48 protein-coding genes and 1 pseudogene (2 of these 49 running past the window's edge) are annotated in these 57671 nt (G+C 38.5%); 24 read left to right on the top strand and 25 right to left on the bottom strand.

Going from position 1 to position 57671, the window contains the following annotated elements; genetic code table 11:
* Positions 1-1138 carry the 5' end (the start) of an McrB family protein gene (locus ACESQI_RS07275; protein ID WP_025867889.1) on the bottom strand. 1442 nt of this gene lie to the left of the window's left edge, so 1138 of the gene's 2580 nt are visible here — the first part of the coding sequence; the start codon lies at positions 1136-1138; its stop codon lies beyond the left edge, outside the window.
* Between the two features lie 600 nt (positions 1139-1738).
* Here ACESQI_RS07275 and ACESQI_RS07270 point away from each other — a divergent pair.
* Positions 1739-2893 (top strand): HD domain-containing protein, encoded by a 1155-nt coding sequence (locus ACESQI_RS07270; protein ID WP_373125624.1) that lies wholly within the window; start codon positions 1739-1741, stop codon positions 2891-2893.
* Here the strand turns inward: ACESQI_RS07270 and ACESQI_RS07265 are convergent, their stop codons facing one another.
* From ACESQI_RS07265 to ACESQI_RS07250, 4 genes are all read right to left on the bottom strand, one after another.
* Positions 2894-3100 (bottom strand): hypothetical protein, encoded by a 207-nt coding sequence (locus ACESQI_RS07265; RefSeq protein WP_044166180.1) that lies wholly within the window; start codon positions 3098-3100, stop codon positions 2894-2896.
* A 110-nt stretch (positions 3101-3210) separates the two neighbouring features.
* Positions 3211-6069: a hypothetical protein gene (locus ACESQI_RS07260; RefSeq protein ID WP_373125622.1), complete on the bottom strand. Its 2859-nt coding sequence runs from the start codon at positions 6067-6069 to the stop codon at positions 3211-3213.
* Positions 6070-6274: 205 nt separating this feature from the next.
* A complete protein-coding gene (locus tag ACESQI_RS07255; RefSeq protein WP_373125620.1) occupies positions 6275-7174 on the bottom strand; it encodes a GNAT family N-acetyltransferase in 900 nt (299 codons plus the stop codon).
* Positions 7175-7236: 62 nt separating this feature from the next.
* Positions 7237-8856, bottom strand: a complete 1620-nt coding sequence (locus ACESQI_RS07250) for an RluA family pseudouridine synthase (RefSeq protein WP_373125619.1) — start codon at positions 8854-8856, stop codon at positions 7237-7239.
* Between the two features lie 235 nt (positions 8857-9091).
* On the opposite strand from ACESQI_RS07250, the pseudogene ACESQI_RS07245 reads away from it, so the two are divergent.
* Positions 9092-12245 (top strand): annotated as a pseudogene (locus ACESQI_RS07245) (ATP-binding protein).
* A 384-nt stretch (positions 12246-12629) separates the two neighbouring features.
* On the opposite strand, the gene ACESQI_RS07240 reads toward ACESQI_RS07245, so the two are convergent.
* Together ACESQI_RS07240 and ACESQI_RS07235 are read right to left on the bottom strand one after the other, a co-directional pair.
* On the bottom strand, positions 12630-13067 hold the full coding sequence (locus tag ACESQI_RS07240; RefSeq protein ID WP_002562115.1) for a DUF6078 family protein: 438 nt from the start codon (positions 13065-13067) through the stop codon (positions 12630-12632).
* A gap of 192 nt (positions 13068-13259) precedes the next feature.
* On the bottom strand, positions 13260-14210 hold the full coding sequence (locus tag ACESQI_RS07235) for a Dyp-type peroxidase (protein ID WP_195660900.1): 951 nt from the start codon (positions 14208-14210) through the stop codon (positions 13260-13262).
* Positions 14211-14442: 232 nt separating this feature from the next.
* Here ACESQI_RS07235 and ACESQI_RS07230 point away from each other — a divergent pair, with 232 nt between their 5' ends.
* Together ACESQI_RS07230 and ACESQI_RS07225 are read left to right on the top strand one after the other, a co-directional pair.
* Positions 14443-14679, top strand: coding sequence for a YecH family metal-binding protein (locus ACESQI_RS07230; RefSeq protein ID WP_002562113.1), 237 nt, complete (start codon positions 14443-14445; stop codon positions 14677-14679).
* 189 nt (positions 14680-14868) lie between these two features.
* Positions 14869-16908: a toxin-antitoxin system YwqK family antitoxin gene (locus ACESQI_RS07225; RefSeq protein WP_373125618.1), complete on the top strand. Its 2040-nt coding sequence runs from the start codon at positions 14869-14871 to the stop codon at positions 16906-16908.
* A 233-nt stretch (positions 16909-17141) separates the two neighbouring features.
* On the opposite strand, the gene ACESQI_RS07220 is transcribed toward ACESQI_RS07225, so the two are convergent.
* Positions 17142-18146, bottom strand: a complete 1005-nt coding sequence (locus ACESQI_RS07220) for a beta-ketoacyl-ACP synthase III (protein WP_002562111.1) — start codon at positions 18144-18146, stop codon at positions 17142-17144.
* Positions 18147-18587: 441 nt separating this feature from the next.
* Here ACESQI_RS07220 and ACESQI_RS07215 point away from each other — a divergent pair, with 441 nt between their 5' ends.
* Entirely contained in the window at positions 18588-19622 is a 1035-nt protein-coding gene (locus ACESQI_RS07215) for an alcohol dehydrogenase (RefSeq protein ID WP_195660915.1), read from the top strand.
* Between the two features lie 54 nt (positions 19623-19676).
* Positions 19677-20483, top strand: coding sequence for an RNA methyltransferase (locus ACESQI_RS07210; protein WP_007484569.1), 807 nt, complete (start codon positions 19677-19679; stop codon positions 20481-20483).
* Positions 20484-20772: 289 nt separating this feature from the next.
* On the opposite strand, the gene ACESQI_RS07205 is transcribed toward ACESQI_RS07210, so the two are convergent.
* The gene (locus ACESQI_RS07205) at positions 20773-21342 is read right to left on the bottom strand and encodes a YdeI family protein (protein WP_007484570.1); all 570 of its coding nucleotides are present in this window, start codon (positions 21340-21342) and stop codon (positions 20773-20775) included.
* Positions 21343-22111: 769 nt separating this feature from the next.
* Between ACESQI_RS07205 and ACESQI_RS07200 the strand changes: the two genes are divergently transcribed.
* From ACESQI_RS07200 to ACESQI_RS07140, 13 genes are all read left to right on the top strand, one after another.
* Entirely contained in the window at positions 22112-22432 is a 321-nt protein-coding gene (locus tag ACESQI_RS07200; protein ID WP_009036646.1) for a helix-turn-helix domain-containing protein, read from the top strand.
* 3 nt (positions 22433-22435) lie between these two features.
* Positions 22436-23692: a type II toxin-antitoxin system HipA family toxin gene (locus ACESQI_RS07195; RefSeq protein ID WP_009036647.1), complete on the top strand. Its 1257-nt coding sequence runs from the start codon at positions 22436-22438 to the stop codon at positions 23690-23692.
* Positions 23693-24018: 326 nt separating this feature from the next.
* Complete coding sequence (locus ACESQI_RS07190; RefSeq protein WP_009036648.1) at positions 24019-24249, top strand: helix-turn-helix domain-containing protein; 231 nt, start codon at positions 24019-24021, stop codon at positions 24247-24249.
* Between the two features lie 10 nt (positions 24250-24259).
* Complete coding sequence (locus ACESQI_RS07185) at positions 24260-25345, top strand: DNA cytosine methyltransferase (protein ID WP_009036649.1); 1086 nt, start codon at positions 24260-24262, stop codon at positions 25343-25345.
* A 2-nt stretch (positions 25346-25347) separates the two neighbouring features.
* A complete protein-coding gene (locus tag ACESQI_RS07180; protein ID WP_009036650.1) occupies positions 25348-26865 on the top strand; it encodes an ATP-binding protein in 1518 nt (505 codons plus the stop codon).
* Positions 26840-29731, top strand: coding sequence for a Z1 domain-containing protein (locus ACESQI_RS07175; protein WP_034528608.1), 2892 nt, complete (start codon positions 26840-26842; stop codon positions 29729-29731). Before ACESQI_RS07180 ends, ACESQI_RS07175 begins: the two co-directional genes overlap by 26 nt.
* A complete protein-coding gene (locus tag ACESQI_RS07170; RefSeq protein WP_009036652.1) occupies positions 29721-30632 on the top strand; it encodes a PD-(D/E)XK motif protein in 912 nt (303 codons plus the stop codon). Before ACESQI_RS07175 ends, ACESQI_RS07170 begins: the two co-directional genes overlap by 11 nt.
* A 12-nt stretch (positions 30633-30644) precedes the next feature.
* The gene (locus tag ACESQI_RS07165) at positions 30645-32762 is read left to right on the top strand and encodes an AIPR family protein (RefSeq protein WP_009036653.1); all 2118 of its coding nucleotides are present in this window, start codon (positions 30645-30647) and stop codon (positions 32760-32762) included.
* 10 nt (positions 32763-32772) lie between these two features.
* Positions 32773-33765: a hypothetical protein gene (locus tag ACESQI_RS07160; RefSeq protein WP_009036654.1), complete on the top strand. Its 993-nt coding sequence runs from the start codon at positions 32773-32775 to the stop codon at positions 33763-33765.
* A complete protein-coding gene (locus ACESQI_RS07155) occupies positions 33762-35567 on the top strand; it encodes a hypothetical protein (protein ID WP_009036655.1) in 1806 nt (601 codons plus the stop codon). Before ACESQI_RS07160 ends, ACESQI_RS07155 begins: the two co-directional genes overlap by 4 nt.
* 3 nt (positions 35568-35570) lie before the next feature.
* Positions 35571-36530: a hypothetical protein gene (locus ACESQI_RS07150; protein WP_009036656.1), complete on the top strand. Its 960-nt coding sequence runs from the start codon at positions 35571-35573 to the stop codon at positions 36528-36530.
* Between the two features lie 336 nt (positions 36531-36866).
* The gene (locus ACESQI_RS07145) at positions 36867-37376 is read left to right on the top strand and encodes a very short patch repair endonuclease (RefSeq protein WP_009036657.1); all 510 of its coding nucleotides are present in this window, start codon (positions 36867-36869) and stop codon (positions 37374-37376) included.
* 27 nt (positions 37377-37403) lie between these two features.
* The gene (locus tag ACESQI_RS07140) at positions 37404-38426 is read left to right on the top strand and encodes a virulence RhuM family protein (RefSeq protein ID WP_009036658.1); all 1023 of its coding nucleotides are present in this window, start codon (positions 37404-37406) and stop codon (positions 38424-38426) included.
* Positions 38427-39069: 643 nt separating this feature from the next.
* Here the strand turns inward: ACESQI_RS07140 and ACESQI_RS07135 are convergent.
* From ACESQI_RS07135 to mnmE, 6 genes are all read right to left on the bottom strand, one after another.
* Positions 39070-40143, bottom strand: a complete 1074-nt coding sequence (locus ACESQI_RS07135; RefSeq protein WP_034528919.1) for an AAA family ATPase — start codon at positions 40141-40143, stop codon at positions 39070-39072.
* A 2-nt stretch (positions 40144-40145) separates the two neighbouring features.
* Positions 40146-40523 carry a helix-turn-helix domain-containing protein gene (locus tag ACESQI_RS07130; RefSeq protein ID WP_009036660.1) on the bottom strand — a complete coding sequence of 126 codons (378 nt, stop codon included), beginning with the start codon at positions 40521-40523 and terminating at the stop codon, positions 40146-40148.
* 121 nt (positions 40524-40644) lie between these two features.
* The gene (locus tag ACESQI_RS07125) at positions 40645-41433 is read right to left on the bottom strand and encodes a hypothetical protein (protein ID WP_009036661.1); all 789 of its coding nucleotides are present in this window, start codon (positions 41431-41433) and stop codon (positions 40645-40647) included.
* A 173-nt stretch (positions 41434-41606) separates the two neighbouring features.
* On the bottom strand, positions 41607-42719 hold the full coding sequence (locus ACESQI_RS07120) for a site-specific integrase (RefSeq protein ID WP_009036662.1): 1113 nt from the start codon (positions 42717-42719) through the stop codon (positions 41607-41609).
* A gap of 115 nt (positions 42720-42834) precedes the next feature.
* Positions 42835-43713 (bottom strand): helix-turn-helix domain-containing protein, encoded by an 879-nt coding sequence (locus ACESQI_RS07115; protein ID WP_009036663.1) that lies wholly within the window; start codon positions 43711-43713, stop codon positions 42835-42837.
* A gap of 272 nt (positions 43714-43985) precedes the next feature.
* A complete protein-coding gene (gene mnmE / locus ACESQI_RS07110; protein WP_263666075.1) occupies positions 43986-45383 on the bottom strand; it encodes a tRNA uridine-5-carboxymethylaminomethyl(34) synthesis GTPase MnmE in 1398 nt (465 codons plus the stop codon).
* Between the two features lie 123 nt (positions 45384-45506).
* Between mnmE and ACESQI_RS07105 the strand changes: the two genes are divergently transcribed.
* Both ACESQI_RS07105 and ACESQI_RS07100 read left to right on the top strand, forming a co-directional pair.
* Complete coding sequence (locus tag ACESQI_RS07105) at positions 45507-47390, top strand: ATP-binding protein (RefSeq protein WP_373125617.1); 1884 nt, start codon at positions 45507-45509, stop codon at positions 47388-47390.
* Positions 47391-47476: 86 nt separating this feature from the next.
* Positions 47477-48127: an NAD(P)-dependent oxidoreductase gene (locus ACESQI_RS07100; RefSeq protein WP_002562064.1), complete on the top strand. Its 651-nt coding sequence runs from the start codon at positions 47477-47479 to the stop codon at positions 48125-48127.
* Here ACESQI_RS07100 and ACESQI_RS07095 read toward each other — a convergent pair.
* The 5 genes from ACESQI_RS07095 to ACESQI_RS07075 form a co-directional block, all read right to left on the bottom strand.
* On the bottom strand, positions 48111-48638 hold the full coding sequence (locus ACESQI_RS07095; RefSeq protein WP_002562063.1) for a 3'-5' exonuclease: 528 nt from the start codon (positions 48636-48638) through the stop codon (positions 48111-48113). The two genes, ACESQI_RS07100 and ACESQI_RS07095, sit on opposite strands and share 17 nt — an antisense overlap.
* Positions 48638-49516 (bottom strand): nucleoside phosphorylase, encoded by an 879-nt coding sequence (locus ACESQI_RS07090; protein WP_002562062.1) that lies wholly within the window; start codon positions 49514-49516, stop codon positions 48638-48640. Before ACESQI_RS07090 ends, ACESQI_RS07095 begins: the two co-directional genes overlap by 1 nt.
* A 113-nt stretch (positions 49517-49629) precedes the next feature.
* The gene (floA, locus tag ACESQI_RS07085) at positions 49630-50631 is read right to left on the bottom strand and encodes a flotillin-like protein FloA (RefSeq protein ID WP_002562061.1); all 1002 of its coding nucleotides are present in this window, start codon (positions 50629-50631) and stop codon (positions 49630-49632) included.
* Positions 50632-50655: 24 nt separating this feature from the next.
* A complete protein-coding gene (locus ACESQI_RS07080) occupies positions 50656-51126 on the bottom strand; it encodes an NfeD family protein (protein WP_002562060.1) in 471 nt (156 codons plus the stop codon).
* A gap of 7 nt (positions 51127-51133) precedes the next feature.
* Positions 51134-52564, bottom strand: coding sequence for a tetratricopeptide repeat protein (locus ACESQI_RS07075; RefSeq protein ID WP_007484591.1), 1431 nt, complete (start codon positions 52562-52564; stop codon positions 51134-51136).
* A 136-nt stretch (positions 52565-52700) separates the two neighbouring features.
* Between ACESQI_RS07075 and ACESQI_RS07070 the strand changes: the two genes are divergently transcribed.
* The 3 genes from ACESQI_RS07070 (at position 52701) to ACESQI_RS07060 (ending at position 54071) form a co-directional block, all read left to right on the top strand.
* Positions 52701-53447, top strand: coding sequence for an ATP-binding protein (locus tag ACESQI_RS07070; protein WP_278510229.1), 747 nt, complete (start codon positions 52701-52703; stop codon positions 53445-53447).
* Between the two features lie 21 nt (positions 53448-53468).
* Positions 53469-53636, top strand: a complete 168-nt coding sequence (locus tag ACESQI_RS07065) for a DMT family protein (protein ID WP_373125616.1) — start codon at positions 53469-53471, stop codon at positions 53634-53636.
* Positions 53637-53699: 63 nt separating this feature from the next.
* Positions 53700-54071, top strand: coding sequence for a DMT family protein (locus ACESQI_RS07060; RefSeq protein ID WP_070751486.1), 372 nt, complete (start codon positions 53700-53702; stop codon positions 54069-54071).
* 109 nt (positions 54072-54180) lie between these two features.
* On the opposite strand, the gene ACESQI_RS07055 is transcribed toward ACESQI_RS07060, so the two are convergent.
* The 5 genes from ACESQI_RS07055 to ACESQI_RS07035 all read right to left on the bottom strand — a co-directional run.
* A complete protein-coding gene (locus ACESQI_RS07055) occupies positions 54181-54984 on the bottom strand; it encodes a hypothetical protein (protein ID WP_373125615.1) in 804 nt (267 codons plus the stop codon).
* A gap of 268 nt (positions 54985-55252) precedes the next feature.
* On the bottom strand, positions 55253-55747 hold the full coding sequence (locus ACESQI_RS07050) for a hypothetical protein (protein ID WP_373125660.1): 495 nt from the start codon (positions 55745-55747) through the stop codon (positions 55253-55255).
* A 106-nt stretch (positions 55748-55853) separates the two neighbouring features.
* A complete protein-coding gene (locus ACESQI_RS07045; RefSeq protein ID WP_373125614.1) occupies positions 55854-56516 on the bottom strand; it encodes a hypothetical protein in 663 nt (220 codons plus the stop codon).
* Positions 56517-56572: 56 nt separating this feature from the next.
* Positions 56573-57433 carry a hypothetical protein gene (locus ACESQI_RS07040; protein ID WP_229093556.1) on the bottom strand — a complete coding sequence of 287 codons (861 nt, stop codon included), beginning with the start codon at positions 57431-57433 and terminating at the stop codon, positions 56573-56575.
* Positions 57434-57530: 97 nt separating this feature from the next.
* Positions 57531-57671, bottom strand: partial view of a hypothetical protein gene (locus ACESQI_RS07035; protein ID WP_172680747.1) — the 3' portion only. Its footprint extends 12 nt past the window's final position; only the last 141 of its 153 coding nucleotides appear in the window; the start codon falls outside the window, past its right edge; it ends in the stop codon at positions 57531-57533.

The raw sequence follows: 57671 nt of genomic DNA, 5'->3' as shown, positions 1-57671 counted from the left end.
TCACATCTTCTATTTCCTTAATTTTATCTTTGTCCGTAATTTGGTATACGGCTGTCATTTTTCCGATCTTATTAGACAATTCTGGTTGGATACTCAACCATTTCACCGTTTTTTGATGTGGAAAATCAGCATCCGTATTATATTGATAATCATCTTCAACCTGTGCAATACCTAATACAGAATAACCGTCTTGTACCAGTACAATATCTCCTATGTGGATTTTTGAATAGAAGTTAAATATTTCTCCGGCTTTTCTGCTTCTTACTTGACTTTCAGAGTTATAATATCCATTCTCATCGAGTAAGCTTATAATATCATTTTTACTCTTTACTCCGGCACTCTTCAGATCTCCTATTTCCGGCCAGCCAATACAAATCTTTTTTTCAGATTTCATTTCTTCCCAATAACTGGTATCACCGTCTTTTGTACCAATTCTCCAATAAGAAGCTTTTTCAATCCATTCATCTTTCAAAATCTCCGGTAAATATTGGTTGAATATGGAGAAGTAGGTATCTACGTCAAAAGGTATACCACGTTTAACTATGTTTTTGTCTTTTTTTTCGTCTAACGGGCGATTATAAAAACAAAATTCTACATTACCATCATATATATCCAGAAATAGTTGTTTAGCTGTTGTTTGGCTTTTGTGTGTTTGGTTTATGAAAGCTATCCAACAGCGGGTACTACCGGTATTCCGGGCACCTCGGAAATCAAAATCTTTTGCAACGATTTTACCATTAGCACCGAGTGAATCGATTGTAATGTTAATTATATTATGGACGGGAATATTCATCTTATAGTCTGCATCCGCGAGTATTAATATATATAATATGCTATACCAACTGGGATACATCTTAAATTTGTCGGGAGCTTTATCCTTTTCAGCATTGATTATAGCTTCTATTTCTGCTTTACTGATAGTTCTATCTTTTACAATTTGCGATATCTCCTTGCGGATTGTAAGGATAGGACCATTTCCATTTTGATATTGCTCGAAATTTTTTTGCTTAACGTCTGAAGGAAGATTATTTAAGTAATCAACCAATGCGTCATTGTTGTCAGAAAGCTCTTTTATCTGAATAGAGTATTCCCTTAGTCTTTCAATGTTCTCTATGAAATTTTTTTTATCTATATCCATGTTTTTCTTATATTTCGATTTGACCGTTCATTAACTTAGGTAAGAGAATGTCGCGGGCTTCGTGAAGTTCGTTGTTATAAATTTCGAATTAGTTTAAACTAACTTCTGATTCTTCCTTGCATATTGTAATGGAAGTATTTTATATTTTCAGAATGTCTGACAAAGTTAATTATTTTAGCCGTTATTTACAAAGAATCTGTGGATATTCCGGAGATAAATATTTCAAAGTACATAGTGCTTTTGGCTGATAACATTAATAATATGAACAAAAGTAATGAGTCGTTTTTAAAGTTTTCATAGAAAGTGCATATAAAAAAACGGTACCCCGATTCACATCGCAGCACCGTCACAACACAAACACAAAATAAAACACGACAAAACTACTATGCAATCTTACCTGTCTATGCCGGGGAGGCATGCGAATGCTGCGATATGGATATTCACATATGCATAAAGAGCTTCAGGCTGATTTGCATAATATAAACGCAAAGGGATTTTTTTTGTTCAATAGGAAGTATAAAAAAAGTGATTTTATAGGAGTAATTATTGTTGTACCTCATAAAAACGTTACTTTTGCTCCTTCTAAAGACAGAAATGCGTATGGAGCCCAGAGAACTTATCAACTTTATGGCTATTGCCGAGAGACTAAAGTGTAATACACGCCATTCGTGGACATCAACCTATCGCCATGAGAGCGTAGCTGAGCATAGTTGGCGACTCACTTTACTGGCATATTTTGTACAGGATGAATTTCCTGAGGCTGATATGAATAAAGTGATTCAGATGTGTATTCTTCATGATTTAGGTGAGGCTATCACAGGAGACATTCCTGCTTTCTATAAAACGCAGAAAGATGAAGAGGTTGAAGACCGTAAGATTGAGGAGTTGTTTCAGACTCTACCTCCTTTTTATCGGGATAAACTATTGCCGTTATTTCGGGAGATGGGAGAACTTGCAACGCTGGAGGCGAAGATATACAAAGCTTTGGATAAAATGGAAGCTATCATTCAACACAATGAAGCTGATATTTCTACCTGGATTCCTTTGGAATATACTGCCAACTTGGAGTATGGAGCAGAGAATGTAGCGTTTTCTCCTTATTTGAGACGGTTGAAACAGGAGCTCTATAATGATTCGGTTCGAAAGATTGAAAGTGTATCCGAACAAGGGGGAGGCAGCAATAACAGATGGGTTGATTTGACACTGAAAGTCACCCCGAAGATGATAAAAGATGCACAGGGAAATGAGAACAAGGCTTTCACGGGACATTTAGGCACTCATTTTGATGTGATGAATAAAGAATTCCCATTGAACTATACAGAACGAAAAGCTATTGTTTTTGATGTGAGTTCCATATCCGGCAGAGACATAGAGGTGCAGGATATTGATCTTTCTAAAGTGAAGCCTGATATGTTTGTTTCTTTTTATAGCGGATATATTGAAAGGGAAAGTTATGGTAGTAAAGCCTATTTCTCAGAACATCCGCAATTGTCGGATGAACTGATAGAGAAGCTGTTGGACAGACATATTTCTATAATAGGAATTGATTTTGCCGGTGTGAGAAGAGGGAAAGAGCATACGCCTAAAGATCAGTATTGTGCTGATAAGGGCGTTTTTATCATAGAAAATCTCTGCCATTTGGGACAGTTATTGGTTGGTGATGAGAAGTCTGCTGAATTTATAGCCAATACATATCCTATGAATTTTGCAGAGATGACCGGTTTACCTTGTAGAGTTATAGCTAAGAGAAAGTGATTAAAATTTAGTCAGACGATTGGGAGAACCGTGCCAGGAACATCCCAGACAGTATATTTCTGTCATATCAAATCCTTCTGTCGAAGCTTCTGCATCTTTGGGAACCACTGTTCCTTCTTGGGTAATATATACTAACAGGCGTTCGCCCTGTTCATTTTTAACATACATACCAGCGATTTTACACTGGGGACAAAGTAATTTTCTCATTCTGCTATCCTATGGTTTACGCCTGCAAAGATAGGTGATTAATCTTTGCAGGATTGCTTCATTAATTTTCTTTAAGTAGATTCTGAACTTACTCTTTCAAAGAATATCCGTTAGAAAGTGACTGAAAACAACATTTCTGCCTGGAAGTTTCCATAATCAATCGGTTTAATCAATCGTACTCCGGTAGTGAGTGGATAGCTCATGCGCAATACATTCCAGTCGAATATGAAATCGGCTCCGTAAGAACTTTGTGTAGTCCATGCGCTCTTACGATTGGCTTGATTGCGTGACAGATCGTAGAAGAGGTTAGCACGTAACCGGCGGATATAAATCAATGGCCCGATACTTAGATCCGGTGACAGGAGAGGAAGAGCATAATCAGCTTTGAAAGCCCATTGTTGCTGGGTTTGATATTGAAAATTATATCCGCGTGGCTTTTCCAATAAGTGTTTGGGAAGATACAATGCTTTGTTGTCCAGATCTTGATACTGATAGCCGAAGCGGAGCATTAAGCCATGGTTGCGTACAATGCCGGGCCAGTAAGTAGTAAGCCGGGCAGCATACAGACTTCCATAATTTTCTGTATTGAAGGGCGTCATCAGGTATTGTAACCGGAGCTGGTAACCGTTCCGGGGGAGAATATCCCGCTGGGCCTTTCGCCTGTAATTATAGAACAGGACTTCCGGCAGGATGTATTGAAAGTTACGAAACTTCTGCGTACTGTATTCCTGGTACTTATTATTGGTGAAATAGTAAGTGAATGCTGGTTGTATACCTCTGATCCGTTGATTTCGTGTCAGATTAAAGGGGAGATAGACACGAGCTTCAGCTTCCAGCAGATTGCGGTTGGTATAATATCCTTGGGTTACAGTCTGTCCTTTTTCATTCTTTTTCCAGGCCATATTAAAAGCCTTGTCGCCATAATCGGCAGCAAGGTCGATGACCGGGAACCATCCTTGATAGGTAAAAGATAATTTTCCGTGATGATACCCTTTGTGATAGTACCAACCTGCCTGCATGATGGCAGTATTCAGCGTATTCTGAGACATGATTGTAGCCCCGGGCTTAACAATTGTGCTGAGATCCGAAGCACTGGTATTCATCGCTTCTGCCACATCATAATAGAATGGGGCCCAACTATGGATTTTGAATGTATGTACTCCTTTCCGATAACGCTCCGGTTGAAAATCGACGGCCTCCAGGCGTGCAGAGTCAAGGTTGAATTGTTCTTGTGCGGCCAGTGTCTCTGTGAAAGGCATAGAAGCGGGTTTCCCGAAATCGGTCTTTTCAAACAACAGGCTGTCTGCAGGTAGTGAAGCAATCCGGTACCCATTTGCCTGATAGTCGGCAAAGAATAAGCGATGGTCCGATCTGGAAAATGAGGGATCGAATGCCCCGAATCGTGCATTAGTCAGGCGATATACCTGATTATCTGCCGGGTTAAAGCAATATATATTGTTGGTGCCGTTGGCGCCCGATTCAAAATAGATTTTTCCGTCCTTCCAGATTGGTGAAGTGACATTGACAGAGGTGGTTTGTAGTAGTTCTTTCCACATACCGGAGGAAGGATCAAATTGAAACAGAGTGATTCCTGTATCTGTAACGGCTATTGCAGTAATCTTGTCATCCGCTCCGAAAGTCAGTTCTTTGATGAATGCATTCTCCGGAACGTCAAAAGACCGGAGTTCTTTTCCATTTTCCAGATTGACTAATACAAGCTGATTCTTTCCGGCAATTGTGCTTCGCGAAACTGCGGCTATCTGTCCGTTTTTGTCAATAGAAGGGGCGAGGTAACGTTGGCGGGGAGCAACCGTTTTTATCCGGTCTTTATCCAGATCGTAGTATTTCAGTACGGAATAGTTTTCATGGGTCCAGCGGATACCCGGAACTATTTCTGTCCAGTAGATACGATTGTTGTGGAAATCTAACAGGCTGTTGATACTGCCTATATAGCTCAACCGTTTTTCTTTTCCATTGCTGATGGCTACTAAAGAATTAATATCTTTCAGTCCCGATTTGACAGCTATCACAACAGAGTCATTGATAGCCAAAGGATACCTGTAGGATGTGTAGGTTTTATTGTCGGGCGATAGATATGCCGGAACAATGACAGCTGTATCCTGTTTTTCCCATCCCTCCCTCAAAAAGTCGAATGTGTCGTGATAGAGTCGTTTAAAACTACTTCCCGTATAGTGTTTGAATGAGCCTTCAAAAAGTATATTACCGGTATACCGGGTGGTGCTTTTATCCCAAATATCACTTCCATAACGCTGACGGGCATAGGAAGTCATATCATATCCCAATGCATAATATGTACCGGTATAGTTTTTGTATGAACCTAACAGCCATTTATCAAAAGAGTAGAATTTGTCTCCTCCCAGCATTTGTGCCCGGTAAGCCATATTGAATTCGGGCAATCGTCCTCTGCCTCCGTTGGACATGGCTGTTTCTGTACCTACGGCATCACCTTCGAGAAACCACACGGGCAGGAAGAATGCAGCAACTCCCGCAGCCTGTTCGCCTATCAGATAATAGAATGGCTTGAAAATGCCACGCATTACTTTTCCTGTCTGGAATACGTGCCGGGATTCGTGTAATACCAGATGTTTATCCCACCTTTGAATACCTAAATCAGAAGATGGAGTAGTGATGAGCTCCATACGGCGGGGAGCCCACGATACCATGCCGTTGGATATCATATTGGCAGGGTGCAGGATAACGGGAAACTTAGCCTTTATGGGTTTTCCGATTGTTTTTTGTATGTGCGGATAAGCATTTTCCAGGTAGAGGGCATAGCGGTAGGCCATGGAGTCTGTTCCTTGTGGATAAACCAGGTTGTAATGAGGTAACCGGACTATATTCCATTTGAACCGGGCAGGATCTGAACCATAGTTCATGAATTGGGCATGCAAACCGGATGAGACCAGCAGGCAGACAAAGAGAAGAGGCAGGTATTTTAATTTTGACATTTAAAGTCTTTATTGGGTTATCAGGACACAAAACTATAAAAAATAAGTTTTTTAGTTCTTTAGTTTATGAGTTTTTTAGTTGTATACTCTCATATTGTGACTTATGAACCCACAAACTTACAAACTTACAAACCCACAAACCCACAAACTCACAAACTCACAAACTCACAAACTTACAAACTCACAAACTTACAAACCCACAAACTTACAAACTCTTATACATCACAAAATTAGTCATTTTAACATCGCCTATAGATACTATCTGCTCTTTTTCTGTCGTATATCCCTGCTTTTCAAAGAAAGGGTGAGCGGTAATACTGACTTCTGAGTGGATAGACACTGCTTGATGGAGACGGGCATACTCTTCTGCCTGGCATAAAAGGAGAGAAGCTATGCCTTGATGCTGGAATTGCGGGTGAACAAACATGCTGTGCAGATAGCCGTTAGCATTGATAGAAGTGAAACCAACTGTACGGAAGTGTTTCGTCTCTTCGGCGAGTATGAAATGTAAATCACTTTGAAGTAGTTCCCGCCAGCGCTCCGGGGTTGCTCTTTCAATCCATGCACGGATTTGCGGAGCGGTGTAGTGCTGCGAACAGGTGTTGAGAACACTTTGTTCAAACGTAGCATGCATGGTAGGGATGTCCTCGGGTTCTGCTTTTCTCAACCGGATGTTTTTCAGTTGCATATGCAGAATCGGGAATGGTTTTCCCATACTGTCCAGATCGTCCCGGCTGATGATTTCAAACCCTCTGTTCTGATAGAATCGGAGTGCCTGCCCGTTCTGCTCGTTTACATCTACTTTATCTATCTGTTTTTGGCGTATTGCAAATTCTATTAATTGTTTGCCATATCCATGTCCCTGTTCATCAGGATCTACAAACAACATTTCGATGAGGTTGTCACTCAATCCCATGAAAGCGGTTATCTGTCCGGAATGATTACGGATTGTGTAAAGTTGTACCGCCGGAAAATATTCATGGCGTACTAAGGGCTTATAAAACCGTATATCTTCTTCGGATAGAAAGTGGTGAGAACTTCGGACTGCTCTTTCCCATATTTGGAGGAGGACATCGTATTCTTGTGTATTAGCTTGATTTATCATGATTGTTTTCGTTTATAAATATGTGGTATAAATATAGAGGTTTCCTGCCAGATCAGAAAATGTTAGAAATCCGCTTTTCTTTCAATACGAATGATCTCTCCGGAAACCGGATGTACAAACTCCAGGTATTCGGCATGCAGATAAAGCCGGTCTGCTTGCTTTCCATAGAGCTCGTCTCCCGTAATAGGGCAGTTAAGACCAAGCGGGTGGGCGGCATGAACACGTAATTGATGTGTCCGTCCGGTGAGTGGATAGAAAGCTATACGTGTTTGAGATTCATTACGTTCGAGAACCTGATATTTAGTGATGGCGGTTTTACCATACTCTTTATTTACTATCTGCCGGGGTCTGTCGAGAGGATCCGGACAGATTGGAAGATTCAGAACGCCTTCATCCGGTGCGATGATTCCGTCCAGTAAAGCAATATAACGCTTCTTTACTGTACGATTCTTGAACTGTGCCTGCAGATTCTGATGTGTTTCTTTGGTTTTGGCAATAAGCAGTACTCCCGAAGTAGCCATATCCAGACGATGTACGATCATTGGGCCTGTAGCATCAGGATATTGGGTTCTCAGGTGTTGATAGACAGAATTTATTTCTCCCTTTCCGGGTACGGAAAGCATGCCGGCGGGTTTATTGACAACAAGCAACTGCTCATCTTCAAAAAGAACTTCGAGTGTTATCTTCTTGTGAAGATCGTTCGATAATGGATTGGGCTCTACATCCAGACCTTGTAACATGTGTTTCAGAATAGGTTCACACTTTCCTTTGCAGGCAGGATAGTAGTAACCATGGTGGCGTATCTCTGCTTTTGGAGAGTTACCCCACCAGAATTCGGCCATGGCAATGGGTTTGAGTTGGTGCAGATAGGCATATTGTAATAGTTTGGGAGCAGCACATTCGCCGGCACCGGCGGGAGGTGTTTTTTGTACGGTTTGCTTGAAGATGGTACATAGATCCTTTATTTCTCCGTTGGCATTCAGCATTTTGAATTGTTCAAAAAGCTTTTGTTGCAAGGCTGCCGATCGTATTTTGCGCTCGTTTTTGAGAGCTTCTATTTTTGCTGTATAATCATCTGTTTCCTTTTGTAGGGCAGTAATGCGATCTTTCCAATACTTTTCCAGTCGTTTGAACTCTGCTTTCTGATGCTGGCTTTCGCGTATCATAGCTGCTTGTTCTGCCTCATTGGGGTGATTGGCGCGACGAAGTTCACGTGCTTCTTTGGCTACTTTCAAAGCTGCCTTAGCCTGAGTTATAGCTTGCCGGTTCAGAATGTTTTCTTCGGTCAGTTTCTGTTTGAGTGCCAGGTAAGAACTATCTTCCTGCAACTGCCTGATCTGAATGTTGATGGCAGAGATTTTCTCTTCTTCTATTCTGAAAAATCCGTCGGGTTGGAGTAAATCATATACAGGAGGTACGAAATAGGAGTGCAGGTTTTTGCCGGCAAGGTTTCCGGAAAAAGCTACCAGATAGCCTATCTCACCATTAGGGGCTTGTACCACTAATACCCCGAACATCTTTCCTTGCTGCAACTCCTGTTCCCATTGTTTTTGGGTTTTGATATAGTCCTGTACTTCTTCTGTGGCTATCAGGCAGAGAGGATGTGGCGTATAATGAAACGGATACGTAAATTGTTCCGGCAGGGGCAAGTGGGTAACTTTATGAATGAAAGGATGCAGCATATGTTTTGGGGTTTCCGGGTTGTTCTAACGCTTTGCAAAATAAATTCTATTTAAGCAGTATTGCAAATATCAGCGAATAAAATACGGTAAACTTTGCATATTAGTTTGGATCGGTGTTTATTATTAATAAAATGTATATTGTAGGATGTTTTTGTTGGAAGAATATTGCATCATTCATTTCTTTTTTGATAATTTTGCCGTTGCATAAGCTGGCAAACTGATATATTAATTTCTTATGAGTCTCATTTCTTGTATTAAATCTTTTCCCGTGGTCGTAATCAAACGATGTTTTTTTCTTTTTTTATGCCTGTTATCTGTAAATTTAGTAGTTGCTCAGAACGATACAACTTACCAGAAAGGTTATATTCTTGTTATCAATGCATACACTGAAGCAACCTCCTGGAGTAGTCGTATGATTTCGACAATCACCCGCTTTGTGGCAGAAGATCCTCAATTGGCTGTTTATACCGAGCATATGAATATGATGCTGATAGACGATGATGCGGCTGATCTGGAAGAATTCAAATCGGCGCTTTTTGAAAGATATGGTGCTTATCCTCCGCGTCTGCTACTGTTGTTGGGTGATCCTGCTTTATTGCTGAAAGAGGATTTTAAAAGGGTGTGGGGAGATATCCCGATGGTGCTTTGTGCTGAAAAAGATTATACAGGCCCCGACGAATATTATCTTCATAAGGAAGTAATTCCACAGGCGGAACGTATCCCCATGACTGAGTTGGCAGATCCGTATAATTTAGTGCTTTTGTATTCGGATTTGTATATAAAAAAAAATGTGGAGCTGATATCTCAAATGACTCCTGATATGAAAAAGTTTATTTTTATAGGAGATGAACGTTTTATTAATGTGACCAATGAGGCTGAAGTCAGAGAGATTATAAGAAAGAAATATCCTCATGTTGAGTATGAATATTTATCTCCTCAGATACTGCCTATAAATCTGTTAATTGATTCGTTGTATCGCGTTGATGCAAAAACTACTGGAATATTGTTTTCTTCATGGTATTATAAACGCACATTTGCAGGTAATACTTCGCTTGTTACAAATGCCTATAAAGTGATCACTACAGTGTCTGCTCCTTTGTTTGTTCTTAATACTGTTGGTGTTACTACTGATGGAGGAATGGTTGGTGGTTATGTACATGACTGGGAGTGTTATGATAAAGAGCTTATACGTATTTTGTCAGAAGTGCTTGAGGGCAGACAACCGCGTGATATTCCTTTTTACCGTTCTGCAGATGGTATGCCGGTTATTAATTACAAAGCCTTACTGCGAAAGGATATATCGCCTTCTTTGTGTCCCGAAAACACACGCTTTCTGAATAAACCACTTACTTTTTGGGAGCAATACCATTACTTCATTCTGGGTGCTTCATTTTGTATTCTTATGCTTGTTTTGTTTTTTACATTCCGTATCCGTACATTAAAAAGGCTCAGGGAGATTCAGCAAAAAGAAATAGATACAATGGCCGATTATAAGAATTTGGTAAATAATATGCCTATACTCTATATGCAGGAAGAACTGGTGTTGAATAAGGCTGGTATCCCGGTTGATATGATATATCGGAATGTAAATTCTCATTTTGAAAATAACTTCTTTCGCAGGGAAGATGCGGTTGGTAAGAAGGCAAGTGAACTGTTTCCGGAATCGCTCCCCGAGTTTTTACATTTTACTCAGAAGGCACTGGCTGAGAACAGGGCAATTACATTCCCTTATTATTTTAAGAAGATCGATACATTTTATGATGTGGTGCTGAAAGGGACCCGTACTTCCGGGATAATTGATGTGTTTTGCATGGATAGTACGGATTTGCATAAAGCACAGCAGAAGTTGAGCACTACAAACAATAAGTTGGCGATGGCACTTGATGTGGCGAATATTGTTCCCTGGAAGTGGGATTTGATAAGTAAAACTATTCTATGTGATATCAACAGGCCGATAGAATTGAGTACAGTGGGAGGTGATGTGGCTGAAGAGCAGTTGGCAGTACCCGACTCACAATATTTCTCAAAGATATATAAAAAGGACCGTAAGAGGGTAGAACAGGCATATCACGATCTGATAGAAGGTAAATCGGATAAAGTGAAAGAGGAGTATAGGGTGGTAAATGTAGAAAACCATGTGCACAAGATAGATTGGGTGGAGGCACAGGCAGCCGTGCAGGAACGTGATGAAGAAGGAAATCCGGTCACACTGATCGGTTCTTCACAAGTCATCACCAATCGTAAGAAGATGGAGTTGGAACTGACTACTGCGAAAGATCGTGCCGAAGAGTCCAATCGCCTGAAATCTGCTTTCCTTGCCAATATGAGCCATGAAATCCGTACTCCGCTGAATGCAATTGTAGGTTTTTCGGGAATACTGGCTTCTACGGAAGAAGAACAGGAAAAGCAAGAGTATGTCAGCATTATTGAGAATAATAATGAGCTGTTGCTACAGCTTATCAGTGATATTCTGGATTTGTCGAAGATAGAAGCAGGAACATTAGAGTTTCATTATTCTAATGTAGAACTGAATAGTGTGATGAAGGAGCTGGAGAGTGTATTGCAGCTGAAGCTAAAGTCGGATGCCGTTCGTCTGGAGTTTGTACCGTCATTGGATATATGCCCTGTTCATATAGAGAAAAACAGGCTTTCACAATTGCTAATCAATCTGATAACAAATGCGATAAAATTCACATCGGAAGGGAGCGTTCGCTTTGGCTATGAATTGCAGGGGAAAGAGTTATACTTCTATGTGTCCGATACAGGATGTGGTATTCCCAAAGATAAGCAGGAGAGTATTTTCGGGCGTTTCGTGAAGCTGAATAATTTTGCACAGGGAACAGGACTGGGGTTGTCTATCTGCCAGACATTGGTAAATCATATGGGAGGTTGTATTGGTGTTGAATCGGAAGAAGGTAATGGGTCTACTTTCTGGTTTACATTGCCCTATAAGCCTGCGGGGCAGGAAGAACTAAGCGAAAAGAAAGAATACCAGCCCATATCTGTGGAAAAGGATAAACTGTCTATCCTGATTGCCGAAGATAATGATAGTAATTACAAACTTTTTGAATCGATTCTGAAGAATGACTATCAGTTGATTCATGCTTGGGACGGACAAGAGGCGGTGGATTTGTTTAGAAAAGAAGATCCGCAAATCATACTGATGGATATCAATATGCCTGTGATGGATGGCTATGAAGCTGCACAGGAGATTCGTAAATATTCGGCCAAAGTGCCTATCATTGCTATTACTGCATTTGCATATGCTTCGGATGAACAACGTGTGATGGAAAGTGGTTTCGACGGATATATGCCCAAACCGATAAATGCCCGTCAGTTACGCGCACAGATAAAAAGATATAATGCAGAAAAGAATTGTACTATTGTAACAGAGAGTTCTGTTGATCACTTCAAAACATAAGAAACATGTTATATCAGTTTGATAAGAGGTCACTCCAGCTTTTTGTCCTGTCGCTTTATTTTTTTATCCCGTATGGTAACTTTTTGTAATACAGGATGCTATTATAATAGTCCGGCCGATTCCTTTGGTTTCTCCAGTCATGAATCCCCTTTTCTCTTCTGTTTCATGATTGGCTGAATCTGTTTATTCTGTCTGGTTGTACTTGCGTTGGCTTGCTATATTTTCCGGGCTCTCTCAAGGTTACCTTTCCTACTGTCAATGAATAGATATCATTAAGGGACTTCTAAAGTGTTTCATTCTGTTTCAATACGTTGAGAAAATAGTTTCATATAGGTTGAGAATAAACTTCGTTTTACCATTCATATCGTTCTACGTATTCATCGTATATGGGTTCATCCGTTATCCCTTTTTTGCGGAATAACTGCCGGATGTATTTTTGTTCGGAAGGAGTGATAAGCTGTTCTTTGCGTCTGAAGCGGTAATAAGCATTTCGTCCGAAGTGTTCAAGCATCTGCTGTTTGATGACAATTGCATCGCTATGCGGAATTTTATCCAGTAAATGCATGATACCTGATGCGTAGCGTAATAGCTGGTCCACCTTAAAAAAAGAACAGTTTTCTCCACCGTTAGCAGCGGCATATACCGGATTCACGATGTTGATAGTATCCCGTTCAGACGGAATATGGAGCGCTACTTGATGGCGCAGACAGTCTGCTGCATGTGAGCATTGCTTATTGAGGCAATGGGTAAAGTTGTCAGGCACTGAGTTGTAATCAAAATTGGTTTTCATATATATTCTTGATAGGTAAATTTATTTGAGTGACTTTCTTAACAAAGGTACTCAAAAGTTCTATAACTACAAAGGACTGACAGAGAATCATTGTGAATAAAACAATAGGACGGTATTATAAAGAACAAAGAGGATATTTTTTTACTAAATATCCTCTTTGTTCTTATTCCAAAATCAATAATGACGGAATGATTACTCGCCAAGTTCGGAAAGTAGATCGTATGAGGGAGCAAAAAAGAGTGTCCCTGTTACCGGTGTACTGAAATCCAACAGGCGGTCTGTGTTGCCAACAGGACTGCCTATAAACATGTTTTCCAGCATCTTCCTGGTAGTACTGAACGTACTGGCGTAACCGATAAAGTAGGTTCCGTATTCTCCTTTTGAGGTATTGGCAAATGGCATATTGGCTCGTACTATTTTCAAATCGTCTCCAATGTTAGTAACTGCATTGTGGGCATTCTCCGGTTTTTCCTCGTCCGACAATTCAACATCATTGAACTTGTGGCGGCCGATAACCTTTTCCTGTGCTTCTACCGGGAGTGCATTCCAGGCAACCATATCATGAATGTACTTTTGAACAAACACGTAGCTACCTCCTGCAAAATCAGGATCTTCATTGCCAATAGCTGCAAAATAGTAGGGATTTTCATCTACGGCAGGAGATTCCGTACCATCTACAAAACCAATAATTGCTTTTCCGTCCATGTATCTGAACCCATGAGTTTCGTCAACAGATTCGACAACTCCTTTCAGTTTTTCATCAATAATAGAGGCAAATTCAAAGCACAACCCCATTTGTCTGGCCCGGATATGCAGTAATATATCTCCGGGAGTAGATACAGCTGTATATTTATCCCCTTTTATTTCTTTGAAGGTACTCAATTCTTTTGGTTTGGCTTTTTGGGGAAATAATTGGCTCCATGCATCAGCTCCGAAACCTATCGTACAACTGAATTGCATATCAGGGAAACGATTGCGCATGCTGCGTATCATTGCAGAAAAGTTGGCACATACATCTTTTACTTTTTCGAATGTATCTGCCGAGTGTTTTAGACTGTAGACAATGAATATAGCGTTCTCTCCCGGCCTTGCAGTTACATCCTGCGGGATATTTCCATCAAATGAATTTTGATATGTGTTCATACTTCTTTTTAATTAGTTATTATTATTGTAGTTGATTTTGATACAGCTGTTTTATTTAATATAACTCCATAGTTGCAAGTTTGTTCTACTTATTGGGTAACTTATAAATCGGTAGAACTGTACTTATAATCTTAAAAAATACTATTTAGCTTCACTTATATTGGGTTTTGTAACATAGGTTACTACTTTTAAGCTATGTATCCTGTTATCTTTGCCCAAAAATAAATTAGTTATGGAACAGTTACATGCTCATGAAGTCCTCCATATGATGGAAGGCAACAGTTATTCGGAAATCACTTTAAAAGAAGCCATTATTAATAAGTTTGGCAAAGACCAACATTTTTACGCTTGTTCTGCTGACAATATGAATATAGACGAATTGATAGAATTTCTTAAAAGAAAAGGCAAATTTATGCCTTCCGAAGATGGTTTCACAGTCGATATAAGTAAGGTCTGCGATCATAAATAGTCTTTATTAAAGTAATATTCCAAATATACTTTATATACTTTCGCAATCTCTGAGTCACTGAACTCATGTAATGTAAATATCGGGAAAATTTTGAAATGTACATTGTTTTCCCGGTATTTTTGTATCTATAATTTCATCTTTCATCTTTTTTTAGTAGTTTTGCCCGATCAAGTCAATAATATATTAATAATGAATGAATTGGACAACGGGCAGCAAGAACAATATTCTGAACCCAAAAAGAAAAAGAACACGCAAAAAATCGTAAAAAGAACTTTAGTTACGGTAGGATTGGCGTTGGTAGTATATATTGCATATTCTATAGTTCATCTGTTTGTCTCACCCGATCATAATATTCAGCAAATCTACCTGGTTCCGGAAGATGCTGCGTTTATTATTCAATCATCAGCTCCGGTAAACGACTGGGAAAAATTCAGCGGAAGCGAAACATGGAAATGTCTGAAGAAAGCAAAATCTTTTGAAGAGGTCACAAAGAGTGTCGAAATGCTTGATTCAATAGTTAAAAGCAATAAGGTATTGTTGTCACTTGTGGGTAAACGGGATATGCTTATTTCACTTCATAAAGTTCGTGCAACCGACTGGGATTTCCTGATCATATTGGATATGCAGAAAGCATCCAAAATGGATTTATTAAAAGATCAGATTGAAACGGTGTTGGCAATGGCGGGCAATATGGTTACTAACCGGCAATACAGTGGCATTAATATTCTCGAAATGCGTGATCCGGATACGCGTGATATTTTTTATTGTGCTTTTGTAGATAATCATTTTGTGGCTTCTTATACGTCCGGACTTGTTGAATCGGCCATCGATTCACGCAGTAAACCTAAAATAGGACTCGATCATGCTTTTATTGAAGCAGAAAAGCTGGTTTCCGGTAAAGGGCTTATCCGAGTTTTTGTAAACTATGCACATCTGCCACAATTTATGAATATTTATCTGGGGGCCAAAAATGAGTATGTTGATATGTTCAGTAACTCGATGAATTTTGCGGGACTCTTTTTTAATACGGATAAAGATCGGATGGAAGTGAAAGGATACACGTTTCGAAAAGACACGGCCGATCCTTATGTTACTGCTTTGCTGAATTCGGGAAAGCACAAAATGAAAGCGCATGAAATTCTGTCCGGGCGAACGGCTCTTTATACTAATATTGGTTTCAACAACCCTGTAACCTTTGTTCAGGAGTTGGAAAACGCCCTTTCTCTCCATGATAAGCAATTGTATAGTTCCTATGAAAGCTCCCGTAAAAAGATAGAAGGATTGTTTGGTATCTCTTTGGAAGAGAATTTTCTGAGTTGGATGTCTGGAGAGTTTGCTATTACCCAATCCGAGCCAGGGTTGTTGGGGTACGAACCGGAATTAATTTTGGCCATCCGGGCTAAAAACATGAAAGATGCCCGTAAGAACATGGAGTTTATTGAAAAGAAGATCAAGCGGCGTACTCCGGTTAAGATTAAAACAGTTAATTATAAAGATTTTGAGATTAACTATGTGGAAATGAAAGGCTTCTTCCGATTGTTTTTTGGAGGATTATTTGATAAATTTGAAAAGCCATATTATACGTATGTAGACGATTATGTTGTTTTCAGTAACAAGGCTTCATCTTTGCTTTCCTTTGTAGAGGATTACGAACAAAAGAATTTACTGAAAAATAATCCGGGATTTAAAAATGCGCTTTCGTATTTGAGTTCAAATTCTACCATATTTCTATATACGGATGTACATAAATTCTATTCTCAGTTGAAACCGATGATGAATGCTGCTACATGGAATGAGATAGAGGCTAATAAAGATGTTTTGTTTTCGTTTCCTTGCTGGTCTATGCAGATTGTAGGGAATAGCCAATCGGCCTCTCTGCAATATGTGATGGACTATAAACCCTATCAACCCGAAGAGGTCGTTGCAGTTGTCACCGATGAAGAAGACGAAGAAATGAATGAAGATGCTGATACTGAGAAAGAACAGATGAGCGAGCTAAAACGTTTTTATGTCGAGAAGTTTGAAGGAAATATCTTGCGGGAATTTTATCCCGACGGTGCATTGAAAAGTGAAGCGGAAGTCAAGGAAGGAAAACGGCATGGGCGTTACCGTGAATATTATGAAAATGGTAAGCTGAAATTCCGGGGGAAATATGCAAATAATCAACCCAAAGGTACATGGAAATATTATACCGAAGAAGGTGAATTTGAACGTAAAGAGAAATATTGAATGATTTCACCACAAAGTAATACAGAGTTTTAAATTTTTATCGAAACGCAGATGAACGCAGATTTTCGCAAAGGGAAACAAATCAAAGATAAAGAACTACAGTCTTTTAATCTGCGTTCATTTGTGTTAATCCGCGTTTCATCAGATAAATAGTACTTTGTGAATTCTATGAAACTCTGTGGTGAGTTTAGTTCATTTCTGATCAGTTAGAGACGGCCTTAAATAACGTTAGATTATCTCTTTTCGCCGTCATATCCCCACTTAACATAAATGGCTCCCCAGGCAAAGCCTGCTCCGAATGCTGTAAAAATCAGATTATCACCTTTTTTGAGTTTATTTTCATAATCCCAGATACAAAGAGGAAGTGTTCCGGCACTTGTATTACCATAGCGCTCTATATTAACCATAACTTTCTCTTCCGGCACATCCAGGCGTTGTGTAACAGCACTTATTATGCGCTGATTGGCTTGATGTGGGATCACCCAATCGATGTCATCTTTGTTCAGGTTGTTTCTTGTAATAATCGCTTCACAGGCATCCGACATATTTGCTACGGCATATTTGAATACCGTACGTCCTTCCTGATAGATATAGTGCATATGACTATCCAACGTATAATAGGAGGAGGCACATACGGATCCACCTGCTTTAATGTGTAGAAAAGGCAATCCTTTGCCATCTGTTCTCAAAACAGAATCTATAACACCCAACTCTTCAGTGGTTGGCTCAAGCATAAAGGCGGCTGCACCGTCGGCAAAGATCGGGCAGGTTGCACGATCCGTATAATCTACTATCGACGACATTTTATCAGCTCCTACTATAATAACCTTTTTGTATATTCCCGAACGTATAAAATTCGCTCCGGTTTCCAATGCATAAAGGAATCCGCTGCAAACAGCCTGCACATCAAAGGCAAAAGCATTCTTCAGTTCCAGTTTATCACATAATATGGAGGCAGTTGAAGGTAAGCGATAATCAGGAGTGGTAGTAGCCACAATCACCAGATCAATATCATCCGGGTGAGATTGGGTACGTCGCATCAATTGTTTTACAGCTTTGCGAGCCATATATGAAGTTCCAAGTCCTTCTTCTCTTAATATATGCCTTTCTTTTATACCAATGCGTCCCATAATCCATTCGTCGGTAGTATCTACCATCTTAGAAATTTCATCATTAGTTAAGATATAATCAGGCACATATCCGCCGACTCCTGTGACTACTGCGTTTATTTTCTGCATCGGTTTTATTGTTTAGTAGGTTTTGAATAGGTTTGCTCTAAAAATAAGGGCGTAAATATACAGAAAAGAGGAGACTTTCCAATAGTAGCCCAATAAACGCTCTATTGTTTTATCATTGCGAAGGAAACTTTGACCAAATTTTAACTAAATAGCTGAGACTGCTTACTTTGGTTTGGCAGCATTCTATTTGTATCGCTATAATTACCGGATATAGTTTCTTTCCGGTTCGCCTTTCCTTGTTGTATGATGATGGATATAGAACCATATTCGGTGAGATTGTAATCTTTTACTAAATGTCATTTGATTGGAAATAGGGGTGGTATGATAGTTGGAAGTGAGTGATCCATTTGATGTTATTGACTGTGATATAAGGTCGATGTTTTACTGTGAAATCACTATCTTTGCAATGGAATGGAACTATTAATTAATGAAAAGGATATTATGCTTGCCTACACATACGTTGAACATGGAAAATTTGAATTGCGGGAGAAGCCAAAACCGGAAATAATAAATTCACGGGATGCAATCATACGAGTGACTCTCGGTAGCATTTGTACCAGTGACCTCCATATCAAACATGGCAGTGTGCCGCGTGCCATTCCCGGAACAACAGTTGGGCACGAGATGGTGGGTGTCGTAGAAGAGGTGGGAGCTGACGTCACTTCAGTCAAGCCCGGAGATAGAGTAACTGTGAATGTCGAGACTTTCTGCGGAGAATGTTTCTTTTGCAAGCGGGGATATGTTAACAACTGCATCGACTCCAATGGCGGTTGGGCTTTAGGTTGTCGTATTGACGGCGGTCAGGCAGAATATGTCAGAGTTCCTTATGCAGACCAAGGGCTAAACCGTATTCCTGATACAGTCAGTGATGAACAGGCTTTGTTTGTTGGCGATGTGCTTGCAACAGGTTTTTGGGCAACCCGTATCTCAGAGATTTCCGAGGACGATACTGTTCTTATCATTGGCGGCGGTCCTACCGGAATCTGTACTTTATTGTGTGTGATGTTGAAGAAGCCGCGGCGTATTATTGTCTGTGAAAAGTCTCCGGAAAGAATCCGGTTCGTGCGTGAACATTATCCTGATGTATTGGTGGTGGAATCAGAAAACTGCAAGGACTTTGTGATTCAAAACAGTGACCATGGTGGGGCTGATGTTGTATTAGAGGTGGCTGGTAGTGAAGATACTTTCCGCTTGGCGTGGGAGTGTGCCCGTCCCAATGCCATTGTTACTATCGTAGCTCTTTATGATAAACCTCAATTTCTTCCTTTGCCCGATATGTATGGCAAGAACTTGATTATTAAAACAGGTGGAGTGGATGGCTGCGACTGCGCCGAGATTCTTAATCTGATTGAGGAAGGTAAGATAGATACAACCCCTCTTATTACGCATAGATTTCCGTTGAAGGAGATTGAGGAAGCCTATCGTATATTTGAAAATAAGTTGGACGGAGTTATTAAGGTAGCCATTTATAAATGAATCGTTTTGTGAATGAAGCGATTGCATGTTTAATTCAAAATTATAAGCAATAATATGCCTGTTATCGAAATATCATCTTTATCTCATCCGGGAGTTGAGGTATTCAGTACTCTTACTGAAACCCAGTTGCGCAATCGAACCGAGCCTGATAAGGGGATTTTTATAGTAGAAAGTCCGAAGGTTATCAAGAGAGCTTTGGATACCGGCTATGAACCTTTAGCCATTTTGTGTGAACACAAACATATTGTCGGTGATGCTGCTGAAATTATTGAACGTTGTGATAATGTGCCTGTCTATACCGGTAGCAGAGAATTGCTTGCTACGCTGACCGGTTATGTCCTGACACGTGGCGTTCTCTGTGCCATGCGTCGCCCTGCTCCACGTAGTATGGAAGAGGTATGCCGGGAAGCCCGGCGTATTGTTGTAATTGACAGTGTTGTCGATGCAGTTAACATTGGCGCTATCTTCCGTTCGGCAGCTGCTCTTGGAATTGATGCTGTATTACTAACGCGTAATTCCTGCGACCCGTTGAACCGCCGTGTGGTCAGGGTGTCTATGGGAGCCGTCTTCTTTGTGCCATGGACTTGGGTGGATGGTCCTCTTAGTGACTTACGAAAATGGGGCTTCCGTACGGCTGCTATGGCGCTCACGGATGACTCTATCTCCATTGATAACCCTGCCTTGATGAGTGAATCCAAATTGGCTATCGTGATGGGTAACGAAGGGGAGGGGCTTTCGAGTGAAACGATTGCTGAGGCTGACTACGTAGTTCGTATCCCCATGGCGCGTGGTGTTGATTCGCTCAATGTAGCCGCTGCGGCTGCTGTAGCTTTCTGGCAGCTTCGTGCTCCACAATTTTGAGATTAGTACATTCCAAAGTTATCTCTGATTATTTGCTAATGATACAAATTATTACTATTGTAAATGGGATAGTAATCAAATAGCTATACTTTACTGATTGCCTTTCTTATAAGAGGGGAATAGATTATTTACGGTGAAATTAGTCACCTGAATATAGCTATTGAATAACTCATTGGTAGTGATTATTACCATATACTAATAGGTTACATCACAAAAATGCGACCACGTATAAAGTGATCGCATTTTTGTGACTACTGGTCTAATTTCTATACTGACATTTTGTTTGGATTTAATAGTATTTATCAATTCCTCCGAATCCTGTAATTCTTTTGTTATCTTTCGTCTTATCGATGAAGTTGTGTAATCGCCTTTCAAATTCTTCCGGTCGTTTTCTCGCCGCTTCAATGTATGCGATGCGAATACGTTTGTATGCATCGGAACAGCGTTGGTAATTTTGCCATAATCCTTTATCTTCTCTCAGCTTGTCCATTATATCATTGGGAAATATAAAAGGTTCGGACAATACCTTTCGTATCTTATCCTCAAATTTGGGATGTATCATCCTGTTTTCCATCAACCACCTGAGTCTCTCTTTGTTGGCTTGTGAGTATGTGCTTTTAGGATTTCGAGGCGTGAAATGCTGAATTTTATGTTCTTTGTTAAGCGACTTTATTGTACTGTCAATCCATTCGAAACAAAGGGCTTCTTCAACAGCATCATTGTATGTAACACTTTTTTTACCTGAAGATTTACTGGGAAATACAAACCATATTTCATTGGCAGTATCGAAGTTTTCGATAAGCCACTTTCGCCAATCTTCCCGATTCTCAAAATACTTTATTTTATTCTCAGCTGTCATAACAAGGGATATGTGATAATGTAGTTAGTTTCTTTGCTGTCAATTAATTAATAGTGATCTGTGCTAATTGTTGGTAATCACCTCTTACTTGCCGATGCAGCATACATAGCTGCCTGAATGATAGATTATTGCAATTTAATCGGTAGAAAAGTTGTTTTTGAGCCTCTTGGACTTGTTTTTGAGGCTGTTTTACACTCTTTTCTCAATGAATCAGAACCATGGGGAATATTGTATCCTCAATGAAGTTCACCTATCTTCTATCCGGCTACAAAGGTATAAAATTCTGGGATGTTTTCGCCGATAATGTTAACTAAATGCAAGATATTCTCACGGATATTGTTTGCTGACCAAAAGAGAAAAATTTAGTTGAAGCCTTTTCTTCCCTCTGCTTGACTTAACTTTATTGCCCGTGTATATAATGACGGTCATTAAAGTCAAGTTGAGGGGTAGAGTCAAGTCTTTTTCTTTTGGCGAGCAAAATAGTTCTTTGATATGATGAGTGTATGATGAACAATTTGCATCATTTGTAACGAATAACATATTGTTTGTAGGTGTATATGGTGCTTACAAACAGCATTATGGCATTTAGTTTTTGGAAGTTTTTGCTCAAAATAGATTATGTATATGGTTAATTATGCCAAGACGTGCATTTTTCTATGTGTAATACATCATTAAATAAATAAAAAGTATTACCTTTGCATATTATATGGTAGGTTGATTATAGCAAAGTCATTAACATAGTTGCTTTGCACTTTAAATTGATGTAGTAATGGCAAAGAATACAATGGGAACCAAGCTTCCTCGAAAATTGGAGCAGAAGATGCAGATTGTGGGCGAGCAGATTAAGTTGGCTCGCTTACGTCGGAATCTGAGTGTGGCTCAGGTTGCTGAACGTGCCACCTGTTCACCGCTTACTGTGTCCCGAATAGAAAAAGGGATTCCTACAGTTGCAATAGGGATCTATCTACGTGTTTTGTACGCATTGCAACTTGACGATGATATTCTATTGCTTGCCAAAGAAGATAAAATGGGAAAAGCTTTGCAAGATTTGAGTTTGAAAACAAGAGAACGTGCATCCAAGAAAGAATAATCTATGAAAAAGTTGTATGTATATGCCGATTTCGATTGGCTCAAAGAAGTGGAACTCATAGGCGAATTGGGCTATGAGTCTCTTCGTGGTGCGGACAGCTATAGTTTTACGTTCAATAATGAATGGTTAAGGCAGCACAGCGATCTGTTTTTGAGTGACGACTTGAATAATTATCCCGGTCAGCAATACACGCAACCAGGTAAAGATATATTTGGTTGTTTCTCTGATGCCTTGCCCGACCGTTGGGGACGTACTTTGTTGTTGCGTCGTGAGCAAATTGTAGCGGCAGAAGAACAACGTCCCGTAAGGAGATTGTCATCTTTCGATTTCTTAACTGGTATCGATGATTTCTCTCGAATGGGTGGATTCCGTTTTAAGGAAGACCTCGATGGCGAATTTATCAATGTGAGTGAGTCATTGAAAATTCCACCTTTGACGGATATTCGGGAACTGATTGCAGCCAGTGCCGAGATAGAGAAATGTGAAGAAAACAATATGCTCCCCGATAGAAAATGGATTGCACAACTTGTGCAACCGGGAACATCATTGGGCGGTGCGAGACCTAAAGCCAATGTCGTAGATGCAGATAAGACTCTTTATGTAGCCAAGTTCCCGTCTCGCAAGGATGACTATGATGTAGGACTTTGGGAGCATTTCGGTCATTTGCTTGCCACAAAAACAGGGATAAACGCTGCAAAAACAAAAATGTTAGCAACTGGAGAAAAATATCATACATTGCTGTCACAACGCTTCGATAGAACCCAAGAAGGAAAACGCATTCATTTAGCATCTGCCATGACCTTATTGGGGCTGAGTGATGGTGACAATGCAACTACCAGGCATGGTTATCTGGATATAGTTGACTTTATTATTCAGAGCTGTACCGATGTGGAGCGAAACCTACAGGAACTATACCGTCGTGTGGCTTTCAATATATGCATAGGCAATAGTGACGACCATTTCCGCAATCATGGTTTCCTTTTGACTGCAAAAGGATGGATACTGTCTCCTGCATATGACATGAACCCCACGTTGAATGAGTATCAAAGTTTGCTTGTTTCATCAACTTCTAACAAAGCAGAGTTGAGTATTTTGCTGGATGCTTGCGAAGACTACATGCTAAACCGTAAAACAGCAGAAAAGATTATTTCGGAGGTGATTGGAGCTGTAAAAGGATGGCGCGAATTGGCAACACGATTAGGAATTTCCAAGAGAGAGATGGATATGTTTGCCGGAGTGTTGGATGAACGATGTAAGTGAGAATAACTGTTTCAGTGTGCCAAATTACCAAATAAAAACGCGCTAAATTTCCAAGAGATATGATGTTGATTTGTATGTAATTGAGTAGTGAAATGCGATTGAAGATTTGTATTATGCTGCGCGAACATAATGTTTGTGTAGCATAATTTTTTGAAAGGTGAAATTCATTGATGGAATGGATAAAAACAATACATGTGTTCTTTTGCATATCTTTATGCCAACTGTAGTCATTCCTTTAAACGATGTTTTTGTTGCTTATCTACTTGGCTATATGGGAAATTAGATGTATCTTTGTTTGCAATATAACGAGTATAATTTGAATACTGATGTCGAACAATCAACAAATAATGATGAATAGGATTAAGGCGGTACTGGCTGAAAGGCAACGAACCAATAGATGGTTGGCAACTCAAATGGGCAAATCAGAGAACACAATTTCAAGATGGTGTTCTAATAAATCGCAACCATCTATTATTCAATTGCAAGAAATAGCGAATTTGTTGGATGTTGACATTCGACAGTTGCTAACTACAACAAAAGATAATAATGACTTATGATGCTCAGCTTATGAAAAAAATCGGTATAGACATATTTTCAGGAGCAGGCGGATTAAGTCTGGGGGGGGCAATGGCGGGAATTAAGGTTCGCTATGCTATTGAGGTTAATCCTCACGCAGCCAAATCTTTTGAACTTAATCACAAAGGAGCAAAAGTAATATGTGGCGATATTCGGGATGTCAAAGCTACAGATTTCTTAAATAAAGACGAGGAAGTATTTATAATCATGGGAGGCCCTCCTTGTCAGGGATTTTCTATGTCAAATACGATGTCTCGCAATATGGACAATCCTAATAATTTATTGTTCAAAGAGTTTGTTCGTTTGGTCTCAGAAATAAAGCCTAGATGGTTTGTCCTTGAAAATGTTTGGGGAATGACTAAAATGAACAATGGAGAGACAATAGAAATGATAAAACATTGTTTTGAGGAGATAGAGCCAGGCTATAAGGTCAAATGGAAGGTTCTATGGGCTGATGAATATGGTGTTCCACAAAGACGGATGAGAATGTTTATGGTCGGAAACAACCAAGGAATTGACTTTGAGTTTCCAAAGCCTTTTGATTATAAAGTGAGTGTAGAAGAAGCTATTGGAGATTTACCTGTTTTACATAATGGTGATATGATAGATTCATTGCCTTACACTAAGTCAATAAAGGAATCTAGCCCTTATGCGCAACAGATGAGAAAAGGTTCAATAGAATCAAAGCAGAATTTTGTGTCAAAGAGTAACGACCTTGTGATGCAACGTTACAAATATATCGGTCAAGGTGAGAATTGGAGAGCTATTCCGGAGTCCTTGATGCGAAATTATTCAGACAAGACCCGTTGTCATAGTGGAATATATAAACGTCTGAAAGCAAATTGCCCTTCTGTTGTCATTTCAAACTATAGGAAGAGTATGCTAATTCATCCATATCAAGACAGAGGTTTATCGGTGAGGGAAGCGGCACGTTTACAAAGTTTTCCTGATACGTTTATCTTTCAAGGGCCTCATATGAGCATACAGCAGCAGATAGGTAATGCGGTTCCTCCGTTATTGTCTAAAGCTGTGATGGCGCAGATTCTGGAATACGATTCATCATACAATAAGGAATAACTATGGGTACTTATAGACAAAGCATTCCACAAGCTGATACTCTTATGGGGTCTATGCGTTCAATGGGGTATTCTTTCGAAGCTGCTATTGCTGATATTATTGACAATGGTATTAGTGCAAATTGCAGCGTAGTCAAACTATTCTTCCCTTCAGAACCTATTGATGATCTTGTTGTGGGAATCTTAGATGATGGAGAAGGAATGTCTGCAGGCGTCCTTTTTGAAGCTATGAGGTATGGAAGTAGGGACTCTGAACTTGAAAGAAATGCAAATGATTTGGGACGATTCGGTTTAGGAATGAAATCTGCCTCTTTGTCTCAATGTAGAATTTTGACGGTTGTCAGTTTGCAGGAAGAAAAGATTAGTAGCTATTCTTGGGATTATAATTATATTCAAAATAGAAAAGAGTGGGTGGTGAAGGAGCTGTCACAAAATGAAATAAAAGCACTTCCTTATATTCACTCTCTCCTCGAATTGCCACATGGCACGCTTGTACTATGGCAGGATTTCGATGTGTTGGAGAAATCAAGTGGTGGAATGGTTTATGATGCTCTTGTTGAACTTAAAGAATCTGTAGCCAATAATATTGCTCTGATTTTTCATAACTTTCTTTCAGCAAAAGGTAAGGGGCAGATCAAGATGTACTTGAATAAAGGGAGAATAAAACCAATGGATCCTTTCCTTGAATCACATTCTAAGACAACAACGAAGAAAGCACGTTCCATTGCTATTCGTGACAGTAAGGGTCAAGAACGGCAAATCTGGGTTAAACCATATATCTTGCCATTTGCAACAGATTTAAACGATGAATACAGAAAACTCATAGGAGGAGTAGAGACATTAAGAATCAAACAAGGTTTCTATGTTTATCGAAATAAGCGTTTGATAATTTGGGGAACTTGGTTTGGGATGAAACCGCGTGGTGAACTCACAAAAAATGCTAGAGTTAGAGTAGATATTCCGAATTCACTTGATGACATATGGAGTATTGATATAAAGAAACAAACAGCTTCTATTCCAAAGCAGATTCAGCGTCAATTGCGCCAAACAGTTATTGAAGCGATGGATATTTCTGTTAGGAAGCAAACCCATCGTGGTCGAAAAGAAAATGTTGAGGATATTGACTATATTTGGGATAGAATGGAAGGCAGAGGAAAGACTTTTTATTATCAAATCAATCGTGAGAGCAAAGTGTTCCAGATGGTGAGGGATAGAATGTCAGAAGAAGACTATACTCTGCTTGAGATGCTTTTGAAAGAAATTGAGCAAAACGTTCCGACTCAGCAGATTTACATTGACAAGTCTAATGATGCAATCAGTCAAGATGAACCAGATAATCGTGTCGATGAGATTTTCCAACTTGGGATTTATATGGTAAACTTGGCAAAATCTTTTAACAAGAAATCTATAGTCGAGATTGTTTCTGATCTGATGAAATCAGAGCCATTCTGCAAATATAAAGTTGTTGAGGAAAAACTTTTAGATAACTACAAGGATGAAATTAACAAACGAAGCATATAATAAGATTCTACTCATAATTTCCGCACGTTTGGAACTTATGAAGGAACTGTCGGGCTTTGTTCCATCTTTGGAAAATATTAAGCCTGCGATTGAAGACGCAATAGCCTTCTCTGGTATTGATTGTGATGAGGAAGACAAAAATAAATTGTTGGAAGAAATAGAATACCGAGAGAAAATCACTCATGTATTGGGCAATATTATTTATGATGATTATGAACAAAAGAAGTGGTATTTCAATGATAAAGTAGATGACAGCTATTTTTGGGAGAGATATTATCGTTATTTAAAAGAACACACTTCAATTGACGACAAAAGTATTAATCTTTTGCACGAAAAGACATTGCCTGACATAATGAATTGTTTATACAATCCAAAGGAAGAATTTGAAGGTAAACGTTTGAAGAGGGGCTTAATAATTGGTGATGTACAGTCTGGTAAAACCGCTACATATTCAGGTCTGATTTGTAAAGCTGCTGATGCAGGATATAAAGTTGTTATTCTTCTAGCTGGTATAACAGAAAGTCTTCGTCAGCAAACACAAGAACGTATTGATGAAAGTGTTGTTGGGTACACTATTCGTAAGGTTGAAAAACATATTCGCGAGGGGAAGGTAGGAGTTGGTAAAGACAACAAGCAACGTAGAGCTACTTCTTTTACTACATGTGTAAAAGATTTTGTTAAAGGGAGTAATTTGATTTCAACGACTTTATCGGAGCATAATTCTCTGGTCCTTTTTGTCGTTAAAAAAAATGTATCAGTTCTGACAAAATTGCATGATTGGTTGAAAAACCAGAATATGGATGTTCGTACAAATAGTATAAACCATCCAATGCTTCTTATTGACGATGAGGCAGACAATGCATCGGTTAATACAAAAAAAGATAATACAGATCCAACTAAGACAAACGCTATAATTCGTAAGATTTGCAATCTTTTTCAGACTGCGAATTATATTGGTTTTACTGCTACTCCATTTGCAAATGTTTTTATAGATCCGGATTCGGTGGACAGTATGAAGAATGCAGATTTGTTTCCAGAGCATTTCATATATACGTTACCGACCCCTTCCTCATATATTGGTGCCGATAAAATTTTTTATGAGGATAAAGAGTACTATCGCAATTTACGTTTTATAACTGATGTTGAAGAACCAGACTACACTTCAGATGAATATAGGACTGATTTACACGAAAATATAGAAGAACTTAATTCTGGGACATTCTACTCTCGTCACAAAAAAGAATGGAATGGAGTCTTGCCAAATTCGCTGAAGGAGTCCATCTATTGTTATTATCTGGCAAATGTTATTCGAGATTTAAGAGGACATGCCTCTAAACCAAGAAGTATGTTGGTTAATATGTCTCGTTTCATAAGGGTGCAACAGGTGATTAAGGAACATATTGAAGAAATACAGAACAACTTTATTCAAATACTAAAATACAACTTTGACGAAGATACCTCAAAGAATGCTCATCTGTCACTGTATAAAGAACTGAAACGACTTTGGAAAAAACATTTTGATAATATTACTGATATCTGTTTTATTGATGTTATAAAAAAGAAGAATTTATTAGGTGCTGTGTTCGATATTGAAGCTGATGTTCCAAAGATGGAAATTATCGTTGTTAATGGTAGTAGCGCAAGCAAATTAGATTACAAATCTAATCCTTCGTTGAGAGTAATTGCTATTGGAGGACTTGCTCTTTCGCGAGGTCTCACATTAGAGGGCTTGCTTGTAAGCTATTTCTATCGAAACACTGCAACATTTGATGTGTTGATGCAGATGGGGCGTTGGTTTGGTTATCGACCTGGTTATGCTGATTTGTTCCAAATATGGACAAGTCAAGCAAGTGCAACTTGGTATAGAGAAATAGCGACAGCCACTACCGAATTGAAAGCAGATATTAAGAAAATGTTTGAGCAACATCTTACTCCTAAAGATTTCGGCATTAAAGTTCGTGACTATTGCGACGAATTACAGATAACAGCCAACAATAAGATGCGGACCGCGTACGAATTGTTGATGATGGAATCCTACTATGGAAATATCTGTGATACCCCTTACCTTAGTGTCAAGGCGGAACATAATGAAGAGAACTGGAATCAAGTAAAATGTTTTACTGCCCACCTGTTTGAAAATGATTATAAATTTGGTTTCGCGAATGTCGACAAATACAAAGATGAGGATGTATGCTCAGATATTGATAAATCTAGATATTTTTCTGATGTGTCCAAAGAATTGGTGGTAGACTTCCTGTCTAATATAAAATGTTCATTAGTTAACATGAAATTTAACCGGCAAAACTTAATTGATTTTATTTGCGACAAAGAAACAGAAGGAGTAGATAAATGGGATATTGTTTTCGAAGGTGGTGATGGGCAGACCTTTTATGACATACCAGGACTTGAAATGATACGTTGTCCGAAACGTCAGATTGAGGAACATGATCATGTAATTCAAATTTCGAGTCGTCGTAGGATTCTTGGTTTACGAGAAGGAAAGTTCTGCTTAAGTCAAGATGAGATAGATTTGGCAGAAAAACGATGCAGAGAAGTTTGGGCGAGAGAAGGTTCTGAGTTTGGAGGACGGCATATTCCTATTAAAGCATATTTTGAGCATCTTCCACACAGAAAACCTGTATTGATAATTATGCTCATCGAACCGGTAGAGCCAGAAAATATTGAAGCCAACAAGAATGCCTTAAAATTCATAGAGAAACTTAATGGCAATAAAATGATAGCTTTTGCTATTGGTTTTCCTGGATTAAAAGAAACAGGTAAAACCAAGAAATATAAAGTTAATAAAACATATTATCAGCTTAACATGCTTGATGAACCAGACGAAATAGAAGAGGATGAAGAATAAATTATCTACAACATTCTCGCAAGGATTCCAAAGCGGAGCTTTTATCCGTGTTGGTGAAAACCGCGACCTCAGTCTTTTTGTAGGAAAGGATGAGAAAGGAAACTATGCCTTTGATTTTAGAGGTACATACGTTCCAGTTAGAATAGCTCAGTCGGATGTGATTACAGTACAGCAGGGAAAGAGTGGCGAGAATTATATTCTTCGCTTTTCACTCTGTAATTCAGAGCTGCTGGAATATTTTAGTACGTTTTGCCAGGATTTGCTCGATTCTACGGAAGCTATTAAGGACGATGAAGATGCTTATAAAACACTTTGTTCAAGATATTTCTCATGGAAAAAATTGTTCCGACCAAATAATGGTGGAATGAATGACAATGAGGTAATGGGGTTGATAGGCGAACTGCTTTTTATGCAGGATTATATGATTCCTCACTATGGTGTGAATATGGCATTAGATAGCTGGATGGGTCCAGAAAAGACCCATAAGGATTATTCTACAGAGAGTGTTTGGTATGAGATAAAGGCAATAAGTGCAGGCAAAGATTCTGTAAAGATTTCATCACTTGAGCAACTGGATGGAGATGACGAGGGCTATCTTGCTATTTATTGTTTGGAAAAGATGAGTCCAACATTCAGTGGTATAAAATTGAATGTACTGGTTCAAAACCTAATGGCAAAAATGGGGACAGCTCAAAATAGAGAGACTTTCATGTCTAAACTGAGTATGTACGCATTCGATTTCTCTCCAGAATACGACAAATTCGTATTTACGAATGTGGGATTCTCAATGTACAATGTAAGCAACGATTTCCCTCGCTTATGCAGAAAAAACATACCGAATGCAATAAACAGAATTCAGTACGAGATTTTTCTTTCTGAATTAGAAGAATATAAACTTTAAATCCGTTACACTATGGAGATTGAAGAATATAGAGCGCAATTTATTGATCAGCTTAGATTTGATGCCGATCACGAAGGAACAGAACCGGAAACTCAGTTTATTCTAAAAACATTAGAAGAACTGGAATCTATCGGGGAATTTAATGATCCGATGCCGATGTCTATTGAAATGAGAGGCAAGCGTGGTCGTATCATGGCTTTTGATGCTTATGCTTACGACGAAGCTGACAGTGCACTCATATTGATTGCAAGTGATTTTACCAATGAGCGTGATGCCGTAAACACGTTGACCAATACCCGCATCGTGGATTTGTATACTCACATGTGCAATTTCCTTGACGAAGTTGTCAACGGCAAGATGAGTGACTATTGTGACGATTCTGATCCTGCCATTATTTTAGCAAAAGAATTTCGAAAGAAAATTGGCAAAGGACTGTTGGACACAGAGATTCTTCGCTTCAAGTTTTATATTATTTCTAACTCGATTCTTAGTAAGCAGGTGAAGAGTGTCTCTCAAGAAGATTTTCTTGAGAGACCGGTAGAGTTAAATATCTGGACGCTGGAACGGCTGTTCCAAACATTTATGTCCGATGCAAGTGAGATTGTTGAGTTTGATACAAAAGATTTTGATTGCGAGGGGATTCAATATCTAAAAGCAGATTTAGGAGATAGTAGCGACTATGATGCATATCTTGGAATTGTTCCAGGAAAGTTCTTGGCAGATATCTATTTGAAATATGGGAGTAAATTATTGCAAGGCAATGTGCGGGCTTTCCTGAGTGTTCGTGGTAAGGTAAACAAGGGTATCCGAAATACTATCATTAATAGTCCAGAGAATTTCTTTACCTATAATAACGGCATTGCTATTGTTGCCCGTTCAATAGGTTTTTCTGCAGATAACACTCGAATTACTCATTTTAAGGATTTACAAATTATAAATGGTGGTCAGACAACCGCTTCGTTAGCTAATGCAATTATTCGCAAAGAGGACAAAAAAGGCATGGACAATTTGTTTGTTCCGATGAAGCTGACTGTGCTGAATGTGGACAACGATATGTCTGAGGAAGAGGTTGAACGTTATAACAATATTACTAAAACAATCTCAAAATGCGCTAATTGCCAAAATCCTGTTTCGGATGCCGATTTTTTCTCTAATCACCCATTCCATGTAATGATGGAGAAACTATCGCAAAAGGTTCTTGCTCCTCCTGTTGCAGGTAAACCATATCAGACTCGTTGGTTCTACGAGCGTTCTCGTGGAAAATGGGAACAGGAACAAATGAAACTTACACAAGCGCAACGAAAAACCTTCTGCGAGAAAAGTCCGAAAAATCAGGTTGTCAAGAAGGAAAAGCTGGCGAAATGTTTGAATACTATTCGTATGAATCCTCACCAGGTTTGTCAAAGCTCTGCCATCAACTTCAATCGTTTTGCGGATTATGTTGAAGAACTTTATGATAAATCAAAGGATAGTATTAATGAGGTGTTCTTTAAGAAAGGAATCTGCTCCGTCATTATGTTTGATGAATTGGACGTAATGATCAATAAGTCCGAATGGTATCCTAAAGGAGGAGATAAAGCTCAGATTGTGCCATACACAATTGCAAAACTGATATCAATTTTGCCAAAGGATGCCGATCTTGACTGGGTTACGATTTGGAATAAACAGACACTGTATCCGGCTCTTGCAAATGAGTTGATTCGTTTAGCTTTTGATACACAGAAGTTTTTGACAAAACAAGCTGGTGGAGGCCTTGTTAGAACGATATCCAGAACGCTTGCAGTTTGGGATGACTATAAGAAAGTTCCGTTTGAACTCTCTGACGAATTTATTAAATCCCTTGTTTCCCAAAAGGAGATTAAAACAACAGAAGCTGCTGCTAAACGAGCGCACAAATTCAATTCAAACATTGAAGCAAGCGTTGAGATATTTAATTTGGGTGCTGACTATTGGATGAGGGTTTATAACGAACTTTTAAAAGAAAATGTTCTCTCGTACGGAGACCTTGATTTTATTAAGTCTATTGCAACTAGATTTATAGCTAAAATGGTTCTTCCTTCGTCTGCCCAATGTAAGAGACTCTTGAAGATTGTCAGCAATGTTGAAGATAAGGGATATGTAATGCCGTAAATAATGTAAAATGAATTTAGAAGAATATTTTGAAACAAAAAGCAGTCAGGATTTTCCATCGGAAAAAGACTATGTTGCTATATATCGCACTTTTAAACAGTTTATGAATTCAGAGATCCATAATGAAGTTAAAGCGATTACTACAAGACTGGATAATACTGTGTATCTAAATGATCACAGTGCTAATCATGTAAAAATGGTTATGGTTAAAGTATCTTCCATACTGAAAGATTGTTCATACCTTACTCCATATGAATGCTTTATACTATTGGTCGCGATTCAAATTCATGATGCGGGACATATCTTTAATGGCAGAGACGGTCATGAAAAATCTGGCAGATATCTTCTGGAAAATTTAAACGTTGATACAATTGAGAGAAAAATTATTGGGGATATAGCTAAAGCGCATTCAGGCAAAAATGATCCGATTGGGAATTTGCCATACAAGACCTCTATCTCGGGGCATGATGTGAGAATCCGTGAACTAGCAGCTTTGTTAAGATTTGGTGATGAACTTGCGGATGAAAACAGTCGTGCGTCTTCTTACTTGCTAAAAAAGGACTTAATACCTGAGGATAGCAAATTGTATCATGCTTTCTCTGAAAGTTTGTACAACTTCAATCCAGATAAAGACAGTCATTGTATTCAGATGGGCTTTTCTCTCACTAAGAATCAAGTTCAAAATAGATATAAGAAAGGTGAGTCTTCTATTTATTTGTTGGATGAAATATATACAAGAACATTCAAGACATTCCAGGAATGTTTGTACTATAATCGTTTTGTTAGCTATGAGTATCAATTCCATTCGATTATTATTTCTATAGAATTTATAGATGAAGGGTTTGAACCTTTCTTTGATACAATATCTTATCGTATAGAGGAAAAGGGATATCCAACGTTATCAATAAATAATGTTTTTGAGTATTGTGGGGCACAATTAGAACGAAGTAACAACAAATTAACAGGTGATTATGTTCATCAATGTGTAAATAGTTCATTATGAAAGAAAATCCATTTGAAATAAAGACTCCAGAACAGAACTCCGCTCAGGATGTTGTCGATTTATTTGTTGATGTTTTTCCTGACTTTTATCAAGTATTAGAAAAAGGACATACATTTATTAATGGTCCAAGAGGTTCAGGTAAAAGTATGATGTTCCGCTACATACAACCAGATTGTCAGTGTTTAGCCAAGCATTGCCAAATATCTGAGCTGGATTATTTTGCTGTATACGTTCCTATAAAACTAACAAATATAAATATTCCTGACTTGGCGCGCCTTGAGATTCATGCCGAAATTATATTAAATGAGCACTTGTTAACGACATACGTAATGTCTAATGTGTATAAGTCGGTTGGATGCTATTTGGGGAATATATTAAATGATTATAAAGAGCAGATATGGCAATATTATAATACTGATTTTCGGGATGTTCTTTCTTACTGCGGTGTTAACAACATTGTTGAATTACCAAACGATACAGACAAGGATGGACTAACAATGATGGAGTTAATGGCAAAAGAGGTAGAACGGATAAATCGTTCCTGTCGAATCTATTGCAATAAAATAGCTTTGTCAAAAGATACTTCTATTCCATATGATGGACCAATTGTTGATTTCATAGATTTTATGAAACCACTACTTGTGTCTTTAAAATCTTTACCATTTTTCCCTCAAGATAAACCTTTGTATATTTTGATTGACGATGCTGGCTATCTAAATGTGGCTCAAACAAAGGTGTTGAACACTTGGGTGTCATATCGCACAACAAAAGACATATGTTTTAAGATCTCTACCCAGTTAGATTATAAAACACATTTGACGAATAACGAGAAAAGAATAGACGCACCTCATGATTATTCTGAGATAAACATTTCTACAGTTTATTCAAGTAGTAAAAGTAAGTATAATGAACGACTTCAAGAAATTGTTAAGAAAAGACTAAAGAGATATTTGAACCTTGATATTGAGACAAAAGATTTCTTTCCAGAGGATAAAGAACAAGAGCTAAAGATTCAAGAGATATATAATCAGATGTTGATAGATTATGCAGATCCTGAGAAAAAATATGCAGGTGGGGATGCAGCAAGACGCTATGCAAGACCTGAATATATAACACGGTTGCAACAGAATCATAAAGCAGGCTCTACATATAGCTATGCTGGTTTTGATCAACTTGTAGCTGTGTCTTCCGGTATTATTCGACATTTCTTAGCTCCTGCGCAAGAAATGTATTCGTTAGCAATTACAGAACTTGGAGCAAATGAAGATAATATTACCAGCATCAAACCTTCTATTCAAGATGAAGTTATAAAAAAATACTCTAACAACTATTTGGTTGGTGAGTTTGAAAAACTTAAAAAAGATATTGACAATAATAACACTAGGCAAATACAATTGGAAAAATTATATCGAATGATAGACTCTTTGGGACAATTATTTCATTTGCAGCTTACTTCTAATTCCTCAGAAAGAAGAGTGTTCTCTGTGGCAATTACAGATACTCCAGATGACGAAATGAATGAAATAATTGACATGGGAGAACAGCTGGGTTATTTCCATAAAAGTACAATTGGAAATAAAACAGGTACTGGAAGAAATCGCTTAATCATATTAAGTAGAATTTTGGCACCTCATTTCAAGTTGGATGCTACAAGTTTTGCCGGTTACAAATTTATGGATAGCGCCAAATTGAGAATGGCAATGATTGATACTAAGAGATTTTTAGCACAGTTTAAATTTACCGAAGATGACAGTTCTTCGGCTACTCAATTACTATTGTTTGACGGTAATAATCCTATTTAAGATATGAAAAAAATATTAATAAACAGTATAGATAAAGAGATAGTTAACGATTCTTTGTTTATTTGTAGTTCAAGTTTTGAGAAAAGATGTTTAATAATACCTAATGAGATTTCCAAGAATGAATCTATTGAGGCTGTTATTTGCTACTTTCCAAATAACTATACAGAAACAGAGAAGAATGCTGAGTGTTTAAAAGAACTATTCATAGGACGATCTTCTATCATAGAACTCTCTCTTGAGAATCCGTTGGATAATTATGATAATTTGTTTGATGCAATAACAACAAGCAAAAAAGAACACCTATATGTTGATGTATCAACATTTACTAGAGAAACATTGTTGATAATAATAAAAATCTTATCCTCTTCAATAGTTGAATTTACTGATATACATCTGTGTTATTGTCCGTCGAGTAGATACTCATCCTATGAAGAGGGTACTTCGTTACCTTGGCTTAGTAAAGGGGTAAGGACAATACGTTCTGTTGTTGGCTATTCTGGCGATATGTCACCAATAAAGGATTTGTTACTAATTATATTAGTCGGTTTTGAATATGAACGTGCTCAAACATTGATAGAGGTTTTCGAGCCTAGTAAGTTATATTTAGGTATGGCTTCGCCAACAGAAAGTCATAATGAATCTCTAAGCGAAATTAATCGTTCGAATTTCGAAAAATTACTTGAAAAAAATTCTCGAGCTTCAAATTTTCAATTCTCATGTAAAAATCTGGAGCAAAATATCAAAGAAATTGGTAAGATTGTTGACGAGAATAGGAAAGATTATAATATAGTAATCAGTCCAATGAACAATAAACTATCAACTCTTTCTATAGCGGCTATTGCCCAGAAATATCCTGATGTGCAAATTTGTTACGCTTTAGCAAATCAGTATAATACTGAATCCTATTCGAATCCGGAAGATTATATATATATGCTACCAATCGATGAAATAATAAAAAAGTAAAATGAAAATCATCAATAAACGTTGCATAAATTAGGGACATTATTTTGTGCAATATCTTTCAAGTAGCATTCGTCAAATACAATGAACGTTGTCCGGATGAACAAGCCGAAAAAATGGCTAATTTGACAAAATATGGTACTTACAATACGAAACATATATGGATGTTAAGGTACGGGATGTCCTTTGAAGATATTGAATTGTTAGAAGACTATATTGAATCAATTGATGAACGAGGAATAATAGTAACGCAAGAATTCTCGAATCTTCCACAAAAAGTAAAGGGATGTATAGATAGATTTGTAGAATAATAGATAACTGTCAGTAATATGTTAATAAATGGATAAATTGACCAAGGAACAGCGTCATCGTTGCATGTCTGCGATAAAGGGCAAGAACACGAAACCGGAATTATTGGTGAGAAAGTTCTTGTTCGGCCGTGGCTTTCGGTATAGGCTGAATCACCCACGGCTTCCAGGACATCCCGATTTGGTTTTACGTAAATACAGAACTGTTATTTTCGTAAATGGCTGCTTTTGGCACGGTCACGAAGGATGCAAATACTACGTTCTACCAAAGACAAATGTTGAGTTTTGGAAGAATAAAATTGAGCGTAATCGGAGTAGAGATATAGAGGAACGGCAACTGCTAACTTCGATGGGGTGGCATTGTATTACCATTTGGGAATGTCAGTTGAAACCGAAAGTCCGCCAACAGACTTTAGAGGCTTTAGAATACACGCTTTACCATATTTATCTTGAGGATAGAAGAATCAAATCATATGAGACAACTGAAGAAGAATATAGCATGGTGGCAGAACCCATTGAAAGTTATGGCAAATCGAAATGAATAATTGCGAAGGTGATAATTTAAATTATGGCAAAGAATATAGAAATACGAAATAGTACAGCTGAGTTTCTTATCTTCATGTTTGAAGGCAAAGAGGATGGGATTCAAGTGATGTATAAAGATGAGACCATTTGGGCAACACAAAAGGCGATGGCGCAGCTTTTTGATTGCTCCACTGACAATATTAGTCTGCACTTAAAAAACATATTCGCATCCGGAGAACTTGTCAAAGATTCAGTTACCGAGAAAAACTCGGCAACTGCCGCAGACGGGAAAAATTATCAAACAATGTTCTATAATCTTGATGCCATTATCAGTGTCGGGTATCGCGTCAATTCTGTTCGTGCCACACAGTTCCGTCAGTGGTGTACGTTTGTACTCCGTCAGTTTGCCATCCGTGGATATGTACTTGATCATAAGCGAATGGAGAACGGGGCTTTCTTAGGTGTAGATTACTTTGAACATTTGCTTGCCGAAATAAGGGAGATAAGGCTGAGTGAGCGTCGTTTTTATCAGAAACTGACCGATATTTATGCTACGGCTATAGACTATAACAAAGATGCTCCGACAACTCGTCTTTTCTTCAAAAAGGTACAGAACAAAATGCACTATGCTGTGCATGGGCATACTGCTGCGGAGTTGATAGTCGAACGAGCTGATGCGAATAAGGAACACATGGGATTGACCACTTGGGAAAACGCTCCGAATGGAAAAATTGTCAAAACAGATGTGTCTGTAGCAAAGAACTATTTGCGAGAAAAAGAATTAGAAGAAATGGGTAGGATAGTCAATGCGTCCCTTGATATGGCAGAAAGTATGGCTATGCGTCATATACCTATGACAATGGAAGATTGGGCAAAGCGAATAGACAAATTCATTAATTTATTTGAGAGCCCGATATTACAGGATAGCGGAAAGGTTTCTGCCGAATATGCCAAAGAGTTTGCTGAATCAGAGTTTGAAAAGTATAGGATCATTCAAGACCGTCTTTTTCAATCTGACTTTGATAGATTTGAAGATAATAGTCTTCCTGCATTAGATATTGAATAATTATAATGTCATTTTGAGGTTGGCAAAATCGCCTTTGGGATATGGCAGATTCATGTCGTTAAATTGTCAAGTGTTCGGACAATAGTTCTGTTTTCATCATTTAGTATCTGCATTTATGGTGACCGACGTTACTCCAGTATACCACTTAAAAGCAAGAAAAGAGTTCACATAAGAGTTCATAAAAGAACCAGTAGGGTTCATAAAAGAGTTCGTAAAAGCACTACTGAAATACACTCCAAAACCGCAATAATGCCAAATCTAGCTTGCAGAGGATTGGCAAAGTCTCACGAGCGATTTATTGCTTGGGGTATTGAGTTACTCTAACTCAATAAGATTTGTATAATGGGCAAGCCCTGTGAGCAATTAAGTATACAAATTTCGTTTTTGCGATGGCTGGCGAAAAGATAAAAGGCTCAAATAACGCCTTTTTATCACCAATCAGCTTGCTGAGAGATTTGGCACTCTCAAACGACCTATTGGTCGCTTGGGGTATTAGGCTCCCCATACAAGATAATGTCTGTACAACGGGCAAGCCCAATCAATGGCAACGACCGATTCCGTGGATTATTATGAAACCAGTCGTTGCACTTAGACTTTGACTTATATACGAATGGACACTTTTAGAATAAAGTCAAGTGGAGAGTCAATAATGGTAATCCGGCATGAACCGATAAATGCCACGGCTTTCCTGAACCACCATCCGTTTGTTCGTGAGAAACTTAATTATCTTCACAATCTTGTTGTGATTAAATTTCGTTCCTGCCAGTTCGTAGGCAGTGGTCAGTTCTTCTTCCAAAGCCTTATATCCCGAAATCATCTCTTTTCCGTCAAAAGCCAATTCGAGAGCCTTGCGATGGATGGCTTCGTGGATGTCTTTATAAGGGGAGAACGGTTCCTGCTTGGGACGACCTACGCTCTTTTTTGTCGGCACATAGTCCGGCAGAAGTTCGGGAAGTGATTGGTCATTGATGCAGAAAGCGAATGGCAGAAAGTCTTTGGAACGGGTGTGCACACTTTCCACTTTGCTGATGTTGCTGTCATCTTTGTCTTTTTCAATTTGAATGACCGTTTCCGCTTTGTTGTTGATTTCCGTGCCGATGTGCCCACGGGCATTTTCATCGCTTTTGTTCTGGTGAAGGATGGTGTGAAGATGAATCTGGTATTCGTCAGTCCACTGCATGAGTTTGGAGATTACGCACGTGGCTTCGCTCGGAGAATTAATGTCATAAACCAAGTCGCGGATTCCGTCAATCACCACGAAACCGAGACCCTCAATCTGATTGATGGCATCATCTATGATAGCCAAACGCTCCTTCGGATTGAACTTGCGTAGAGCGAGAAAATAGAAACGGTCGCAATCCTCATTAGCCGGCAACTCTGCCAGTTTCATGATACGATGCATCACAATCATACAATGGTTTTGACTTTGTTCTGTGTCGATGTAAAGGATGCGGTTCTTTCCTTCAGGGAAGTCCGTTGTGTAGTTAAGAATTTCCTTCCCTGACAAAGCTGCTGCCACCATAGCGGAAACATTGAAAGTCTTTTTGCTTTTAGCCTTGCCTATGGATGCACTGAAATTTCCCAATGTCCCGATAGGTACTCCGCCTATTTTCAGAACTTCCGGCTCCTGTTCGTACTCCTTTTCCAAACTGAGCATGGTATCTTGCCATCTTGTAGCGACCTGAGCAAGATCTTCAATGGGTGCTACCGTTTCCATACTCACCAGCTTTTAGGATTGGCTTTGCGACGTGTAGTTGCAAGCATTCGGGCGTGTTCTTCCTCTATGCTTATAGGCGTTTCTCCTTTTCTTCCGCTTTCCAACCATTTGTCCAATTCATCACGATAGACAAACAAGTGTTTTCCTTGTTTGATGATTGGAATACCACCATGTTTGGCTTTGTAATAAAAGGATGATTTCGAGATACCTAAGTATTCGCAGACTTCATCAACGGTCATTGGGACATGGGTATCCTTTTTTGCCTCGTTATGCTGCTGATGAAGTTTTTCTGCCAGCAACGTTTCCATACTTGCGATTCTCTCGCAAAGTTCTTCTACTACTTCAGGCAGGTCATTAAAGGTCAGTTTGTCTTTTTGCATATATAACATTGTTTTTGTTAAACATGCTGCAAACCAACACAATGATGTAATGCTGACAACTATCAGAAGGCAATAATATTTCAGTCTGTGTTGAATAACCCTAATCGGTTGAATTTTCTTTTTATTCTTGGGCTTCTTTCATACATTTGAAGTGATAATCTCCGGTTTTAGGAATATCAAGGGCTATTTTGCAAACTCCGCATGTTCGGAGATTTTTAGCCAGATATTTAATCGAAGCGTCTTTTAATTCATGTGGGAATATAGTATGTATGAATGTTGCTCTATCTATAAGAGAAATGCCCAATCTCTCCCCGATGTTCCATACGAAATGCATCAGGTCGATAGAACGGAGAGAATTATCTACTTTTGAACGGATTGGCTTGTATAAATCAGATTGTCCGTACGCAAAATACTCTATGTTTTCATGCAGAATTTCAAGATCTTCTTTTGAGAGAAATTCCGTCATTACAAATGTGGTATATTCATGAATGACACGCTTAATGTCTGCCTGCCTTTCGGCTTTTTTACGTTCAATTTCAGCTACACGTACTTCATAATTATCCATATAATCTTGTTTTGCAACACTTTCTGCAACTAAAATTGCCGGATTTATATCCTTGTCCTTTGGACACTCCGGATCAATCTCCTTAATTTGTTCGGGTAGAGGTCTTACTTGCTTGCCAAAAGACAAACTCAATTCATTCTTTGTAATGAATCGGAAAAAGAAACGCTGAAGTACTCCACAGGCAAGTATCATTGCCGTGATATATAAAATAACTGGAGTGGAATACTCCATCATGTCGATATGGCAATTAAGATATAAATAGGAGTCTGTTGTCCAATAAAGGATGACACTTACTGAAAGTATGAAACTGGTTCTTTGAGGAGTAATTTTAATACTATTCGTCATAAACTGATACTGTTTGAGTTCTACAATAAAACAAATGTATATGCAGATTTCCAAATAGTTGCTGTTTGTAATAGATAATCGTTCAGAATTTAAGAAAAAATATGCTCAGAGTATGATTTGATGCAAAATATCATACTCTGAGCTATAAAATGGGATTATTTGAACCTTAATTCTTACTTGCGGATTAAAGAGATTCTGTTGCTGGCTTCACGCTTGTTGCTGTCCACAACTTTCATGTACCGTTGTGTCGTGGTGATACTTCTATGTGCCATATTACTTTGAATGGTACGTATGTCTGTGCCGGCTGCTCCTTGAAGTGTTGCGTATGTTCTTCGGTAGGAGTGGAAAGTGATATTCTTGGTTATACCAGCTTCGCGAATCCACTCTTTCATGGGATGCTGTGTCCAACTTCGTTTCAATCCTTTAAATACTAATCCGGTTTTTTCCGGAGAATAGCCGATTAATTGCAGGGCTTCGTCGCTGATTGGAATGATGTCCTCTGTTTTGGTCTTTTGGGTAATTGTATGGACACATTTCCCTCCGGCTGCAAAGTCAACGATTTCATGCCATTGTAACGATAGTATATCGCTGATTCTGAGACTGGTCAAACATGAAAACAATGCTGCTGTCTTCAGAATCGGCTTTTTGCAAGGTGTCTCAGCCAATTTGTAAAGTTCTTCCACACTTAGATAGTCTTTTGGAGTATCTTCCGTTTCGATTTTATCCAAAAAGTCATTGATATTGGTTTTGATTAGCCGATTGCGATAAAGAATCTTCAAAAGTCCCCTGAATGTTGACCAATAGCCGGAAGCAGAGTTCTTTGAAATGCGGTCGTCACGCCTGAGTTGCTTGGCATTTAGCAGATACTCCCGGAACTTATTACAAAGGTCAATATCAATTTCTTCAAAAGTACATTTGCCATGAACGAAGTTGTAGAAATGGTGGTACACAAATTCCCACTTTTGGTCATGCTTGCGAAGCTGCTTGCGGTAGTATTCCAGAAAATCCGCTTTGAGTTTGTGCCTGTCAAAGAAATCATACCTGTCATTAACGATAGATTCAAAGCGTCGGCATCGGATGGCTTCCGCCTTTTCCGACATAGTTGCATTGAAGTTGCGTTCACGTTCATTCTTAGGATTGGCATAAATATAAATGTTCAATCCTTCGTGACGGATGGTTTTCATTGTTTCTTGGTCACGATACCCCGGATAATAATCTAAATAGAAAGAAAGCATCCCATGTTTCAAGGGACGTGTTCTCAATGTTACTGTTTTACATTCTAACATAGTTACAATTATTATTAGTTTATACTTGATTTGCTGCAAATGTCCGTAATGGCTTGACACAGACAATGCTCATTTTTAGAATCATTTTCTGGTCTGCCTAAATTCAGACTTAGGCTTATTTTCTGACACCCATTACATGATCAAATTCCACTTTCAGGAATCTCACGAAACGACCTTTCTTCTCACGTTTGATTTCGTGGAACTGCAGAATGCCATAGACAGAATCCCTTGTGAGATTGTATTTCTTCATGACTTCCTGCACGGTGTAGTACTCCGAAGCATTGTCTTCGGCAGTCTGCTTGGATAGGTCAAAATGTAGCTTCGAGTAGAATATCTGACCGTGTTCTTTCTTGGACGGGATGTTGTTGCGATAGACATGGGAGCGGATGGCAACCCGACTCATCCCATACTTTTGTTCTATCTCTTCGGGAGTGTACCATTCGGTCAGATCATTATCTGTCTTGTACTTGGCAAAAGCAACATCAATATGCTTTTTGCTGTAATAGTTGAACTGGCGGATTTTTACTTTTGGCACATTATACTCCCGTGTATAAGTCCATACCCATTTGGTGTTGACCTTGTATTTTTGGGCAATTTCTTCAGCAGTGTAATATTCAGCAATATCAAATTCGACTTTTGACATCACACGTTCATAAGGTTTAGATTTAAGCAAAAGTTCTATATCAGCTCTTCGAATAAAAGACATTCGTGAACTAATCCGACTTGCTCTCAACTTATCCTCTTTGACTAATTTGTAGATGTATTGACGAGAAACTCCCATCAATTTAGCTGCTTGTGAAAAGGTAAAGTACTCTTGATTTTCCAGCATCTTCTTTACCTCCAACAATTCTTGACTCTGAATGAGCTCCATTCTTCGCTCTTTCATTCGATGTTTGTAGCCTCGTTTAGAACATTGAGGACTACAATAATTGGTGGTGGTTTTCTGAGCTATAAAAGGTTTACCACACCATTGACAAATTCTTTTTACTTCCATGTTGTTTTCTCCATATTTTTAGTGAAACCATAAAGATTTAATTTCCCTTTTTGTCTCTCTACGTAAACCATTGTTCACCCATGTCGCCAAATGTGTCACTGTGACATCGGGGACAAACCCCAATTTGTTTCGCGGTAGAAATACGGTAGAAAAATATGGTGAACAACACTATCCAATCGCTATGAACTGGATTTTGGATAAATAAAAAAGCCGCTGAAATTCAGCGACTTCATTATAGTTGATTCTAATTCGTTGCGGTTAATTGCGATGTATCATTTCCCGATGCAAAAATGCTGAAATATATTTTGAAGTACCATATCGTTTGTTACCTCTCCTGCTATATCCGACAGATGGAAGATACATTCTCGTATATCCTGTGCTAAAAAATCTCCGGAAATATTCGCATCCAATCCGTTTTGTACCCGGTGTATGGCATCCAGTGCACGGGATAGAGCCTCATAATGGCGGATATTTGTAACGATTACATCATTTTGTGTAATCGTTGGGAGGTGGGCGGCTTCGATCAGTGTTTGTTGTAATTCGTCAGTACCTGATCGCTGTCTTGCAGAAATAAAGATTGAACTTATGTCTTCTTTGGAGAAACTTGATAGAAGAGAAATTATATCTTTCTTTTGTTCTTCTCTGATCAGGTCAGATTTATTAAATACTACGATCAGATGTTTGTTTTGGCAACGTGGGAGAATTTTGCCTGAAAGCTCTTCCATTTGTGACTTCGCATCTGTAGCATCAATCATCCAAAGCACAATTTCGGCCTGATCCAGTTTCTGGAAGGTACGTTCAATACCCAAACTCTCGATGGTATCATTAGTCTCACGAATTCCGGCAGTATCTATAAAGCGGAAAGTGATGCCACCTATGTTTACAGTATCTTCAATGACATCACGGGTTGTGCCGTGAATATCACTGACGATGGCTTTATCCTCATTCAATAGAACATTCAATAGAGTCGATTTTCCTGCATTGGTTTCGCCTATGATGGCTACCGGAACACCATTTTTTATAGCATTTCCTACACTGAACGAATGAACCAGGCGAGTGATAACCTGTTCTATCCCATCTGCTAAATGGCGTAATGCGGAACGGTCTGCAAACTCCACATCTTCTTCACTGAAATCCAGCTCGAGTTCGATCATAGATGTGAAGTCGAGAAGTTTTCCACGGAGGTCGGCTAATTCTTTACTGAAGCCGCCACGCATCTGGCTCATGGCTAAACGATGGGTAGCGGCAGAGGTTGAAGCAATCAGATCTGCCACAGCCTCTGCCTGGCTGAGATCCATCTTGCCATTCAAAAAAGCTCTTTGTGTATATTCTCCGGGTTGAGCCATACGGCAGCCGTTTTTAATAAGCAGTTGCATCACCTGCTGAAGAATATAGGTAGAACCATGACACGTAATTTCAGTACTATCTTCCCCTGTGTAGGAGTGGGGGGCACGAAACAAGCTGACAAGTACTTCATCCACAATCTCTTTCTCATTGTGTATATGTCCGAAAGTTAATGTATATGGCTTTTTATCAGAGAGTTGCTTCCCCACTTTAACTGGAGTGAAAATACGTTCAGTAATAGTTATGGCATCGGGACCAGAGACGCGGATACTTCCGATAGCTCCTCCTTGGGCGGTGGCTATAGCACAAATGGTGTCTTGATTCATTTTTTTTTCATTTTGAAAGGCAAAGATAGGATTTTCTGTAGAAAAAAGGAATAACTTTTAATGCAAGTTATTCTTTATTATTCTTATCTTTGCTATCCATACAACAAAACGAAATGCACTTATATGATAGCTGAAGCTGATTCCTTTTTCAAAGAAGAATATATTGAAAAACTAAGAGATAAATTTCAAAAAATGACCTCTGTTTTGTCTGCACATCAAATTGCACTGTGGGAATATGATATTGTAACGGGTGAATGTAGCTTTACAGATGACTACTTTCGTATATTAGGATTAAAAGAAGTAGGTATCATTTTTAAAGATATTGATGATTTCTATCGGTATGCCTGTCCGGAGGACATTGTTCCTTACCGGAATGCTTTCTCCCGTATGCTCGATTCTGAAACAAAAACGTCTCAGATACGGGTACGTTGTATCGGTAATAATGGGCAAGTTATTTGGCTGGAAGACCACTTCCTTTCTTATCAGAAAGATAAAGATGGACATCCGGAAAAGATAATAGCCTATACTATCAATGTTACTTCGCAATGTGAAAAAGAGCAGCATATAAGGCGTCTGGAAGCAAGAAACCGGAAAGTGATTGAAGCTTTGCCGGAGTTTATATTTATTTTTGATGATAACTTTTTCATCACTGATGTGCTGATGGCATCCGATACTGTGTTACTTCATCCGGTAGAGGTGTTGAAAGGAGCTGACGGACGTTCTATTTACAATCCGGAAGTAAGTGACTTATTTATTCGTAATATACACGAGTGTCTGAAAGAAGGGCGGTTAAAAGAGATTGAGTATCCGCTGGATGCCGAAGATGGCAGGCATTATTTCCAAGCTCGTATCGCCCCATTTGAAGATAATAAAGTCTTGGCTTTAATTCATGACATCGGAGAGCGTGTACAACATGCCCAGGAACTGATTGAAGCCAAAAGAAAAGCGGAGGAGGCAGATCGTATGAAATCTGTTTTCTTGGCTAATATGAGTCATGAGATCCGTACTCCCCTGAATGCTATTGTTGGCTTTGCCGAAATTATAGCTTTGACAGAAGCCCAAGAGGAAAAAGAAGAATACATTGGCATCATTCGGAAAAATAGCAATGTGTTGCTCCAACTGATCAATGATATCCTCGATTTATCACGCATTGAATCCGGCAAATCAGAGATACATTTTCAACTGGTGGAGATGACTTCACTGATTGATGAAGTTGAGAAAGTACACCGGTTAAAAATCAGAGATGAAATTGAGTTAAGAGTTACACGTCCGCAAGAGAAAATATGGATTACAACCGATCGTAACCGGGTTACTCAGATATTATTTAATTTTCTGTCGAATGCCATTAAGAACACCAGGCAGGGATGTATTACAATCGGAATGTGTGTGGAGAAAGATTGGCTGAAACTGTTTGTCAGTGATACCGGATGTGGAATTCCCAAAGAGAAACTTCCCCTGATATTTACCCGTTTTGAGAAACTGAATGATTTTGTACAAGGTACTGGGTTGGGGTTATCCATCTGTCAGAGTCTTGTAGAGCGTCTTGGCGGGAAAATAAATGTGGAATCCGAAGTAGGCGAGGGGAGTACCTTTGCTATGTATTTACCTTACCAGCAGGTAGACTTAACCATTACTGAATCTGATTATCAGGAGGGACGGAAACGGATATTGGTAGCAGAAGATGTAGAAACCAACTTTATGCAGATAAATGCTTTGCTAAAGAAAGATTATACTCTTTCGTGGGTGACAAATGGTGAAGAGGCTGTGAACCGTTTCTTACATGAGAAACCAGATCTGATACTGATGGATATTCGTATGCCGGTGATGAATGGTATTAAAGCCACAGAGAAAATCCGTGCGGTATCTGCTGATATTCCGATCATAGCCGTGACGGCAAATGCTTTCTATATAGAACAGAAGCAGGCGCTTGCTGCGGGATGTAATGAAGTTGTTTCCAAACCTTATTCAATAGAACAGCTGAAAAGTACAATCGAGAAGTACTTCTGATTACTTTTTTATATTACAACAATTTGAAGTGTAACGTGTTATACTATTACTAATATAATAAATTGAACACTCAAATAATTTGTAATATGAAGAAGGTAGTATTGATAGGGGCCAGTGGTTTTGTAGGTTCGGCTATCCTTAATGAAGCTTTGAACCGTGATTTTCATGTGACGGCCGTAGTTCGTAATCCGGACAAGATAAAAATCGAGAATGAACATTTAGTAGTCAAGAAAGCAGATGTTTCTTCTCTCGATGAAGTTTATGGAGTCTGTAAGGGAGCCGATGCTGTGATCAGTGCCTTTAATCCCGGATGGGATAATCCCAATATATATGATGAAACAATTAAAGTTTACCTGACGATAATTGATGGAGTAAAAAAATCAGGCGTGAATCGTTTCCTGATGGTAGGTGGTGCTGGTTCGTTGTTTATTGCGCCGGGGCTCCGTCTGGTCGATTCTGGTGAAGTTCCTGAGAAGTTATTGCCGGGAGTCAAAGCTTTGAGCGATTTTTATCTTAATTTCCTGAAAAAAGAAAAAGAAATAGATTGGGTATTCTTCTCACCGGCTGCTGATATGGCGCCAGGCGTACGTACAGGCAGATATCGTTTAGGCAAAGATGATATGGTTGTAGATGTAGTGGGTAATAGTCATATTTCGGTGCAGGATTATGCAGCAGCTATGATTGACGAGTTAGAGAAGCCGGCACATCATCAGGAACGTTTTACCATAGGGTATTGACCGGACGATGGCTTTCCAGAAAGTTTAGATAGAGTTTGGCACATCCCCGGGCATCAGAGAGGGCTTCATGATGGGTGAGATCAATGTTTTGCCGTTGACAGCAAGCACTCAGATTGGCAGGTTTATAGCCTAAAGAGCGGTAGATACGCAGGGTACATTCCCAACGTTCGGGCAGTAATAACTCATCATAATCAAGCTGGTACATACGCATGGTACGTTTCAATACATTGCGGTCAAATTGTTCGTTGTGAGCAACAACTGTTTTGCCTTGTAACCGCTTCCGTACTTCAGGATAAATGGCATGAAACCCCGGCAATGATTCGGTCATATCCGGGGTGATGCCATGTACAAGGATATTTGATCGCCAATATACGTTTTCGGGCGGTTGGATCAGACTATAATACTCATCTGTAATCACTCCGTCTGTAACGGTGACAATGCCTACCGAACAGGCGCTTTCCATATAGCCTGTAGCTGTCTCAAAGTCGATGGCGGCAAATGATAAATTCATTAGATTCTGTCAAGAACGGTTTTTATTAGTGTATCAATGGTGTTTTTATATCCCGTATTCGCTTCTTTAATAAGGCGGTTGGCAATTACCATGCAAACGGTCATCGCTCTGTGTCCCATTAGTTTTGATAATCCGGCAAGCGCAGAACTTTCCATTTCGAAATTGGTTATTTTGAAACCATTGTATTCAAACTTTTCAATTTTATCATTTTGATTGGGATCAGCCAAAGGAACCCGCAGCTCACGTCCCTGAGGGCCGAAGAAGCCACCGGCAGCGATTGTAACGCCACGTACCATGTCTTCTTTAGCAATACGGTCAATCAGTTCCGCATTTGCATCAATCACATAAGGGGCAGGTGCACACATATTGCCCGACCATCCCATATGGTTCAGGAAGGCGCGTTCAAAAGCGAGATCACAGACTGCATTTCTTCCGTCGTAGAAGTTGAGCAGCCCATCAAAACCAATTGATTTTTGTGAACAAACAAAGGTGCCAACCGGAGTATTGGGTTGCAAGCCCCCACAAGTGCCGATACGTACCAGTTCCAGTGAGCGGAGATGTTCTTTTTCTTCACGGGTCTGAAAGTCGATGTTTGCCAACGCATCCAGTTCATTCATTACAATATCAATATTGTCACAACCAATACCGGTGGAAACAACGGTAATACGTTTACCTTTATAAGTTCCGGTGATGGTTTTAAACTCGCGGCTTTCCACTTCAAATTCTTTCTTGTCGAAGTGAGAAGCTACGAGTGCTACTCGTCCGGGATCTCCAACAAGTATTACTTTGTCTGCCAGTTGTTCGGGTTTTACATGAAGATGGAATACTGAACCGTCTTCGTTGATTATCAACTCTGAGGAAGGAAAATACTTTTTCATGCTGTTCAAAGATTTAGTTATAAACAAGTTCTTAATAAAATAACACAGAGTTCCACAAAGTGTTTATTAAAAGTGAAACTCTATGGAACTCCGTGTATATTATTGTGAGCAGGCTAATCGCTCAATGGTTTATTATTGTTTCCACCCATTGGTTTTGCTATATTGTCCCGCATGGATGTATCAGCCTGGATATTTTTCATTTTATAGTAATCCATAATACCGAGGTTCCCGCTACGGAAGGCCTCTGCCATTGCTTTCGGAACTTCCGCTTCGGCCTGAATCACATTGGCACGTGCCTCTTCTGCTTTTGCTTTCATTTCCTGTTCGGTAGCTACGGCCATTGCACGGCGCTCTTCTGCTTTTGCCTGCGCAATGTTTTTATCTGCATTTGCCTGATCTATCTGTAAAGCTGCACCGATGTTTTTACCTATATCAATATCGGCAATATCAATTGACAGAATTTCAAAAGCTGTTCCTGCATCCAGACCTTTGCGAAGTACTAATTTGGAGATAGAATCCGGATTTTCGAGTACCGACTTGTGGTTTTCGGAAGAACCGATAGACGAAACGATACCTTCACCTACGCGGGCTAGGATTGTATCTTCACCTGCACCACCCACAAGCTGCTTGATACTGGCACGTACGGTTACACGTGCTTTGGCTATGAGCTGGATACCGTCTTTGGCTACAGCTGTAACAGGAGGTGTATCGATTACTTTCGGATTAACGGACATTTGAACAGCCTCAAACACATCACGTCCGGCAAGGTCAATAGCCGTAGCCATCTGAAAGGTGAGTTCTATGTTTGCTTTAGAAGCGGAAACCAACGCATGAACTACTCTTTCTACATGTCCTCCGGCCAGATAATGGGCTTCAAGTTCGTCACGGGTGATATTACTCAGACCGGCTTTGTGGGCTTCAATCATGCCCGGTACGATAATATACGGCGGAACATTACGGATGCGCATCAGAAAAAGTTGTACCAGCGAGATGTTTACTCCCGAAACTTTGGCGGACAGCCAAAGGAAGAATGGTACGTAATGAAAGAAAAGAACCAGGAGAATAATACCTCCCGCTATCAGTAAGATAGTCAGATACATTGGTTCGACGTTCATAATGAGTTTTGAATTAAGTGAATATTATGATTTCTGTTTTTCTACAAAAATAGTTCCGTCTGTAATTCGGTTAACTACTATCGGTGTCTTTTCATCCAGCAGCCCGTCCATCGATTTTACTTCTATGATGTTACCGTCGATATCTGCATAACCAATTTGTGCCAGTCGGGTAGTGGTAATTCCTGTGTCACCTACTTTTACTTTATTGGCGGCACTTCGGTCTACTTTGGATGTAATGTCTTTTTTTAAAGCCAGTTTGTCCAGCGTTTTTGATCGCATAAACCATACGAGAGAACCGATACATGCGATTCCTGATACCACCAAAGTGATGAATCCTGCACCCGTACCCATATAGGCGAAAGCATAATAATTGGCATAAATGATGCAACCCAGTGCTCCGAAGCCTGCCACGCTAATTCCCGGGATAACAAACAGTTCTACCAGAAAAAGTATTACTGCGGCAATAATGAGTACAACGATTATCAGTACATCCATAGTTTTGTTATTTTAGATTTTGTTTTTCTGTATTGCGTATGTCGATAGCCTCCTTGTCCAGTTCGCGGATCATCTGTTCTACCCGTTTTTCAAGATCAAGGATAGATGGAGCCATTTTTGTTTTTTCTTCTTTATTGGCACGTGCATACCACTGACGCTGACTGTCCAGTTTACTTTCCTGCTGGCGATAGTCTTTTTCCTTCTGTTGGTATTTCTTGAACTGTTCTTTTGCCTGTGGAGATTTGAAATCGTCCAGGTGATAATACGTTGTGTTATCATCAATGATGAATTCAAAGTCGGCCACAAATTGTTCTTGTGGCTTATGATTAATGGCAGCTTCCAGTCTTTTTCTGGCATTGCTTACCTCTTGTTTGTCTTTCCAGGTTGTTTTTAATGATTTAAGTTGGGCCAGAGCTATGATTTGTTTCGGGTCCATTGCTTCATAATTGTACACCTGTTTTGATTCGTTCGGGATGAATACATACACACACACCTTACCATCAGGCTGATAACGGTCTGAGGCAAACCATCCCAAGTTGTTGTATTCGTCGATGACGTACATATAGTCATTATAAGGCGAATTGAAAGGCATGCCTACATTTTCGGGGCTAAGATAGGTATCCGTATTCGTGTTATAGCGCGTCACGAAAATGTCATATCCACCCAAAGATCCTTCTCCGTCCGAAGCATAGTAGATTGTTACTCCGTCTGTCAGTACGTATGGATAGTTTGTATTGCCCGAAGCATTAATACTTCCCGGCAACTCCATGCCTTTACTCCATTCATCCAGCAATTTGTTCTTTGACAGAATATTGAGCAGTCCTTTTTTATCTTTTTCGCCGTAGTATATTTTGTTTGCGAGTTCTGTTTCGTAAACAGTTCCCGGATGTTCTCCCTCTGTTTTGAAAAAACTGTTGTATGAAAACAGTTTACCCGATTCTTCGCTGATTTTATATGCATCAAGAAAGTTCGCTTTATCTACAACAAAGCTGTCAATCACGCATACTTCTTCTACCCCTTTCAGCATACGAAGGTTGGATTTTGCTTTTTCCAATAATTTTTCAGCTTCTTCAGTAGGTCTTTTTTTCTTGGTAAGATCTTCTATGTAAGCTTCATAGTTTTTAATAGCTTCATCAAAACGATACAGGTCATTGTAGTTCTCAGCCAGATAAAGCTGTCCGGTAGGAATGCGTTTTTTTACTGCCAGTTCCAGATATTTCAACGCCTTGTCCGGTTCTCCGGTTTTCAGACAACAGACACCGTACCACAGGTTATAATTTCCATTGGCGGGTTGGGATTTGACGTATTTTTCAAAGACAGGTTTGGCTTTATCGTATTGTCCTTTATTAAACATAGTCTTTGCCTGCTCCAGTGTTTGTGCAGATACACTTGTAAGGATCAGGCAGAAAAGAAAGAATAAAATATGCTTTTTCTTCATATAGGGTCTTGGCTTGTTATTCAGAAGTTCAAAAATACAAATTAATCGCGAATATTCCTTTTTTAAGTTATTCTATTATGTTAATTCTTCTTTAAATCATTCTTTTCACTTACTTTTGCAGCCAATTTTTGAAGATATGACAAAGTTTACAGAAGAAGAGCAAATCTTGCGTCGCATTGAGCGCCGGTTTAATAAAGGTGTAGTGCAATATAACCTGATAGAGGAGGGCGATAAAATTCTTATCGGTCTGTCGGGAGGAAAAGATTCGCTGGCCTTGATCGAACTGTTGGGAAGGCGGGCGCGTATCTTCAAACCCCGCTTTTCGGTGGTAGCGGTGCATGTCGTGATGAAGAATATTCCTTACCAGAGTAATCTGGAATATTTGCGGGCACATGCCGAAACATTTGGAGTACCTTTGGTGGTATATGAAACTTCGTTCGATCCTTCTACCGATACCCGTAAATCTCCTTGTTTCCTTTGTTCCTGGAACAGGCGAAAAGCTCTTTTCACGGTTGCCAAAGAGCAGGGATGCAATAAGATAGCTTTAGGGCATCACATGGATGATATTCTGGAAACATTGTTGATGAACCTTACTTATCAGGGAGCCTTTAGTACGATGCCTCCACGGTTGGTGATGAAGAAGTTTGATATGACAATTATACGTCCGATGTGTCTGGTACATGAGGCTGATTTAATAGAACTGGCTGCTTTAAACGCTTACCAGAAGCAAGTGAAAAATTGCCCTTATGAATCTCAGTCAAGCCGTAGCGATATGAAAGGAATACTGCATCAGCTTGAAGCTATGAATCCTGAAGCACGGTATAGCTTATGGGGGAGTATGACGAATGTACAGAAAGATTTGTTGCCCGAAAAAAATGAATAACTGATTAAAATAGAAATAGATATGAAAGGATTATATACTGTGTTACTATTAATAGTATCCAATATATTTATGACATTTGCCTGGTATGGGCATTTAAAGATGAAACAGGAGTATTCTTGGTTTGCTACGCTTCCGCTTATTGGTGTTATTGCTTTTAGCTGGGCAATTGCTTTTTTTGAATATAAATAGTCAAAAATACCCATGAGAAAAAGATTTAAAATTTCAATATACTTATGTAAATAAAAAATATATATGAAAGCTGTTTATACAATATTATTACTCATCGTGTCTAATGTCTTTATGACTTTTGCATGGTATGGACATCTTAAAATGAAACAGGAATACGGTTGGTTTGCATCTTTACCTCTAATTGGGGTAGTTGCATTCAGTTGGTCGATAGCTTTCTTTGAGTACCTATTTCAAATTCCTGCAAATAGAATTGGTTTCATTGATAATGGTGGTCCATTTTCTTTAATGCAATTAAAAGTTATTCAAGAAGTAATTACTCTTATAATATTTACAATATTTACTACGGTTCTTTTTAAAGGGGAAACTTTGCATTGGAATCATTTTGCTGCGTTTATATGTTTAGTATTGGCGGTGTACTTTGTTTTTTTGAAATAATTAGAGAATAAAAAAGCCGATTACCATTTCTGATAATCGGCTATGAAATATGCGCTTTTAAACTTTGGTTACATAACCTATGGTTTTAAGTGATTAAACTTTTATTTACCTAACTCTTTATTTTATTTATTGCATCCTTCAAAAAGCTTTTTACATTTTCCTCTCCAGTAATCCCTTCAATTCTTTGTACAGTGGTTTCTGAAATTTTGGACAATGCTTCACAAACAGGTTTGTACCCCATTTCACTTGATAAGTCTATAACGACATTAATAGCATAGTTCTTAGCAATAAATTTATCTGTAAATTTAGACATAGCACTCAAAAAAGCTTTAGCTCTTTCAAAGTTATGCTCTATATTCACAGTTTCACCTTTCATTAGCCTACTTAATTTTTTTGAGGTAAACTTGTGCTTATCCCAACATAAAATAAGACTAATTGTACTAATCGGAAATCCTCTCAAAGATAAGGTGTTTGCAAATTGCAAAAGTTCATTCTCTGGCTTAGCCAAAGTAGCACCAGCAATATAATCCTCACCTTTCCACTTTTCTACTTCGACATTAGCTTCTGCTAACAACTCTTTTGTTGAAGCTTTAGCATAGCTTTCAAAAAGATATATTTCTTCATCAGAAACACTTTTCTCTATTGCTGCTGAATATCTATGTTGCCCGTCAACAATAACAATATATTTGTCAGCTTCTTCACTAGAAATAGGCTCTCCGTCACTTGTCATTAATGAGCAACCGTCTTTAACAGCTTTTGTGCCTTTAACATACATCAATGGTACAAGAATACCATATTTATCAATAGATGCAGTCTTAGACTTTACATTTTTATTAGACACTTGTCTGTTTCCTTTAATGAAACAAACGTTAACACCCTCATTTTTAATATCTTTCAATGTAGATATAATCATATAAGAATTTTATTTAATAAAAAATAGACGTTGTGTCTCTGTCTTAAAAAGGTTACAGGTCACGAGTTACCCCAATGGATAACATTTAAAGTGCTTTTGACACAATAAAGCGTTGCTGCTAGTGACCTTTGTTTTAAAGTTAAGCATTTCAAAGAGCGCATATTTCGGGATGCAAAATTAGCTATTATTTACAATATAGCAAGATTAAGGATAAAAAAACAGCAACTTCTTCAAATGCTGTTCTTTAATGTTCTAAGATACTTCTTCATTATTCCACAGTTATTAAAGCTGCTAAATCATAAAATTCACTAAGATTCTTCGCATAATATTCTCCCTTTGAAGTAGCCATTTTATTGGGATATGGTATTATACCAACTCGTTCTAAATCTAATCTATCTGCATCAAAGCAAGTATCAATAGTTGAGTTACCTGTTCGCAATGTTGTAGTATGAAGTTCACAAGCCTTAGACAATAACTCAAATTCATTATCAGTTAACTCTTTTAGTAATGTGTGTCTAATCCCATTAATCATAATAGCGGCTCTTTTTCCATGTTCAATGTCACAACCATTATCTATTCTGCATTTATCATGCAGATAAGCAAACAACCTAACAACCGTAATATTTACTTCTGATGTGGCAAGTATTATTCCATTACGTTCCACTCTTTGCCAATGTGGTAAACCATGAGTTTCCCCAAGTTCCCAATCTTTTAAAGCAAATTGTTTGATTGCTTCTATATCTAAAGAAGCTAACTCCTGAATAGCCAACCTTTCTTTTAATTCTGAAAGATGCTTACTATGATTATTTTTGCTTCTATGAAACCACTTAAACATACAAAGATTGATTTAGTTGTGATAAAGATAAGAATTATTCCAGTGGATTATATGGAAAACGATTAATATTCATACTAATTATTTCTTCTGCTTGCTTCTTTATGAAATTCATATATTCTAACTTCACTGTTACAATAATCTCACGTCCATAAGCCTTTTTACAAATAGCTTTACTATAAAAACATCTACCACCCTTAGTATTGCCTTCAATAGTATAACTATGGTCTGTAATATCTTTCTTGACAATTCTATTGCCTTGTTCAATATCAGAATCAATCATCATATCAAAACATTCACGAAGCGAATAATCATCTTTAAAAACATCGAAGTAAGTAGCATACACATTCAAACAGATTGTACTATCCTTATTTACAAAATGATTGCCATTGCCCAAATCCGATTCTTTTCCATGTGTAAAGCTAGAGGGATATACCAAGAAATAATCAAAAGCCCTATTCCAATAAAACCTTGTATCATCATATTGGTATATCCCATTTCTGTAATCAATCAGTTTCACACCTTTTACTCCTAATACAGAATCTACCCATTGCAAATGTTTAGCTTCTGATATTTCCAAAGTAGAATGATTGTCATATATAGATAAGCTGTCAATAGTAGCCTGTATATTACTATCCTTTTTACTAGTACAAGATAGTAATAACATTAATAGTAGTATGTAGATAGTTACTAACTTCATAATCATGAGCTTCTTGATTCTTGTTACTTGATAAGAATAAGGTATTTGATATATTTTTATTTATGAATCTTATTTATATCAATAGTATCATATTCAGAAATACCATTATATCTTCCTTCTCTTACTTTCTGTAATCTAGCATTTATCTTTTTATACAGCCTATATGGACGAGTTGGAGTATTACTATCTGTATTTTTATCATAACCTATGATTTTTGCTTCTATCAGTTCTATTTGGTTATATTTGCTAAGTCTGTCATCACTGTTCAATATTACCTTTTTAGCTAAACCATATTTATAATAACCATCGTAGTAAACGCTTCCTGTTCTTTTGTGTATTGTTATAGTTTTATTTACAGAATCAAAATCTGAATTATAATTGCTGATTTTTCCTGTTGGATTAACAAATGGCGCTTCTGTCAGTTGCTTCACTTCATTATTGGTTATCTTGTAAACATCATAGGTATTGCAATGTCTTGTACCACATCTCCAGTTATTGATAATTAATTCTTCTTCTCCGTCAAAATCCACATCAGAGAAAAAGAATGGTGAGTTATGACTCAAATACTCCTTTGTTGATTTAGGTAAATAATCCAATTCTAATATCATGTTATCTCTAACTTCTTGTTCGTTTACATAATAAAGAACACTGTCAGAAAAGCTTTCATTATAAATATAGAATCTGTTATCTTCCTTTTCAAAGTAAAGTAAGGCATTACCCCAAATTTCTGTATTTCTTTCTTTATCATAAGTATAGTTATAAAGCAAACACATAACAGTTACATCATAGCCATTTACAGGTTGCCTGTACTTTATAAAAATACGTGGCTTAAAGTATTTAAGCTCATCATCAAACAAAGTATTATACAAAAACTTTGCACATTTCATAAAATTAGCTGCTGCTAACGAATCTTTCATATCCTGTTCACTTGATTGTCTTTTCCTATCACAAGATAAAACAGAACATAAGAAGATTGGTAATATGCAATATAAAATTTTCCTCATGGACTTTTTTCTAATTATTACATATAAGATAAATCGCCAAAACCACAACAGGAATGATGATATACAATGCTACTGCTCCTTCTTCAAAACTCCCATTTTCTTTACGTGGACAAGTAATATATGCTATTATTGCATAAATTACAATTCCTAT

It is taken from the genome of Bacteroides sp. HPS0048 (genome assembly GCF_964240755.1).
GTDB classification, from domain to species: domain Bacteria; phylum Bacteroidota; class Bacteroidia; order Bacteroidales; family Bacteroidaceae; genus Bacteroides; species Bacteroides nordii.
Note: the sequence above shows the minus strand (reverse complement) of the source record. Positions and strands in the feature narration are given on the sequence as shown.

Excerpts from the sequence above, each read along its gene's own strand:
- ACESQI_RS07135 (WP_034528919.1), bottom strand. The coding sequence starts at position 40,143 with ATGGAAACGGTAGCACCCATTGAAGATCTTGCTCAGGTCGCTACAAGA.
- ACESQI_RS07155 (WP_009036655.1), top strand. The coding sequence starts at position 33,762 with ATGAAAGAAAATCCATTTGAAATAAAGACTCCAGAACAGAACTCCGCT.
- ACESQI_RS07065 (WP_373125616.1), top strand. The coding sequence starts at position 53,469 with ATGAAAGGATTATATACTGTGTTACTATTAATAGTATCCAATATATTT.
- ACESQI_RS07200 (WP_009036646.1), top strand. The coding sequence starts at position 22,112 with ATGGCAAAGAATACAATGGGAACCAAGCTTCCTCGAAAATTGGAGCAG.
- ACESQI_RS07100 (WP_002562064.1), top strand. The coding sequence starts at position 47,477 with ATGAAGAAGGTAGTATTGATAGGGGCCAGTGGTTTTGTAGGTTCGGCT.
- ACESQI_RS07040 (WP_229093556.1), bottom strand. The coding sequence starts at position 57,433 with ATGAAAGATTCGTTAGCAGCAGCTAATTTTATGAAATGTGCAAAGTTT.
- ACESQI_RS07045 (WP_373125614.1), bottom strand. The coding sequence starts at position 56,516 with ATGAAGTTAGTAACTATCTACATACTACTATTAATGTTATTACTATCT.
- ACESQI_RS07220 (WP_002562111.1), bottom strand. The coding sequence starts at position 18,146 with ATGCAGAAAATAAACGCAGTAGTCACAGGAGTCGGCGGATATGTGCCT.
- ACESQI_RS07260 (WP_373125622.1), bottom strand. The coding sequence starts at position 6,069 with ATGTCAAAATTAAAATACCTGCCTCTTCTCTTTGTCTGCCTGCTGGTC.
- ACESQI_RS07170 (WP_009036652.1), top strand. The coding sequence starts at position 29,721 with ATGAAGAATAAATTATCTACAACATTCTCGCAAGGATTCCAAAGCGGA.
- ACESQI_RS07165 (WP_009036653.1), top strand. The coding sequence starts at position 30,645 with ATGGAGATTGAAGAATATAGAGCGCAATTTATTGATCAGCTTAGATTT.
- ACESQI_RS07235 (WP_195660900.1), bottom strand. The coding sequence starts at position 14,210 with ATGAACACATATCAAAATTCATTTGATGGAAATATCCCGCAGGATGTA.
- ACESQI_RS07250 (WP_373125619.1), bottom strand. The coding sequence starts at position 8,856 with ATGCTGCATCCTTTCATTCATAAAGTTACCCACTTGCCCCTGCCGGAA.
- ACESQI_RS07215 (WP_195660915.1), top strand. The coding sequence starts at position 18,588 with ATGCTTGCCTACACATACGTTGAACATGGAAAATTTGAATTGCGGGAG.
- ACESQI_RS07080 (WP_002562060.1), bottom strand. The coding sequence starts at position 51,126 with ATGGATGTACTGATAATCGTTGTACTCATTATTGCCGCAGTAATACTT.
- ACESQI_RS07150 (WP_009036656.1), top strand. The coding sequence starts at position 35,571 with ATGAAAAAAATATTAATAAACAGTATAGATAAAGAGATAGTTAACGAT.
- ACESQI_RS07130 (WP_009036660.1), bottom strand. The coding sequence starts at position 40,523 with ATGCAAAAAGACAAACTGACCTTTAATGACCTGCCTGAAGTAGTAGAA.
- ACESQI_RS07090 (WP_002562062.1), bottom strand. The coding sequence starts at position 49,516 with ATGAAAAAGTATTTTCCTTCCTCAGAGTTGATAATCAACGAAGACGGT.
- ACESQI_RS07195 (WP_009036647.1), top strand. The coding sequence starts at position 22,436 with ATGAAAAAGTTGTATGTATATGCCGATTTCGATTGGCTCAAAGAAGTG.
- ACESQI_RS07055 (WP_373125615.1), bottom strand. The coding sequence starts at position 54,984 with ATGATTATATCTACATTGAAAGATATTAAAAATGAGGGTGTTAACGTT.
- ACESQI_RS07095 (WP_002562063.1), bottom strand. The coding sequence starts at position 48,638 with ATGAATTTATCATTTGCCGCCATCGACTTTGAGACAGCTACAGGCTAT.
- ACESQI_RS07240 (WP_002562115.1), bottom strand. The coding sequence starts at position 13,067 with ATGAAAACCAATTTTGATTACAACTCAGTGCCTGACAACTTTACCCAT.
- ACESQI_RS07140 (WP_009036658.1), top strand. The coding sequence starts at position 37,404 with ATGGCAAAGAATATAGAAATACGAAATAGTACAGCTGAGTTTCTTATC.
- ACESQI_RS07070 (WP_278510229.1), top strand. The coding sequence starts at position 52,701 with ATGACAAAGTTTACAGAAGAAGAGCAAATCTTGCGTCGCATTGAGCGC.
- mnmE (WP_263666075.1), bottom strand. The coding sequence starts at position 45,383 with ATGAATCAAGACACCATTTGTGCTATAGCCACCGCCCAAGGAGGAGCT.
- ACESQI_RS07205 (WP_007484570.1), bottom strand. The coding sequence starts at position 21,342 with ATGACAGCTGAGAATAAAATAAAGTATTTTGAGAATCGGGAAGATTGG.
- ACESQI_RS07185 (WP_009036649.1), top strand. The coding sequence starts at position 24,260 with ATGAAAAAAATCGGTATAGACATATTTTCAGGAGCAGGCGGATTAAGT.
- ACESQI_RS07145 (WP_009036657.1), top strand. The coding sequence starts at position 36,867 with ATGGATAAATTGACCAAGGAACAGCGTCATCGTTGCATGTCTGCGATA.
- ACESQI_RS07210 (WP_007484569.1), top strand. The coding sequence starts at position 19,677 with ATGCCTGTTATCGAAATATCATCTTTATCTCATCCGGGAGTTGAGGTA.
- ACESQI_RS07180 (WP_009036650.1), top strand. The coding sequence starts at position 25,348 with ATGGGTACTTATAGACAAAGCATTCCACAAGCTGATACTCTTATGGGG.
- ACESQI_RS07160 (WP_009036654.1), top strand. The coding sequence starts at position 32,773 with ATGAATTTAGAAGAATATTTTGAAACAAAAAGCAGTCAGGATTTTCCA.
- ACESQI_RS07190 (WP_009036648.1), top strand. The coding sequence starts at position 24,019 with ATGTCGAACAATCAACAAATAATGATGAATAGGATTAAGGCGGTACTG.
- ACESQI_RS07115 (WP_009036663.1), bottom strand. The coding sequence starts at position 43,713 with ATGGAAGTAAAAAGAATTTGTCAATGGTGTGGTAAACCTTTTATAGCT.
- ACESQI_RS07230 (WP_002562113.1), top strand. The coding sequence starts at position 14,443 with ATGGAACAGTTACATGCTCATGAAGTCCTCCATATGATGGAAGGCAAC.
- ACESQI_RS07175 (WP_034528608.1), top strand. The coding sequence starts at position 26,840 with ATGAAATTAACAAACGAAGCATATAATAAGATTCTACTCATAATTTCC.
- ACESQI_RS07060 (WP_070751486.1), top strand. The coding sequence starts at position 53,700 with ATGAAAGCTGTTTATACAATATTATTACTCATCGTGTCTAATGTCTTT.
- ACESQI_RS07265 (WP_044166180.1), bottom strand. The coding sequence starts at position 3,100 with ATGAGAAAATTACTTTGTCCCCAGTGTAAAATCGCTGGTATGTATGTT.
- ACESQI_RS07255 (WP_373125620.1), bottom strand. The coding sequence starts at position 7,174 with ATGATAAATCAAGCTAATACACAAGAATACGATGTCCTCCTCCAAATA.
- ACESQI_RS07105 (WP_373125617.1), top strand. The coding sequence starts at position 45,507 with ATGATAGCTGAAGCTGATTCCTTTTTCAAAGAAGAATATATTGAAAAA.
- ACESQI_RS07225 (WP_373125618.1), top strand. The coding sequence starts at position 14,869 with ATGAATGAATTGGACAACGGGCAGCAAGAACAATATTCTGAACCCAAA.
- floA (WP_002562061.1), bottom strand. The coding sequence starts at position 50,631 with ATGAACGTCGAACCAATGTATCTGACTATCTTACTGATAGCGGGAGGT.
- ACESQI_RS07125 (WP_009036661.1), bottom strand. The coding sequence starts at position 41,433 with ATGACGAATAGTATTAAAATTACTCCTCAAAGAACCAGTTTCATACTT.
- ACESQI_RS07270 (WP_373125624.1), top strand. The coding sequence starts at position 1,739 with ATGGAGCCCAGAGAACTTATCAACTTTATGGCTATTGCCGAGAGACTA.
- ACESQI_RS07120 (WP_009036662.1), bottom strand. The coding sequence starts at position 42,719 with ATGTTAGAATGTAAAACAGTAACATTGAGAACACGTCCCTTGAAACAT.
- ACESQI_RS07075 (WP_007484591.1), bottom strand. The coding sequence starts at position 52,564 with ATGAAGAAAAAGCATATTTTATTCTTTCTTTTCTGCCTGATCCTTACA.